Source organism: Pseudomonas sp. 67(2021), assembly GCF_017491835.1.
Classification (GTDB): domain Bacteria; phylum Pseudomonadota; class Gammaproteobacteria; order Pseudomonadales; family Pseudomonadaceae; genus Aquipseudomonas; species Aquipseudomonas atacamensis.
The window spans coordinates 228,041-284,809 of sequence record NZ_JAFGYL010000006.1; the positions used below are offsets into that span (position 1 = coordinate 228,041).

Sequence of the window (56,769 nt, forward strand, 5' to 3'; positions counted from 1 at the left end):
GCGGCACTGAACTGGTGGAGTGGAGCAAAGGGACCAACAGGGCAGGGCTCAAAGTGCGCACTGCGCTGCTGGGCGACATCATCAATTCGCCGCTGGTGCTCGCGTCGCCTTCGGACAAGACCGCATCCGATCTGACGGGTGACAGCAGTTACACCAACTACCTGACGACCAAGACTGCGAACATGAATACCAGTCTGGTGGTGAACGCCAACGACGGTTTCGTCAACGTGATCAATTCGGCGAACGGCACCCGCCGTTATGCCTACATGCCTTCCAGCGTGCTGCCTTCGTTGCGGCTGATTGCGGATACCAATTACGTCAACGGCGTCAGCCACAAGTTTCTCGTGGATGGTCAGGTCGGCGTGTTCGATGCGCAGGCTGGCATCACCTGGAAAACCCTGGCCATTGGCGGAACGGGGGCCGGTGGCAAAACCTTCTATGGGCTGCAACTGTTCGATGCCTCGGCAGGCAACGTGATCAAGGCACTGTGGGAAGTCAGTGCGCCGGCTACGGCAAATGCGTCGAATGCTTTCAATGATCTGGGTTACGCCTACGCGCGTCCGGAAGTGGCACGCTTGGCCAATGGTCGCTGGGCGACATTCGTCGCCAATGGTTACGGCAGCAATTCGGGGGTTGCAGCGTTGTATGTACTGGATGCAATGGACGGTTCGCTGATCAGGAAAATCGTCATCGACAGCACGGAAACCACTAACGGTCTGTCTTCGGTAAAACTCAGGGTCAATTCCTCGAACGTGGTGCAGGCTGCCTACGCTGGTGACCTGAAGGGGCGTATGTGGAAATTCGACTTGAGCGCACCCGGGGCAGAAAGCTGGGGCGTGGCGTTTGCCGGCAAGCCCTTGTTTACAGCCCCGGGTGGGGCAACGCAGCCGATCACCGCGCAACCGCTGCTGGCGGACAACCCCCAGGGCGGCAAGCAAGTGTTCTTTGGCACCGGCAAGTTCAACGAGACTGCCGACAAGACCAACAAGGATCTGCAAGCGTTCTATTCAATCTGGGATGCAGAGGGTGGGGCCGGACAAATCACCGTCAGCAGTTTGCAGGCACAGGCGATTACCGGCTCGTTCGCCGGCAGTTCCGGGCAGTTTCTGACCACCAGCCAGAATGAAACGACCTATCCGGCAGAGAAAGGCTGGTATCTGCCGCTGGTGTATAACAACGTGCTGACCGGCGAGCGCGTGATCAATCAGGCCAGTCTTGTGTTGGGGCGAGTTGTTTTCACCACCGCCAGCGTCGATACCACCGACCCGTGTTCGAGCTTTGGTACGGGCCGACTGGTCGAACTCGATGCGTTCAACGGTAAGATGCTCAACTACGCCGTGATCGACACCACCGGCGACCGTTTGGTCGACAGCAACGATACGATATCCAGCGGCGTGATTTTTACCGGCGGCATTCCGACCCTTAACGTCATTTCCGCCGGTGGTACGGGAAAGGTCGTGACCGACACCAGTGGCGTCATCACCACCATTGTAGAGAAGGGTGGCGGTGGCAGCCGTCGTATCATGTGGCGACAAATCCAGTAAGCGAGAATTTGAGGCATGCGCAGAACCAGCCGAGGTTTTACCCTGATCGAGATCATGATCGTTATCGCGATTATCGGGATCATCCTCACCATCAGCATTCCCAGCTACAACGAATACGTGAAGAAGGGCCGTCGCGCCGAAGTGGTTTCGCTGCTCTCGGAGCAGGCGCAGACCCTCGAGCGTTTCTACACCCGCAACAATGTCTACACCGGCGTCACCGGACTGAGCACGGGCAATGATTTCTACACCATCACCCCGACGCTGACCGACCAGACCTTTGTGCTGACTGCGGTGCGTAAAACCGGCTCGGCCATGGCGACCGACAAATGCGGGGATTTCACCCTGACCAACACCGGCGTGCGAAGCATGAACAACGCGACCACCGGAGTGACCGCCAAGGATTGCTGGGGCCGCTGACGTATTCTTTTTCGGGCGCTTTTTGCGCCCACTGTCTTTTTTACGGTTGGATCAAACATGACCAGGCAACAGCAAGTGGTGATTGTCGGCGGCGGGGTGATTGGCCTGCTCACTGCCTACAATCTCGCCTCCGAAGTGCGCAGCGTGGTGCTGCTGGATCGCTCGAATGTCGGCCAGGAATCGTCCTGGGCTGGCGGCGGCATCGTCTCGCCGTTATACCCGTGGCGCTACAGTCCGGCAGTCACCGCGCTGGCGCATTGGTCGCAGGACTTTTATCCACAGCTCGGCCAGCGCTTGTTTGCTGACACGGGGGTTGATCCTGAGGTGCACACCACTGGCCTGTATTGGCTGGATCTGGACGATGAAACCGCAGCCCTGGCCTGGGCCGAGCGGGAAAATCGGCCGCTGCGGGCTGTGGATATCTCGGCGGCACATGACGCGGTGCCGGTGCTCGGCAGCGGTTTCAGCCGGGCGATCTACATGGCCGATGTCGCCAACGTGCGCAATCCACGGCTGGTCAAATCGCTGAAAGCCGCGCTGCTGGCGCTGCCGAATGTGACGATTCATGAGCAATGCGAAGTCAGTGGCTTCGTCCGCGAGGGCGAACGCGTGGTCGGCGTGCAGACTCCGACGGGCGTGATCAACGGCGACCAGATTGTACTGACAGCGGGAGCGTGGAGCGGTGATCTGCTCCAGACGCTGAGCCTGACGCTGCCGGTCGAGCCGGTCAAAGGCCAGATGATTCTCTATAAGTGCGCGGCTGATTTCCTGCCGAGCATGGTGCTGGCCAAGGGGCGATATGCGATCCCGCGTCGCGACGGTCACATTCTGATCGGCAGCACGCTGGAGCACGAAGGCTACGACAAGACCCCGACCGATGTCGCGCTGGAAAGCCTCAAGGCCTCGGCCATCGAGTTGTTACCAGCGTTGGTGAATGCCGAGGTGGTCGGGCATTGGGCCGGGCTGCGGCCGGGGTCGCCGGAAGGGGTTCCGTTTATTGGCCGGGTGCCGGGGTTCGAGGGGTTGTGGCTGAACTGCGGGCATTACCGCAACGGGCTTGTGCTGGCGCCGGCATCGTGTCAGCTATTTGCTGACGTGATGCTGGGGCGGGCGCCGATTATTGATCCGGCGCCGTATGCGCCTGAGGGCCGGATTTAGTCAGAGGCTGGTAGACCGCCTTCGCGAGCAGGCTCGCTCCCACAGGAATACTCATTCCAAATGTGGGAGCGAGCCTGCTCGCGAAGGGGCCTTTAATCCAGGCCCAATTTCTTCAGCCGATAACGCATCGACCGAAACGACAGACTCAACCGCTGCGCCGCCGCCGTGCGGTTCCAGCGGGTTTCCTCCAGCGCCTGCAAAATCAGCTTCCTCTCGACGCTCTCCAGATAATCCTCAAGATTGTCGACCTGCGTCAGATCGGCCATCGCCCCGTCCGCCGTGCAATTGCCTTCGCTCAAACGCAGATCCTGCGCCTCGATCGTGCGGTTTTCACACAGGGTGTGCGCGCGTTCGAGGACGTTCTCCAGTTCGCGCACATTGCCGGGGAAGCGATAGTTCTTTAGCGCCTCCAGCGCTTGCGGGTGCAGGCGCGCTTCGGGTTGTCCGGTGTCTTTGGCTAGGCGCTTGAGCACGTGCATGGCAAGCGCCTCGATGTCGTCACGGCGTTCGCGCAGGGACGGCACACGCAGTTCGATGACGTTGAGCCGGTAATACAGATCCTGGCGGAAGCGTTCGGCCGAAACTTCGGCTTCAAGGTCTTTGTGCGTGGCACAAAGGATGCGTACGTCGACCACCGTTTCCTGCTGGCCGCCGACGCTGCGCACTGCTTTTTCCTGAATCGCCCGCAGCAGTTTCACTTGCATCGACAGTGGCAAATCGGCGACTTCATCGAGAAACAGAGTGCCGCCATGGGCCGCTTGAAACAGCCCCGGCTTGTCTTCGACGGCACCGGTGAAGCTGCCTTTGCGGTGACCGAAGAACTCGCTTTCCATCAGTTCTGACGGAATCGCCCCGCAGTTCACCGGCACAAAGGGTTGGCTGGCGCGCGGACCTTGTTCGTGGATCAGACGTGCGACCAGTTCTTTGCCGCTGCCGGATTCACCACTGATGTACACCGGTGCCTGACTGCGTGCGAGCTTGTCGATCTGCTTGCGCAGATTGGCCATCGGCGGCGAGTCGCCCAGCAAGCGTCGCTCGATTGCCGTGCTCAAGCCGCCCGCTGTCGGCAGGCGTAGCGCCGAGCTGACCAGTTCGCGCAAGCGCGGCAGTTCCACCGGTTTGGTGAGGAAGTCGAACGCCCCGGCCTTCAGCGCATTGATAGCCGTTTCCAGGCTTCCGTACGCAGTGATCATCGCCACCGGCAGGTGTGGATCGCGTTGCTGAATGTGTTGCACCAGCTCCAGCCCGGTGCCGTCGGGCAGGCGCATGTCGGTCAGGCACAGGTCAAAGTGCTCGCGCTGCAACAGCGCCTGAGCTTCGCCCAGATTGCGTGCGCTGAAGGTCTCGAGTTTCATCCGTCCCAGGGTGATTTCCAGGAGCTCGCGGATATCCGGTTCGTCGTCGACGATTAGAATTTTTTGCCGTGGGCTTGTATTCAACTTTGTTTCCGTCCGTGAGCAAAAGTGATGCAAAAGCAGCCGCCGCCTTGGCGTGATTTGAAGTCTAGGCGTGCCTGGTTGCTTTCGCACAGCTCACGGGACAGATAAAGGCCAAGACCGGTGCCCTGGCTGCTGGTAGTGAAGAACGGCTCAAACAGATGCGCCTGCTCCTCGGCCGACACGCCGGGGCCGTTGTCCTGCACTTCGAGCACCGCCAACTGGCTGTCCGGGTCGACGAACAGTGCCAGCCAGACGTCGGCCTGCTCGTGCAGTTGCGCACTGTGACGCCAGGCGTTGCGTATCAGATTGTCGAGAATCTGCCGCAATTGGTTGGGATCCATCAGCGTGGTGAAATCGCCGGAATTGATCCGCAGATGAATGTGCTGGCGCTCATTGGCCTGCTCGCGGATTTCGCCGACGAAGTCTTCCAGCCACGGCTTGAGGTCCAGCCGTTGCGGCGCGCTTTGCTGGCGGCGGGACAGTTGCAGGACGTTTTCGATGACTCGGTTCATGCGCTGGGAGTGGTCTTGAATAATCTGCGTCAGACGCCGATCTGCGCTATCGAGTTCCTCGGACTCGGCCAACAGCTGCGCGGCATGACTGATCGCGCCCAGTGGATTGCGAATTTCATGGGAGATGCCGGCGGTCAAACGCCCGAGCGCAGCGAGCTTGAGTTGCTGCGCCTGTTGGGTGATTTGCGCCAGGTCTTCGAGAAACACCAGCGTCTGCTGGTTCGGGCTCTGCTCAAGGGCGATGAAACTGGGCTGCAGCTCAAGGCCATTGCCGGGGATTTTCAGGCTCTGCGGGCGCAAGGTCGGATTGTTACGCCACAGTTGCAGACGCTCGACCAGTGCTGGCGAATATTCGTCGATCAAATGACCTTGCAGGTGACTATGGCCGAGCAGACTCTGCGCACTGTGATTGGCCAGTTGCACCCGGCGTTGCTCGTCGAGCACCAGAATCCCCGTGCGCATGCGTTGCAGGATCAATGCGTTCAGCGCCTCCAGGCTGACCACTTCGCTGGCGCGCTGTTCGGCCAGGGTCTCGCTGACTTCGAGGCGGCGGATCAACCCTTGCACCAGCAGCGAGGCGGCAAAGCACAGCGCACCGAGGGTGCCGGCTTGCAAGTAGGCGTTGGCGCTCAAGGGGCGGCTGAGCCCCAGCAGAAAGCTCAGGCCGACAATGCCGATCGCCGCAATGGCGGCAATCAGCAGGCCGATGCGTCGGCGCAGCAGGGTGTTGCTGATCGCCACCGAGACCACCAGCAAATTGCCCAGCGCACTGGCCACGCCGCCGGCCGCGTAGAACAGGCCGCACAACAGCAGCACATCGACAAGCGCCAGGGTGAACAACTGCGCCGGGCGCCGGGTGTTTTCAAGGAACACCACCAGCAGCATGTTGATGATCAGGTACAGCCAGCTGCCGCCGCGCAGCAGATCGTCGTTGGCCGACGTCAGCAGGCGGTTGTCCATGTTGCTGGAGATCAGCAGCACCAGAGTGATGCCGACACTTAAACGGTACAGGTGATAAAGGCGCAGCAGACGCTGCGCCTGTTTCTGGTCGGCGTTGGCGGCCTCAGCGACCACTGGCGCCCGGGCCTTGCTCGAGATGAGCCTGGCTGCAATACCACAGTTGCTGGTTGCCCAGCGCGCGGTCGCGCGGCAGGTGCACGCCGCAGTGGGCGCAGCGCACCATCGGCGGCGCATCCTGTTCGCGCGGCGATCGGGTGGACGAGGCGGGGGCCTTGAATTTGCGCCAGAGCCAGATGGCGGCGAAGATCAGGGCAATCCAGAACAATAAACGAAGCATGATGAGCGGCTTTTCGACTGATGATCCGGCAGTTTAGCCAAGGACCCGATCAGCGCACAGCCTATTAAAGCGCGGCAATAAAAAAGGGAGATCCGCAGATCTCCCTTTTTTCGTACAGCCGGTGTGGTCAGTCGAACACGCCGAAGGTCATGTAGCTGAACCACGAGCGATCGGTGTCGCTGGATTCCGGCTCTGGCTCTTCGATCACGTCGCCGTTTTCGTCCTTAGGCTTGAGCTCGTTCGGGATTGCATCCTTCGCGTCCTGGAACTGCTTCTGCACGTCTTGGTTGGCGCGGGTTTCGCCCGGCGGCAGCGGTGGACGCGATTCGATCAGGCCCAAAGTCGCCTTGCTCAGGAACGAACGGTTGTCGGCCTCGGCTACACGTGGCACGAACTGGCCATCTTGCAGGCTCGGGTGATCCGGGTAGTTGAGCTTCAGGGTTTCCAGGCTGGTGGCGGCCAGATCGTCGAGGTGCAGACGCTGGTAGGCTTCGGTCATCACCGCCAGGCCGTCGCCGACCGATGGGGTTTCCTGGAAGTTTTCCACGACATACTTGCCACGGTTGGCAGCGGCTACGTAAGCCTGACGGGTCAGGTAGTAGTCAGCAACGTGGATTTCGTAGGCCGCCAGCAGGTTGCGCAGATAGATCATGCGCTGCTTGGCGTCCGGCGCGTAGCGGCTGTTCGGGTAGCGGCTGGTCAACTGCGCGAACTCGTTGTACGAGTCACGGGCGGCGCCCGGGTCACGCTTGGTCATGTCCAGCGGCAGGAAGCGCGCCAGCAGGCCGACGTCCTGGTCGAACGAAGTCAGACCCTTGAGGTAGTACGCGTAATCCACGTTCGGATGCTGCGGATGCAAACGAATGAAACGCTCGGCGGCAGACTTTGCAGCTTCCGGCTCGGCGTTCTTGTAGTTGGCGTAGATCAACTCCAGCTGAGCCTGATCGGCGTAGCGACCGAACGGATATCGCGACTCCAGAGCCTTCAGTTTGGCTGTGGCGCTGGTGTAGCTGTTGTTGTCCAGGTCAGTCTGAGCCTGCTGATACAGCTCGGCTTCGCTGAGGTTTTCGTCTACGACTTCCTTCGATGAGCAAGCAGCGGTCAATGCGAGGATGGCGATCAGCAGCAGGTGTTTCACTTGCATGGCGGCTTGCGTCCCTATGACGGCCGCTGTCTTGGGCGGGGCCGTCCTGTTATGATGAGCGCCCCGTTGAAAAGCCTCGGGGCAAAAGACGCCGTATTTAACCACAAGCGCGCAGCCGAAACCAAAGGCTGTGCCGACGCCCAGTCCGAGCATGTCCGATAAAATTGAACTTCGCGCAGAGGTGCCGTCCGAATTGGGCGGCCAACGCCTCGATCAAGTCGCCGCCCAACTCTTCGCTGAGCACTCACGCTCGCGCCTTTCCGCCTGGATCAAAGAAGGTCGCCTGACTGTGGACGGGGCGGTGATCCGCCCGCGCGACATTGTGCATGGCGGTGCCGTCCTTGAGCTGACTGCCGAGCAGGAAGCCCAGGGCGAGTGGATCGCCCAGGACATCGAGCTCGACATCGTCTATGAAGACGACGACATCCTGGTGATCAACAAGCCTGCGGGCCTGGTGGTGCACCCGGCTGCCGGTCATGCCGATGGCACCCTGCTCAACGCTTTGTTGCACCATGTGCCGGACATCATCAATGTCCCGCGCGCCGGTATCGTGCATCGTCTGGACAAGGACACCACCGGTCTGATGGTGGTGGCCAAGACCATTCAGGCGCAGACCAAACTGGTCGCACAATTGCAGAGCCGCAGCGTCAGCCGTATCTACGAGTGCATTGTGATCGGCGTGGTCACCGCCGGTGGCAAGATCAATGCGCCGATCGGTCGTCACGGCCAGCAACGCCAGCGCATGGCAGTGATGGAAGGCGGCAAGCCTGCCGTCAGCCACTACCGCGTGCTCGAGCGTTTCCGTTCCCACACTCACGTGCGGGTGAAGCTGGAAACCGGTCGGACCCACCAGATCCGCGTGCACATGGCACACATCAACTTCCCGTTGGTCGGCGATCCGGCCTACGGCGGGCGTTTCCGCATTCCGCCTGCGGCCAACCCGACCATGGTGGAATCGCTCAAGCACTTCCCGCGTCAGGCGCTGCACGCGCGCTTCCTTGAACTTGATCACCCGACGAGCGGTGAGCGCATGAGCTGGGAATCGCCGCTGCCGGAAGATTTCGTCTGGCTGCTGACCCTGCTCAAGCAGGATCGCGAGGCCTTCGTCGGATGAACTGGCTGACGCCGGACTGGCCTGCGCCGGCCAGCGTCAGGGCCTGTGTCACCACCCGCGAGGGTGGTGTCAGCGAGGCGCCGTTCGACAGCCTGAATCTGGGCGATCACGTTGATGATCGTCCTGAAGCCGTCGCCGAGAACCGTCGGCGTCTGACCGAGCGCTTCTCTATACAGCCTGCCTGGTTGCAGCAAGTGCACGGGATAGCCGTGGTTCATGCTGATCCGGGCATTGTTGCGACGGCAGATGCCAGTTGGACGGCAACGCCGGGCATTGCCTGCACGGCGATGACGGCAGACTGCTTGCCGGCATTGTTCTGCGATCGTGCCGGCACGCGTGTCGCGGCCGCTCATGCCGGTTGGCGTGGTCTGGCGGCGGGCGTGCTTGAGGCAACTCTCGACAGCCTCGATGTTCCTGCTGGCGAGGTACTGGTCTGGCTCGGCCCGGCCATTGGCCCCAAAGCCTTTGAAGTCGGTCCGGAAGTACGGGAAGTCTTCATCAATCAACTGCCTGAAGCAGCAGAAGCGTTCGTACCGAGCAACAATGCCGGCAAGTTCATGGCTGATATCTATCTGCTGGCGCGCCTGCGTCTGGCTGAACGGGGTGTCACGGCTGTTTATGGTGGCGGTTTCTGCACCGTGACCGACCCGCGCTTCTTCTCTTACCGCCGTGCGTCGCGCACCGGTCGTTTCGCCTCCCTTGTTTGGCTCACCCGCTAAACTCTCTGATCTGCATCAACTCTCCGACGCTTGAATCTCCCAGAATCGACCGCATCTACAGTGGTATCTGGCAGGTTTCTTTATTCAGGATGGTTTCTTAGGTCCGGCCTGCTCAAAAGGAAGGTGACCCATGCGTATTGACCGTTTAACCAGTAAATTACAGTTGGCCCTGTCCGACGCCCAGTCGTTGGCGGTTGGCCACGATCATCCGGCCATCGAGCCGGCGCATTTGATGCAGGCCATGCTTGAACAGCAGGGCGGTTCGATCAAGCCGTTGCTGATGCAAGTAGGCTTCGACGTCAACAGCTTGCGTAAAGAGCTGACCAAAGAGCTCGATCAACTACCGAAAATCCAGAATCCGACCGGCGACGTCAACATGTCGCAGGATCTGGCGCGCCTGCTCAATCAGGCCGACCGTCTGGCTCAGCAGAAGGGCGACCAGTTCATCTCCAGCGAACTGGTGCTGCTCGCCGCGATGGACGAGAACAGCAAGCTCGGCAAGTTGCTGCTCGGCCAAGGCGTGAGCAAAAAAGCCCTGGAAAACGCGATCAACAACCTGCGTGGTGGCGAAGCGGTAAATGACGCCAACCACGAAGAATCGCGTCAGGCCTTGGACAAATACACCGTCGACCTGACCAAGCGCGCCGAAGACGGCAAGCTTGATCCGGTGATCGGCCGTGACGACGAGATCCGCCGCACCATTCAGGTTCTGCAACGCCGCACCAAGAACAACCCGGTGCTGATCGGTGAGCCTGGCGTGGGTAAAACCGCGATCGCCGAAGGGCTGGCGCAGCGCATCATCAACGGCGAAGTGCCGGATGGCCTTAAAGGCAAGCGCCTGCTGTCGCTGGACATGGGCGCGCTGATTGCCGGCGCCAAGTATCGCGGTGAGTTCGAAGAGCGCCTGAAATCGTTGCTCAACGAACTGTCGAAGCAGGAAGGGCAGATCATTCTGTTCATCGACGAACTGCACACCATGGTCGGCGCTGGTAAAGGCGAAGGCTCGATGGACGCTGGCAACATGCTCAAGCCTGCGCTGGCTCGCGGCGAGTTGCACTGCGTCGGCGCGACCACGCTCAACGAGTATCGCCAATATATAGAGAAGGACGCGGCGCTCGAGCGGCGTTTCCAGAAAGTCCTGGTGGACGAGCCGAGCGAAGAAGACACCATCGCCATTCTGCGTGGCCTCAAGGAGCGTTACGAGGTCCACCACAAGGTGGCGATCACCGACGGCGCGATCATTGCCGCAGCGAAACTCAGCCATCGCTACATCACGGATCGGCAGTTGCCGGACAAGGCCATCGACTTGATCGATGAGGCCGCCAGCCGTATCCGCATGGAAATCGACTCCAAACCGGAAGTACTCGATCGTCTGGAGCGGCGCCTGATTCAGTTGAAAGTGGAATCCCAGGCGCTGAAGAAAGAAAGCGACGACGCAGCGAAGAAACGCCTGGAAAAACTCCAGGAAGAAATCGAGCGTCACGAACGTGAGTACTCGGATCTGGAAGAAATCTGGAACTCGGAAAAAGCCGAGGTGCAGGGTTCTGCGCAGATCCAGCAGAAGATCGAACAGTCGCGCCAGGAACTGGAAGCCGCACGCCGCAAAGGCGACCTGAATCGCATGGCGGAGTTGCAGTACGGGGTGATCCCCGATCTGGAGCGCAGCCTGCAAATGGTCGACCAGCACGGCAAGAGCGAAAACCAGTTGCTGCGCAGCAAGGTGACTGAAGAAGAGATTGCCGAAGTCGTGTCGAAGTGGACCGGCATCCCGGTGTCGAAGATGCTCGAAGGCGAGCGCGACAAGCTGATGAAGATGGAGAGCCTGTTGCACAAACGGGTCATCGGTCAGGAAGAAGCGGTCGTGGCTGTGGCCAACGCCGTGCGGCGTTCCCGCGCCGGGCTGTCCGACCCGAATCGTCCGAGCGGCTCGTTCATGTTCCTCGGCCCTACCGGTGTCGGTAAAACCGAGCTGTGCAAGGCCTTGGCCGAATTCCTTTTTGATACCGAAGAGGCGATGGTGCGGATCGACATGTCCGAGTTCATGGAGAAACATTCCGTGGCTCGTCTGATCGGTGCGCCACCGGGCTACGTCGGCTATGAAGAGGGCGGTTATCTGACCGAAGCGGTGCGTCGCAAGCCGTACTCGGTGATCCTCATGGACGAAGTCGAGAAGGCGCACCCGGATGTGTTCAACATCCTTCTGCAAGTGCTTGAGGATGGCCGGCTGACCGACAGTCACGGGCGTACGGTGGACTTCCGCAACACGGTGATCGTGATGACGTCCAACCTCGGGTCGATGCAGATCCAGGAGCTGGTCGGTGATCGCGAGGCGCAGCGCGCTGCTGTGATGGACGCGCTGACGTCGCACTTCCGTCCGGAGTTCATCAACCGGGTCGACGAGGTGGTGATCTTCGAGCCGTTGGCGCGGGATCAGATCGCCGGGATTACCGAGATCCAGTTGGGTCGCCTGCGCAGCCGTCTGGCTGAGCGCGAGCTGAAGCTGGAGCTGAGCCCGGAAGCGATGGACAAGCTGATCGCCGTCGGTTACGACCCGGTGTATGGCGCACGTCCTTTGAAACGGGCGATCCAGCGCTGGATCGAAAACCCGCTGGCACAGTTGATCCTGTCGGGTCATTTCATGCCTGGCGACACCGCCACCGGCAAGGTCGAGAACGACGAAATCGTTTTCGGCTAAGCCTCAGCAGCAATGAAACCGGGAAGGCCTCGCATTGCGAGGCCTTTTTTTCGCCAGGCTGTTGAACTCAAAGGAAAAGGCTTGTAAAGTGCGCCCCGCAGTCAGTCACCGGCAGCGTTTCAACCCACCGGGTTGGAATCTGAAATAAGTTGCAAATCATTAACTTGAAAGCAATTTAGGGGGTTGACAGAGGTGTTCTAGGTTGTAGAATAGCGCGCCTCAGACACACGAACGCAGCGATGCGAACGGGTGGCGAGATGCAACAAAGCTTCACCGCTGTAAATTGAAATATGTAGTTCCGTGATAGCTCAGTCGGTAGAGCAAATGACTGTTAATCATTGGGTCCCAGGTTCGAGTCCTGGTCACGGAGCCAATTTCAAACCGGGGTATAGCGCAGTCCGGTAGCGCGCCTGCTTTGGGAGCAGGATGTCAGGAGTTCGAATCCCCTTACCCCGACCATATTTGGGTCGTTAGCTCAGTTGGTAGAGCAGTTGGCTTTTAACCAATTGGTCGTAGGTTCGAATCCCACACGACCCACCATTTTTGAAACCAGTTTGCGCTGGGATCGAATCTTAAGATCAGAGGCCAAAAGCGCTGATCGAAGAAGGCGATCTTTGAAAGGTCGCCTTTTTTTTACCGGGGTATAGCGCAGTCCGGTAGCGCGCCTGCTTTGGGAGCAGGATGTCAGGAGTTCGAATCCCCTTACCCCGACCATATTGAAAATCCTCGTATCGAAAGATACGGGGATTTTTTTTGCCTGCCGAAAGCTGAATCCCTTCAAGTCGTCATACAACCTGCCGATAGCCCGCTAACACGAGGGGACTGCCAACGCTTCGCCCCTTGATCTGGCCATTACAAGAATAAGGGCGTTCGTCATGTTGCTTCGTCAGTTGAATATTGCTCCCCGGGCTGCCCTGGGATTTGCCCTGATCGCGGTGTTGGTGGCCTTGCTCGGCGTGTTTGCGCTGGGACAGATGTCGAGCATTCGCGACAGTGAGGTGGCGGTGGAGAACCGTTGGTTGCCGAGCATCCGTGGCGGCGACGAGATCCGCGAACTGATGCTGCGCATCCGCACCATCTCCCTGCGCATGGCGCTCGATCAGGATCCGGCCAATATCGCCACCTATCGCGGCCAGATGGACACCCGCGACAAGGAACTGAGCGAGAAGATCGCCGCCTACGACAAACTGGTCGACACTGCCGAAGGTCAGCAGCTGTATGACCAGTTCAAGAAAACCTTCGCCGCCTATCGCACCGGCATTGCCCAGTCGTTCACCCTCGCTGAGCAAGGCAAGCGTGACGAGCTGACCAAATTGCTGCTGGTTGACATGAAGACCGTGGTCGACGGCTCCGGCAAACAGCTCAATGATCTCGCCGATCTGTTCGCCCGCCAGGTCGCTGCCGAAAGCGAGAAGTCCGCCGCGCATTATGAAACCTCGCGCACCATCGTTACTCTTTTCATTGCCTTGGCAGCGCTGGCCACGGTGGCGCTGGCGATGTTGCTCACGCGCAGTATCGTGCGCCCGCTGAGCAGCGCCGTGGATGCCGCTGAAAGTGTCGCTAAGGGCGATCTAACCCGACCGATCGAAACCCATGGCAACGACGAAGTCAGCCGCTTGCTCAAGGCCTTGGCGACGATGCAACAGAACCTGCGCGAGACCCTGCAAGGTATCAGCGGCTCAGCTACGCAACTGGCCACCGCTGCGGATGAACTGAGCGCCGTTACCATCGACAGCACCCAAGGCTTGCAAGAGCAGAACAACGAAATCGAACAGGCCGCCACTGCGGTTAACGAGATGACCGCTGCGGTGGAGGAGGTCGCGCGCAACGCGGTGTCGACGTCCGATGCCACGCGCCAGTCCAGTCAGTCGGCGCAATTGGGCCAGGAGCGCGTCAGCGAAACCGCCAGCGCGATCAATGCGCTGGCCAGTGATGTGCAGAACACCGGTGAACTGGTGCAGTCGCTGGCCAATCAGTCGCAGGACATCGGCAAGGTTCTGGACGTGATTCGCGCCATCGCCGAGCAGACCAATCTGCTGGCGCTCAACGCTGCCATCGAAGCGGCTCGTGCGGGCGAAAGCGGTCGAGGTTTTGCGGTGGTGGCCGACGAGGTGCGCGCGCTGGCGTATCGCACCCAGCAATCGACGCAGGAAATCGAACAGATGGTGCAAGGCATGCGCAGCGGTTCGAGCCAGGCGCTGGAGTCAATGCAGGCCAGCGCATCTCGTGCGGCGAGCACGCTGATTCTGGCAGAGCGGGCGGGTGAGGCGTTGGTGACGATCACGGCGTCGGTGCACGAGATTCACGAGCGCAACCTCGTGATCGCCAGCGCTGCCGAGGAGCAGGCGCAGGTGGCGCGGGAAGTGGATCGCAATCTGGTGAACATTCGCGACCTGTCGGTGCGTTCGGCTGCGGGGGCTGATCAGACCAGCGCGTCGAGCCATGAGCTGTCGCAGCTGGCCAATGCACTGCAGGGCATGGTGCGGCGCTTCCAGCTCTGATGAACAGCGATTCATTGCAGGCCTTCGCCTACTGATTTGCGCACAACACGAAACAATGTGGGAGCGAGCTTGCTCGCGAAGCGGCCGAATCATTCAACGACAGTGTTGACTGACCCACCGCTTTCGCGAGCAAGCTCGCTCCCACAGGTTGGCGCTTTAGTGCAGTTTCAGACGCGGTTCGGTGCCACGACCAATCTTGCTGCCCAGCATCAGCATCGCCGTGCGGAACGGGCCGTACAGTGCCATCTGGTGCATGCGGTACAGCGACACATAGAACATCCGCGCCAGCCAGCCTTCGAGCATCACGCTGCCGGTCAGGTTACCCATCAAGTTACCCACAGCAGAAAAACGCGACAGCGAGATCAGCGAGCCGTAGTCGGTGTATTTGTACTCCGGCAGGGTCTTGCCTTCGATGCGCAGTTTCAGCGACTTGGCCAGCAACGAGGCTTGTTGATGCGCCGCTTGTGCCCGTGGCGGCACGTTGCGATCAGTGCCCGGTTGCGGACAGGCCGCGCAGTCACCGAAGGCAAAGATGTTTTCGTCGCGAGTGGTTTGCAGAGTCGGCAGCACTTGCAGCTGATTGATGCGGTTGGTTTCCAGACCGTCGATGTCCTTGAGGAAACCCGGTGCGCGAATGCCGGCAGCCCAGACTTTCAGGCTGGCCTTGATCTCGTTGCCATCGGCGGTGATCAGGCTGTCGGCAGTCACTTCGCTGACTGCTGCGTTGGTCATCACATTGACCCCGAGCTTCTCCAGGGTTTTGTGCACCGGCCCGCTGATGCGCTCCGGCAGGGCAGGCAGCACCCGTGGGCCGGCTTCGATCAGCGTGATGTGCATGTTTTCCGGTTTGATCCGGTCCAGACCATAAGCGGCCAATTCATGGGCGGCGTTGTGCAGCTCTGCCGCCAGTTCGACGCCAGTGGCGCCAGCGCCGACGATGGCCACGCTGATCTGCTCTACCACATCGGTCTGCCCGGCGTGGGCGCGCAGATAGTGATTGAGCAATTGCTGGTGGAAGCGCTCAGCCTGTTTGCGCGTATCGAGGAACAGGCAATGCTGCGCCGCGCCCTGGGTGCCGAAATCGTTGGTGGTGCTGCCGACGCTGATCACCAGCGAGTCATAAGCCACTTCACGCGCCGGCACCAGCTCGACGCCGTTTTCGTCATAGGTCGCGGCCAACTGGATTTTCTTCTGCGCGCGATCGAGCCCGCTCATGCGCCCGAGCTGGAACTCGAAGTGGTTCCATTTCGCCTGGGCGACATAGTTGAGTTCGTCTTCGGAGGAGTTCAGGGAACCGGCGGCCACTTCGTGCAGCAGCGGCTTCCAGATGTGGGTCAGGTTCGCGTCGACCAGCATCACGCTGGCCGTGCCGCGCTTGCCCAGAGTCTTACCCAGGCGGGTAGCCAACTCCAGACCGCCGGCGCCGCCGCCGACAATGACAATACGATGGGACATAGGGATAACTCGCAAGGTTTTTAAAGGAAATCGGTGCGGTTACCCGAGGGAGCGCAAGGCAGCTCATAACGTCAGGTAACTGATAAATCGGCTCAACAGGCCCAGACCAATGGTCACTGCCAGCACCAGCACCAGGAGCATCCACGGCCGGAAAGGCCGGCGCTCGACACGGTGTTGGGACAGTTGCAGGTACTCTTCGACATGCTTTTGGTCTTCGGGGTTCAGGCGGCTGGTCATATTTGCCTCGTCAGGTAGACGTTACTGAATGAGCACAGGCTACAGCGGTTTTCAGCCCGGATTGAACGCAGCGTAGCCACTGTCCGGAACCGGTTCGACGCACACGCTATCGTCGAGACGAATGATGCCGCTTTGTAACACCCGGGCGGTGATCCCGCCATGCCCGCGCACGGCTTGAAAAGTGCCCGGGCCGAGGTTGTTCTGCAAGCGTGCGCAGGGCTGACACCAGCCAGTGGTTTCGAGTATCGCTTGCCCGATGCGAAAGCGCCGCCCCTTCAGGCTAAACAAATTGATTCCGCTTATAACGAGATTGCGCCGCAGATCTTCAGGCCGGACCGGCTGGTCAGCGGGACGGCCCATCAATGCATTGATCACCGCCAAGTGCTCCCACTGAATCAGCGTCACCTGTCGCGCATTGCGAACTCCCGGGCGGGCGTGGTCGCCGGTGAGCCCGGCCTCCAGCCGCGCCTCGACCGCGTCCAGCTCAAGCATCGGCCCACGGGATTCTGGACGCACACCGATCCAGCGCACGCGACCGGTTTGCGGAACCTCGGCGATCAACTGCTGCAGCGGCGTCACAGGCTTATGCCCACGTCGAACACAATGCTGCGGCCGAGGTTGCTGCGCAGAAAGTCTGGTGCGTCGGGGTGGGCGAACAACACGCGGGCGAATGTCGGGCCGACCAGCGACAGCGAGCGCCAGCCCTGACGCAGGTATTCGGTCGGTGGCGGGAAATGACTGTTGAGATCCAGCACTTCGCGTTTGAGGCTGGCGAAGGCGATGATGTCCAGCTCACCCAGATCCATGCCGCGTTCCTTGTAGTTGTGCGCCTTCTTGCGCAGGGTTGGCGCCAGACGCAGGAGAAATTCATTGGCCGGGATGCGCTTGGGTTTGGCTTCGCGGCGCACCAGTTGGCTCAGGGAAAACGCGCTGCGCCGACGCTGCAATTCGTCGCGCCACTCGTCATTCAGACGGCGGCCTTCATCGAGGACGAAAAAAACTTCGAAATTGGCATCGCGGAACAACACGTCCGGCGGCTCACCCGCCGGGGCGAACTCATCGGCGCGGTAGGGTATGTTCAGACCTTGCAGCAGGCGCTGGCAGACCCAACGCTCACGCTCCCATTTGCGGGCATTGGACAGGAACGCGTTGGCCTGCTCGGCCGCGATGGTCAGCAGGCGTAAATAATCTGAATCATCCATAAGCCCAAGCTTAGCGTCCAAATGCGACAAGCAGATAGCTTTGCATCGGCTGGTGCACATACATCAGCGGTGTAGACTGCGACAAAGCGGTAAGCCCATGGAGAAGGTGAGGGAATCATGATCGGTGCCGAACTGCTGTCCTCGGCAAGCCTGACGCTCGGCTGGCTGATTTATCTGCCGGTGCTGCTCTGGGCGATCATGCGTGCGCCATGGGTTGAGCTGTTCAGCGACAGTCGCCGGCAGCACTTGCTGTTCGGCACGGTGTTCGCGCTGTTTCTGCTGTGGCTGGTGCGCAGGGATTTCGACACTGGCGTGTCTTATCACTTCATCGGCATGACGGCCGTGACGCTGCTGCTCGATTGGCCGCTGGCGATCGTCGGCGGGCTGGTTGCGCAGATGGGGCTGGTGCTGCTGGGGCGTCAGGACCTGGCTGCGGTGGGCGTCAATGGCGCGTTGCTGATTCTGCTGCCAGTGCTGATCACCGAATGCGTGGCAATCCTCGTGGAGCGTGCGCAGCCACGCAATCCATTCGTTTACATCTTCTGTTCCGGTTTCTTCGCCGCTGCGTTGTCAGGCCTGTTATGCCTGATTCTGAGCCTGACGTTGCTTTGGTACGACGGCCTCTTTGCCATGCCGGAATGGCTGGAAGATTTCGTCGGCTACCTGTGGTTGCTGCTGTTTCCCGAGGCCTTTATCAACGGCATGGTTGTCAGCGCGTTGGTGGTGTTCTGCCCGGAATGGCTGGAGACCTTCAACCGCACCCGTTACCTTTCAGCGCCGTGGAAGGACGACGATCCGAAGTCTTGATCCACATCAAACCGGCCATGCCGCAGAGATTTCATGCTCGCGCAAATCCCTTCAGGAGCAGTGGCATGGGCGTGTACGAATGGGCGCGGCAGGAAACCCGGCAGAGTCTGGAGCTGGCGCAGGAGGTGGGCTTTGACCCGGGCCTGAGTTTGCGCGCCCTGCTCAGCGCCGTGGTGCAGCAGAGCAAGGCCGTGCGCAATGCCGAAGACCTGGCCGACGAGTTGCGCTTTCTCGCGGAGAACCTCGACGACAGTCAGGACTACGGCTTTATGCGGCCCTGATCAGCGATCAGTGACGCGGATCGAAATCGCCGGAAAACAGCTCGTCTTCGGCATCCGGGGCGACCGGAATCTTGTGCTCTTCCGAGGCCCAGGCGCCCAGGTCGATCAGTTTGCAGCGATCGGAGCAGAACGGACGGAATTTGTTCGCCGGGGTGAATTCGACGGGGGCGCCGCAGGTTGGGCATTCAACGGTTGGAATCTGGCTCATGCTTGGCCTCCGGATAAAGTCAGATAAAAGTGATGCAGACGCTCGACCTCGCTGTGCAGCCAGGCGAGGTCGCGGTCGTTGACGATCACATCGTCGGCACGGCTCACGCGGTCTTCACGGCTCGATTGCGCCTTGAGGATCGCCTGCACTTGTTGTTCGCTGGTCTGGTCACGCTGCAAGGTGCGTTCGATCTGCAGTTGTTGCGGCGCATCGATGACCAGAATGCGCTGGGTCATCGCGTATTGCCCGGACTCGATCAGCAGCGGTGAAACCAGAATCGCGTAAGGCGATTTTGCCTGCGCCAGATGATGAGCGATTTCTTCGCCGATCAACGGATGCAGCAGCGCTTCAAGCCAACGCCGCTGTTCAGGGTCTTCAAAAATCAGTTTGCGCAGGGCGGCACGGTCCAGTGTGCCGTCGGCCTGCAACACGCCGGAACCGAAATGCTCGGCGATTTTCGCCAGCGCCGGACGCCCCGGTTCGACTACCCAGCGCGCCGCATGATCGGCATCCACCACGTGCACGCCGAGGTCGATGAAGTGCTGCGCCGCCGCGCTTTTGCCGCTGCCGATGCCGCCGGTCAGGCCGAGGATCCAGGGTTTTTCCACAGGGGTATTCATTTCAAACCGACAGACTGCCAATAGAAGTCGGTTATTTGACCACCCCAGAGCAAGGCAATCCAGCCGGCAATTGCCAGAAAGGGTCCGAAGGGGATCGGCGTCGAGGTTGCCTGGGCGCGCAGACGCAGCATGACGACGCCCAAAATCGCTCCCACCAAGGATGACAACAGAATCGTCAGCGGCAGAATCTGCCAGCCACCCCAAGCGCCAAGCAAGGCCAGCAGCTTGAAATCGCCATGACCGATGCCGTCCTTGCCGGTGAGCAGTTTGAACAGCCAGAACACCGACCACAGCGCCAGATAACCCGCGACCGCACCCCACAACGCATCGGGCAACGCCACGAACACGCCGAAGCTGTTGACGATCAGCCCCAGCCACAGCAGCGGCAGCACCAGCACATCGGGCAGCAGCTGATGTTCGCAGTCGATCAGACTCATCGCCAGCAAGCCCCACGTCAGCAAGATCAGCAAGCCCGCCGGCCAGCCGAAGCCCAGATGCCAGGCGATGAATGCCGACAGCAGGCCGCAGGCCAGTTCGGTCAGCGGGTAGCGTTTACTGATCGGCGCCGAACAGGCCGAGCAGCGCCCGCGCAGCAGCAGATAACTGAGCAGCGGAATGTTTTCCCACGGGCGGATCCGGTGTCCGCAATGCGGGCACGCGGAGTGCGGCAGCATCAGGTTGTAGGTCGGCACGGGCGTTTCGCTGGGCAGGCCGAGCACATCATGGGCTTGCTGGCGCCAGTCGCGCTCGAGCATTTTCGGCAGGCGCCAGACCACAACATTGAGGAAGCTGCCGACCACCAGCCCGAGCAGCAGCGCGCTGACCGCAAAGGCCAGCGGATACACAGCAAACAGTTCATCGATAGGCATGTCAGATCGCTGAGCCGAGTTGGAAGATCGGCAGGTACATGGCCACCACCAGTCCACCGACGATGACCCCCAGTACCACCATGATGAACGGCTCCATCAGGCTGGTGAGGTTGTCGACCATGTTATCGACTTCCGCTTCATAAAAACCGGCGACCTTGTCGAGCATGTCATCCAGTGCGCCCGATTCCTCGCCGATGGCGGTCATCTGCACCGCCATGTTCGGAAATACACCGGTGCTGCGCATCGAAAAATTCAGCTGCATGCCGGTCGAGACGTCCTGCCGCACGCGCAGCACCGCGCGCTTGAACACCACGTTGCCGGTGGCGCCGGCGACCGAATCCAGCGCTTCCACCAATGGCACCCCGGCGGCGAAAGTGGTCGACAGGGTGCGGGCAAAGCGGGCAACGGCGGACTTGTACATCAAGGTGCCCACCAGTGGCAGCTTCAGCAGCCAGGCATCGCGCCGGTCGCGCAGGGCCTGCGAAGTCTTCAACGCGTGGCGAGTGCCGAAAAACGCTGCCACCAGCGCAAAAAGAATCGCCCACCACCACTGCTGCATGAATTCCGACAGGCTGATGATCATCAGGGTGAAGCCCGGCAGTTCGGCGCCGAACCCGGAGAATACCGACTGGAACTGCGGCACTACCTTGACCAGCAGAATGCCGGTCACCACCGCCGCCACCAGCACCACGGCGGTGGGGTAGGTCATGGCCTTCTTGATCTTGGCCTTGAGCGCTTCGCTTTTTTCCTTATAGGTCGCGACCCGTTCGAGCAAAGTGTCGAGGGCACCAGACTGTTCGCCGGCGTCGACCAGGTTGCAGTACAACTCGTCGAAGTATTGCGGCTTCTTGCGCAGGGCCGTGGCGAAGCTGTTACCGGCGGCGACCTCCTGTTTGACCTCGTCGACCAGCTTGCGCATGGCCGGGTTTTCGAAGCCCTCGCCGATGATGTCGAAGGACTGCAACAGCGGTACACCGGCCTTCATCATCGTTGCCATCTGCCGGGTGAACAGGGCGATGTCCTGCGGTTTGATGCGTTTGCCCAAGCTCAGCAGGGAAGCGGATTTCTTGCGCACCTTGCCCGGGTTGATCCCTTGTTTGCGCAGCTGTGCCTTGATCAGTGCGGGGTTCTGCCCGCTCAACTCGCCGCTGACTTTACTGCCTTTGCGGTCGGTGCCTTCCCAGGCGTAAACGCTGACTTTCGCTGCCTTGACCGCCATGTTCAATCCTTGGTGACCCGGTTGATTTCCTCAAGGCTGGTGATGCCTTGCATCGCCTTGTGCAGCCCGGAGGTGCGCAGATCGGCGAAACCGTCGCGGCGCATCTGAATGTCGATTTCCAGCGAATTGCCCTCGGCCATGATCAGCCGTTGCAGGTCCGGTGTGTTCTTTACCACTTCATAAATCCCCACGCGTCCTTTGTAACCGCCATTGCAGTGATCGCAACCGACCGGCTCGTAGATCGTGAAATGGCCGATGCGTTCCTCGGGGAAGCCTTCCTTGAGCAAGGTTTCGTGCGGGATTTCCAGCGGCCGCTTGCAGTGTGCGCACAACTTGCGCGCCAGGCGCTGGGCGATGATCAGGCTGACCGAGGTGGCAATGTTGAAACCGGGAATGCCCATGTTGTGCAGGCGCGTGAGGGTTTCCGCTGCGCTGTTGGTGTGCAGGGTCGACAGCACCAGGTGGCCGGTCTGCGCGGCCTTGATCGCGATCTCGGCGGTTTCCAGATCGCGGATCTCGCCGACCATGATCACGTCCGGGTCCTGACGCAGAAATGAGCGCAGCGCCTGGGCGAAGTCCAGCCCTTGGCGGGGATTGACGTTGACTTGGTTGATGCCTTCCATGTTGATTTCCACCGGGTCTTCGGCGGTGGAAATGTTGATGTCGACGGTGTTGAGAATGTTCAGCCCGGTGTACAGCGACACGGTTTTACCGGAACCGGTGGGGCCGGTGACCAGAATCATCCCTTGCGGCTGTTTCAGCGCGGCCAGGTACAAGGCTTTTTGTTCGGCTTCGTAGCCCAGCGCATCGATGCCCATTTGTGCACTGGACGGGTCGAGAATCCGGATCACCACTTTTTCGCCCCACAGGGTCGGCAGGGTGTTGACGCGAAAATCGATGGATTTGCTTTTCGACAGGCGCATCTTGATCCGCCCGTCCTGGGGTTTGCGTCGTTCGGAAATGTCCAGACTGGCCATGACCTTCAAACGTGCGGCAATACGCCCGGACAACTGGATCGGCGGCTTGGCGACCTCGCGCAGCATGCCGTCGGTGCGCATGCGCACCCGATAGTTTTTTTCGTACGGCTCGAAATGCAGGTCGGAGGAGCCACTCTTGATCGCATCGAGCAGCATCTTGTGCACGAAGCGTACGACCGGGGCATCGTCGGCATCGAGGCCGATCACGTCCTGTTTGTTGTCATCAATGGACTCGACGTCGAGGCCGTCGAGATCGACATCGGCCATTTCCTCCAGGCCCGAGGCGTGGCTGTCGAAGAACTTGTCGATGGCGTCGCTGAGTTTGTCGTCCTCGACCAGAATCGCTTCGGTACTCAGACCGGTGCTGAACTGGATGTCGCTGATCGCCTGCTGATTGCTCGGGTCGGAAAGGCCCACGAACAATTTGTTGCCGCGCCGCCACAAGGGCAGGGCGCAGTGCTGACGAACCAGTTTTTCACTGACCAGGCCCTTGGGCTGAGTCTCCTTGTCGAGGCAGCTGAGATCGAGCAGGGCCATGCCGAAATGTTCGGAAGCGATCTCGGCAATTTGCCGGCTATTGACCAGTTTGTTGTGTACCAGGTAATTGACCAGCGAGACGCGATTGCGCTGGGCCTGCGCCCAGGATTGCCGGGCAGTTGTTTCCGTAAGCAGTTCGGCCTGGACCAATTGCTTGGCCAGACCGCTCAGAGCGATGTCATTCATGGGGATTCCGCACGCTTGCCGTTCATGACTTATAGCCTAGTCAAGTGACAGCGCCAAACACGGCCGGTGCAGGTGACAAAAAGTGTCAGATAGTGCGGTTGCGGGTTGTAGGAAACGGCGCAGGAAATTGCGCGCGCCCAGCAGGCGGGGCCTGAAAGGCGTTGGCATGGGCTGTGCTGAGCCTTGTTCAGATCATGAGATTTCGACTCATGCATGGAGCGTGTCTATGAAAAAACAACAAGGTTTTACACTGATCGAGCTGCTGATCGTCGTGGCGATCATCGGCATTCTGGCGACTATCGCCCTGCCTCAGTATTCGAAGTATCAGGCGCGGTCGAAGGTGACGGCGGGGTTGGCGGAGATTACTGCGCTGAAGGTTCCCTTTGAAGATACGATCAATCAGGGAACGGCCCCGGATATCACTAATGTGGCCAACGGTACGACGACTACTTCCAACTGCACGTTGGCGGTTACAGGCACGGCGGCGACAGGCGCAGGTACGATCACCTGCACCTTGTTGAACGCTCCGGGGCCGGTGCTGGGCAAAACCATTACGCTTACCCGTTCCGGCGCCGCCACCGGTAACACATCGGGTGCCTGGACATGCGGAACGACGGTCAACGCTGACTATTCTCCGCGCGGCTGCACTGCGAGCGGTACGTAACTCGGTTCGCGCCTGAAGCCAAAATGCCCCGCACTGCGGGGCATTTTTCATATCGCGACCACTTAACAAAAGCTCCAATAATTTCAGCAGCTTATGAACTTTCCGAAAAACCGCAACTTGCATGCGAAATTGCGTTGAGTCATGCATTTTGCATGAAAACGAAAATCAGGGTTTTTCATAACTTGTTGTTTTAAAAGGGTTTTATACGACAGAAGAAGTTGGCACAGCGTTCGCAATATCTCCGGTAACCCTGCTGACAAGCGTTACAGCAGACTTCCAGTAAAAACAGGAGTTACTCGTATGAAGAAGTTCGCTATCACTGCCGCTGCTACCGCTCTGACCCTGACCATGGCTGGTGGCGCTTTCGCCCAGTCCGCTCAGGCTACCCAAGCGCCAATGGTTCTGGCTGCCGGTGAAGTTACCGAAATGAAACAAGATACCAGCGACACCTGGATCACCACCAAGGTCAAAGCTGACCTGGTTACCGAAAAAGGCATTCCAGGCACCGACATCAAAGTTGAAACCAACAAGGGTGTAGTTTCCCTGTCGTCGACCACTGCGGTAACCGAGTCGCAGAAAGAAGTCGCCGTAGGCATTGCCAAGAAAATCAAAGGCGTTAAAGCGGTCTCCGCTGATGGCCTGAAAGCCGAGTAAGGCAAGACTTCTCGCCTGAACCGGGAGAAGACGCGACAGACGGGCCGAGCAATACGTCTGCCGCAACTTTAGAGTTCATGCGAACGGTCACACGGATGTGACCATTACAGGCCCCGGCACTTGTGTCGGGGCCTGTTCTATTTTGGGCAATACCAATGTGGGAGCGAGCCTGCTCGCGAATGCGAAGTCTCAGCCGACAAGTTCGTCAGTAGACAGACCGTATTCGCGAGCAGGCTCGCTCCCACAGGGTGAATTTCGTTCGGCTTAGTTACCGCGTTTGCTGTTGATCTGCCGCAGGCGATTGCCTTCGAAGCGCAGGTATTGATACATGCCGTTGTTCGGGCCGTAGGTCCATTCCTCGACCTGAAACTCTTCGCGACGATTGGCGCTGCGCTTGTAGCCGAGCACATCGCGACTGACCGGCTCGCCGCATTTTTGCAGCACCTCGCTGGCGCGGTCGCCGAGGCTGATCAACTGGCTGCCGCAGCGCAATGTATCCGAAGCCGACGCGTGGCCGGCGGCGCAGGTCAGCGCGAGCACAGCCAGCCAGTTACGCACGGTCATTCGGCATCCAGGTGCATTTGCGTCACCACGCGGCCATCGCTTTCGGCCTCGCCGAGGTTGGCGTCGATGAAGTACACGCGGTCATCTTCGAGCTTGCCCTTGTCGACCAGGTAATCCTTGATGGTGCTGGCGCGATCCTGGCCCAACTGTCGCAACAGCACCTCGCTGCCGCTCCAGAACGCGATCACGCCCTGGCGCATTTTCGCCGTGCGTTCTTCCTTGCCGAGGTCTTTCCATTCTGCCGGTGGCTGGGTTTTCAAGCGGGTGCGGTAAATCCCTTCGAGCAACGCGCCTTTCTCGCTTTCGGGCACTTGCAGCAGCGAGGCCTGGGCCGGAACTTTGTCGCCACGGCGCTGAAGCATCTTGTAGTAGTTGTATTGGTATTCACGTTCCAGACGTTGCTCGGCGAGCAGCGGCCCATCGCTGCTCTTCGCAGCAGTGCCTTCGATTTCCAGGCGCAGCGCCGGACGTTCCTTGAGCGCTTGCGACAGTTTCACCAGCGCCGCTTCGGCGTCTTTGCTCAGATCGCTGGAGCCCGGCGCGAAGGACACCGTGCCGAGGTCTTCGGAGCCGCCGCCACTGACCAGTCCGCCGATCATCTTGAACGGCGCGGCGGCCGCTTTGACGATCAAATTGCGCAGGGTCTGCCAGACGATCGGCATGACGCTGAACTGTGGATTATTCAGGTCGCCGGTCACCGGCAATTCGATGGAGATCTTGCCGTCGACGTCCTTGAGCAGGGCGATCGCCAGTTTCAGCGGCAGACTCACTGCATCAGGGCTGTCGACCTTCTCGCCCAGTTGCAGTTGCTCGACGACGACTTTGTTCTCGGCTTTCAGTTGGCCTTTGGTGATCAGGTAGTGCAGATCAAGGTTGAGCCGGCCCTTGCGGATGCGGTAGCCGGCGAATTTGCCGGAGTAGGGCGTCAGGGTCGTCAGTTCGACGCGCTTGAAACTGGTGGCGATGTCGAGACTGGCCATCGGGTCGAACGGATTGACCGCACCCTTGATGGTCACCGGCGCATAGCGGTCGACCTTGCCTTTGATGTCGACGCTGGCCGGTTTTGCCTGACGGCTGTCGATGGTGCCGATCTGACCGTTGAGCTGCTGCACGGCGGTGGCGAAATTCGGCGTCAGGCTGAAGTCGGCGAAGTTGGCCGAGCCGTCGTTGATCGCAATCGCACCGATGTGAATGCCCAGTGGTTTGTCCTTGCTGGCCGGTTTGGCTCCGGCAGGTTTGGTGCCGCTGTCGGCCGGTTGCGGGATCAGCAGGTCGTCGACGTTGGTGGTGCGATCGTCGTTGATCATGAAGCGCACATACGGCTGCAACAGGTTGACCTTGTCGATCGACAGGCTGTCGCCGTGCTGATAGTTGATACCGTCGACCACGACTTGCTGCCATTTGAGGAAGTCGCGGGTCTTCAGCGTATCGAGGGTGTGCAGTTGATCGATCTGCGCGCGGCCGGTAACACTGAGGGCCAGTGGCTCGGTGCTCTTCAGGTTGACCTTGAGGTCACTGCCGAGCATGCCGCTGCGCAGTTCCAGGCGAATGAACGGGTTGATGTAGGACTGCGCGACACGCAGGTCGACGTCCTCGGTTTTCACGTTTAGCTGCGCGTTGACCGGGGCCAGATTGACCGTGCCGTCGGCGCTGATCTTGCCTTGCTTGCCCAGGCCGCTGTCGAGCTTGAGCTTGAAAGGCGAGCCGTTGAGGCTGTCGAAATCCTGCAGGTCGACGTTCAACGGAGTGATGTCCAGCGCCACCGCCGGTTGCGCTGAGCGGTCGGCGAGATGGACCGTGTAGTTGCGCAGTTGCACATCCTTGACCAGCACCTGCCATGGCTTGCTCGGGGCGCTTGGCTCAGATTTCGGCGAGTCGGCGGCGGCCGGTGTATCCGTAGGTTCGGCAGCGGCTTTGGCCGCCGGTTTCGACGGTTGGCTGGCGAACAGCTTCTGCCAATCCAACTGGCCGTCGGCTTCCAGCGCCGCCCAGGTTTCCAGTTTGTTGCTGCGGATCTTGCCGACCACCACCTGCTGCTTGGCCAGGTCCAGCGAGGTTTCGCTGACGTCGAGGCGTTCGAGCCTGGCCAGCGGACGTCCGTCCGGAGCCTTGATGGCGAATGGCGCAATGCTCACCGCGACGTTGTTCAGCAGCAGTTCGGTTTGTTTCGACAGGTTGAGTTTGTACTCGGTGCTGAGGCTGACCACGCCGTTTTCCAGCACCAGCGGCACGGCGTCGCGCACGTAGGGCCAGAAGGATTTCATCTGGCCATCGGTGACTTTCAGGGTGCCTTCGGAGGTGAACGGGATCAGGCTGAAATTGCCGGTCCAGTCGATCCGCCCGCCAGCGGGGCCGATGGCGACGAGGGTCATGTCGGCGCTGTCCTCGGGCAGGGTGCTGAGGTTTTTCAGCTCGAAACTGAGGTCGTCGTAAAGAAATTCGATCGGCTCGCTGGGCCGCATATCCTCGAAATGCACCACGCCGCCGGCCAGTTTGATGTTGTCGATACGCAGCGGGAACGGCTTGGCGTCGGGATCGGCGGGTGTCGGCTCGCTCGGCGGCAGGTTGAACAGGCCGAGCAGGTTGAGCTTGCCGTCCTTGGCGAAGAGGATTTCGCTTTTGGGTTTGTCCAGTTCGATGTCGGACAGATGCAGCGCTTTCGTCCACAGGCTGTCGATTTGCAGGTTGGCATAGAGGCGATCGAAGCCGACCTGCTCCTTGCCCGGTTCGCCGATGACTAGGCCCCACAGGGTGACCTCAAGGCTGAAGGGGTTCAGTTCGATGCGCTGCAGATGCGCCGGCACCGTGGCGTAGTTGGCCAGTTGCTGGTTGGCCACGCGCAAGGCAATGCCCGGCAGGATCAGAAACCCCAGCAGGCTGTAGAGGGCCAAGGCTGTCAGCAGTGCGCCAATCGCGCGAATCAATCCTCTGGGCATGTGCGGCTTCATCTGTCTGAATCGGAGTGCCTTGGAGTATGGCACGCGATTCTGGTTCCGAAGTGCTTGATGTGGGACAGGATTGTTCAGAAATTTCTGTAGGAACAGATCTCCCTTGTGGGAGCGAGCCTGCTCGCGAATGCGGTGGTTCAGTGAAAAACAAGTCGACTGACACTGCGCCTTCGCGAGCAGGCTCGCTCCCACAGGGGAATGTAATCGCTCATGCCGGAGGGATCACAGCTGCAAGATCAGCGTCTTCAACGGGGGCTGCTGGTCCCGCGAGGGGAAGTCGGCACCCGGGGGCATCACGCTCCATTCGCGCACCGGGCGGCCGGCCTTTTCGGCGCAGCGCAACACTTGTTCGCGCCAGTCGTCCATGCTGACTTTCGCCAGGTTGTTGCAGCAGATCAGCACGCCGTTGTCAGCGGTGGTCAGCAGCGCCGGTTTGAGCAGGCTCTGATAATCGCGCAGCAAATCGACGGTGCCGAATGCGCTTTTGGCCCACGCCGGCGGATCGAGCAGGACCAGATCGTATTGGCGCTGTTCGAGGCGCTGATAGCTCGGCAGCTTCTGCCCGCGCCGCTGGCTGATCGGCAGGCCGGCGAGCTGGCGGATTGCCGGGAAGTAATCGGACTGAATGAATTGCATCTCCGGCAGTTGCGGGTTGAGCAAACCATTCTCGCGACCGACCGCCAGATTGCCCTCGGCAAAATCGAGGTTGCACACCTCGCGCGCACCGCCTGCCGCAGCACTGAGACCAACGCCACAGGTGTAGGCGAACAGGTTGAGCACACTTTTGCCTTGCGCGTGATCCTTGACCCAGCCACGGGTGTTGCGCAGGTCGAGGAACAGCAGCGGATCCTGCCCGGCATGACGCCCGCGCACGCGGTAGTTCAGGCCCCATTCATGCCCGACCAGATCCGCCAGTGCGGCGTCATCGGCTTTATAGACTCTGTCCTCGCGATCGATCCGCGAGTTGCCACGGGAGCGGTCGTTGTAGACCAGCAGGCTGTCGAAGCGCAGGGTCTGGTTGACCATGGCGTGCAGTTGCAGCAGATCGTCACGTTCGAGCGTCTGGTGAAAACTCTGCACCAGCAGTTGCGGGCCGTAGCGGTCGATGGTCAGGCCGCCGGCACCTTCCTGGCTGCCATGGAACAGCCGATAGCAATCGGTGCCCTGGCCGTGCAGCGCAGCGAGCAGGTCCTGGCGTTGATCGAGGGCGGCGCGCAGCGCCTGATTCAAGGAAGACATGCGGGCGCCTTGCTGAAAAAACGCGAAGCTTAGCAGTCGGGGCGCTACAAGCGGCAAGTTTCTAGCTGCAAGCTAAAAGCGAAAAGCTGCGCGGACCGCTTTAGCTTGCAGCTTGTAGCTAGAAACTTGCAGCTCTCAAGTATTGAGCCGCTTGTCGACGAGGTCCTGCACCACACTCGGATCAGCCAGGGTCGAAGTATCGCCGAGGCTGTCGAGCTCATTGCAGGCAATCTTGCGCAAAATCCGCCGCATGATCTTGCCCGAACGGGTCTTGGGCAATGCTGGCGCCCACTGGATCAGGTCCGGTTTGGCGAAGCTGCCGATCTCCTTGCTGACATGCGCCAGCAGGTCTTTCTTCAGCTCTTCGTTGGCCTCGGTGCCGTTCATTGGCGTCACGAATGCGTAGATGCCCTGGCCTTTGACGTCGTGGGGATAACCGACCACGGCGGCTTCGGCGATGCTGTCGTGAAGCACCAGGGCGCTCTCCACTTCGGCGGTGCCGATGCGGTGGCCGGAGACGTTGATCACATCGTCGATGCGTCCGGTAATCCAGTAATCGCCGTCCTCGTCACGGCGGGCGCCGTCGCCGGTGAAGTAATAGCCGGGGTAGGGCTTGAAGTAGGTGTCGATCATCCGCTGCGGATCACCGTAGACGCTGCGAATCTGCGCCGGCCAGCTCGACTTGATCGCCAGCACGCCACTGCCGGCGCCTTTGATTTCCTTGCCGACTTCGTCAAGCAACACCGGTTGCACGCCAAACATCGGTTGCGTCGCGCAGCCCGGTTTGATCCGTTGCGCGCTGACCAGCGGGCTGAGCATGATGCCGCCGGTTTCGGTCTGCCACCAGGTGTCGACGATCGGGCAGCGCTGTTCACCGACAGCATTGAAATACCATTCCCACGCTTCCGGGTTGATCGGCTCACCGACGCTGCCGAGCAATCTGAGGCTGGCGCGCGACGTTTCCTTCAATGGTCCGGTGCCTTCGCGCATCAGCGCGCGCAGGGCGGTGGGTGCTGTGTAGAAAATGTTCACCTTGTGCTTGTCGATGACCTGCCAGAAGCGCGAACTGCTCGGGTAGCTCGGCACGCCTTCGAACATCAGTGTGGTCGCACCGTTGGCCAGCGGCCCGTAGACGATGTAACTGTGGCCGGTGACCCAGCCGACGTCGGCGGTGCACCAGAACACTTCGCCGTCGCGGTAGTCGAGCACATATTTGAAGGTCATCGCCGCTTGCAGCAGATAGCCGCCGGTAGTGTGCAGCACGCCTTTGGGTTTGCCGGTGCTGCCGGAGGTGTAGAGGATGAACAGCGGATCTTCGGCGTCCATCGGTTCCGGCGGGCAGTCGTCGCTGACCTCGCGCACCGCGTGGTGATACCACAGGTCGCGGCCTTCGACCCAATCGACCTCGCCCTGAGTGCGCTCGACCACCACCACGGTGCTGACGTTCGGGCAACTTTGCAGGGCTTTGTCGACGTTGTTTTTCAGCGGCACGAAGCGGCCGCCGCGCACGCCCTCATCGGCGGTGATCACGGTGCGGCAATCGGCGTCGAGGATTCGATCACGCAAGGAATCCGGGGAAAATCCGCCAAACACTACCGAATGGATCGCACCGATTCGCGCGCAGGCGAGCATGGCGTAGGCGGCTTCGGGGATCATCGGCATGTAGATGCACACCCGATCGCCTTTCTTCACGCCACGGCTTTTCAGCACGTTGGCCAGACGGCAGACGTGGTGATGGAGTTTGTTGTAAGTGATCTGCGCCGATTCGGCGGGATCGTCGCCTTCCCAGAGCAGGGCGGTCTGTTCGCCGCGTTGCTTGAGGTGACGGTCGATGCAGTTGTAACTGACGTTGAGCTTGCCGCCGGCAAACCAGGCCGCTTCACCGGTTTTCAGGTCATAGCGCTGAACGGTCTGCCACGGCGTGCTCCAATCGAGGAAACGCGTGGCCTGCTCGGCCCAGAAGGCGCTGGGGTGTTCAATCGATTCGCGGTACAGGCGCCGATACTCGTCCTGGCTCAACTGAGCGGCCTGGCGCACGGCATCGGCTTTGGGGAACGTGCTGATATCGAACATGACGGTTCCTTATTCTTGTGGTGCGACACGAATAAAGATGCGCCGAGCGCTGCACAGGTTCAAGTCATGCGCCAAAACAACTGTGGGAGCGAGCCTGTTTGCGAAGGCGCAGTGTCAGTCAACGAAGGTGTTGAATGAAGAACCGCTTTCGCGAGCAGGCTCGCTCCCACAGGGGAACAGCGTTGTGCCCGAAGGCTTTTATCAGCCGCGATGACGCCCGCGGAAGTAGTTGATCAGGCCCTGAGTCGAGGCATCGTCAGCCACGGTCTCGTCGCTGCCGACCAGACGGTTGTAGACGCCTTTGCCCAATTCCTTGCCCAGTTCCACACCCCACTGGTCGAAGGCGTTGATGCCCCAGACCACGCTTTGCACGAACACTTTGTGCTCATACATCGCAACCAGCGCGCCGAGGCGACGCGGGCTGATGCGTTCGACCACCAGGGTGTTGCTCGGACGATTGCCCGGGATCACCTTGTGCGGCGCAAGTTTGCGCACGTCGTCTTCGCCCATGCCTTTGTCGCGCAGTTCGGCTTCAGCTTCCGGCAGGGTCTTGCCGAGCATCAGCGCCTGGCTCTGCGACAGGCAGTTGGCGTACAGCCACTGGTGGTGGTCGGAAACCGGGTTGAAGCTGACGATCGGCACGATGAAGTCGGCCGGGATCAGTTGGGTGCCCTGGTGCAGCAACTGGTGATAAGCGTGCTGACCGTTGCAGCCGACGCCGCCCCAGATCACCGGGCCGGTATCGGTCGACACCGAGGTGCCGTCCTGACGCACGCTCTTGCCATTGGACTCCATGTCCAGCTGTTGCAAGTGCTTGGTGATGTTGCGCAGGTAGTGGTCGTACGGCAGGATCGCGTGGCTCTGCGCACCCCAGAAGTTGCCATACCAGACGCCGAGCAGGGCCAGCAGCACCGGCATGTTCTGTTCGAACGGCGCGGTCTGGAAATGCTGGTCCATGGTGTAGGCACCGGACAGCAGTTCCTTGAAGTTGGACATGCCGATGGCCAGCGCAATCGGCAAACCGATCGCCGACCACAGCGAGTAGCGCCCGCCGACCCAGTCCCACATCGGGAAGATGTTTTCTTCGCGAATCCCGAAAGCCACAGCGGCGGCGTTGTTGCTCGACACAGCGATGAAGTGGCGATACAGCTCGGCTTCCGAGCCGCCCTGCGCCAGGTACCAGGCGCGTGCGGCCTGCGCGTTTTTCAACGTTTCGAGAGTGTTGAACGACTTCGACGAAACGATGAACAGCGTGGTCTCGGCGCGCAGTTTCTGCGTCAGCTCGTGGAATTCGCTGCCGTCGATGTTTGCCAGATAGTGGCAACGTACGCCTTTCTGCGCGTAGGACAGCAGTGCTTCGGAGACCAGCTCAGGACCGAGGAACGAACCACCGATGCCGATGTTGACCACGTCAGTGATCGGCTTCTCGGTGTAACCGCGCCACAAGCCATCGTGGATGCGGCCGACCAGATCGGTGATCTGGTTCAGCACCTTGTGCACTTCCGGCATCACGTTGACGCCGTTGACCGACAACTTGTCGCCGACCGGGCGGCGCAGGGCGGTGTGCAGTGCCGGGCGGCCTTCGGAGGCGTTGACGATTTCGCCGTCGAACAGCGCTTTGATCGCGCCCTTCAGGTCGACTTCATTGGCCAGGCCCACGAGCAGGTTGCGGGTCTCGGCGTTGATCAAATTCTTCGAATAGTCGAGAAACAGACCGCAGCTACTGAGGGTGAACTGATTGAAACGCTGCGGATCGGCGTTGAAGGCTTCGCGCATGCTGAAATCCTGCATGGCTTGGCGGTGATCTTTCAACGCTTGCCAGGCGGGCAGAGCGGTAACGTCGTGAGGAGTGCGGTAGTACGCCATCGCTGCGGTTTTCCTTTTTACTTGAACGGCCTTTTGAACACGGTACAGATCAACCACGGGTTTTTAGCGCATGGAATCAACTGCGTCGACACGAGATCTGGACACAGGGCGAATACAGTAAACCTCGCGCTGCGTTCTGTCTTGACTTTGTCTGACCAGATCCCTGTACTTTTTTAACATCCGTTGAAAAATCTGGCCGACAAACGGAGGTGCCCGGAACACTTTCGCCCAACTGTCCTGCGCCGAAAACACCTGTGGGAGCGAGCCTGCTCGCGAAGGCGTGGTGTCAGGCAACTTATAAGTCGCTCATACACCGCCTTGGCGAGCAGGCTCGCTCCCACAGGGAAATTCGTTGCTGCTTAAATCGGGCTATCGAGATTCAGGTGCAGGTTGTCGATCAGCCGCGTGGTGCCGAGGAACGCCGCTGCCAGAATCACCAGATCGCGATCCTCCGCCGTCGCCGGACGCAACGTCAGGCCATGACGGATTTCCAGATAATCCGGACGCAGCCCCGCCGCTTCCAGCACCTGGAACTGCGCAGTGATCAGCGCCGGGTAATCGCGCTCACCTTGCTTGATCGCTTCGGCAATGCTGCTCAGGACGCGATACACCACCGGTGCCACGGCGCGCTGGTCTTCGTTGAGGAAGCCGTTGCGCGACGACAGCGCCAGACCGTCGGCAGCACGCACGGTCGGCTCGCCGATGATCTGGATCGGCATGTTCAGGTCGTGCACCAGCGCGCGAATCACCGCCAGTTGCTGGTAATCCTTCTGGCCGAAAATCGCCAGGTCCGGCTGGACCATGTTGAACAGCTTGCTGACTACGGTCGCCACACCTTCGAAGTGCCCCGGACGGCTGGCACCACACAGGCCTTCGGACAATTGCGGCACGCTGACCCGGGTTTGCCCGGCCATACCGTCCGGGTACATCTCTTCAACCGTTGGCGCGAACAGCAGGTCGCAACCGGCTTCGAGGAGCTTTTCCTGATCGGCGGCGAGGGTGCGCGGGTATTTGTCGAGGTCTTCACCGGCGCCGAATTGCAGCGGGTTGACGAAAATACTCGCGACGACGAAATCCACTCGCTGGGTAGCTTTGGTGATCAGTGCGACGTGGCCGCTGTGCAGGTTGCCCATGGTCGGCACGAAGCCGATGCGCTTGCCTTCACTGCGCGCGCGGGCGACGGCGGCGCGCAGTTCGCGTACGGTTTTGACGGTGTTCATGCAGAGAATCCGTGTTCGATGCCGGGGAACGTGGTGGCTTTGACTTCGCTGACGTAAGCCTTCAGCGCGGACTGGATGCTGTCCTGACCTTGCATGAAGTTCTTGACGAATTTGGGTACGCGGCCGGTGATCGACAGGCCGAGCATGTCGTGCAATACCAGCACCTGGCCGTCGGTGGCGTTGCCGGCACCGATACCGATCACCGGAATGCTCACGGCCTGGCTGATTTCTGCCGCCAGTTCGCTCGGCACGCACTCGAGCAACAGCATGGCCGCACCGGCCTGCTCCAGCGCGATCGCATCGGCACGCATCTGCCGCGCCTGATTCTCGTTGCGGCCCTGCACTTTATAGCCACCGAGAATGTTCACTGCTTGCGGGGTCAGGCCCATGTGCGCACACACCGGCACACCGCGCTCGGCGAGCAGGCGGATCGACTCCGCCAGCCACAGCTGACCTTCGACCTTGACCATGTGCGCGCCGGCCTGCATCAGCATGGCGCTGTTGGTCATGGTCTGTTCGAGGGTGGCGTTGGCCATGAACGGCAGGTCGGCGAGGATCAGGGCATCGCCATTGCCACGCTTGACGCTGGCGACGTGATAGGCCATTTCCGCCGTGGTCACCGGCAGGGTGCTGTCATGACCCTGCAGAACCATGCCGAGGGAGTCGCCGACCAGCAGCACTTCGACGCCGGCCTCGTTGCAGGCGTGGGCGAAGGTCGCGTCATAGCAGGTCAGCATGGTGATTTTTTCACCTTTCTGCTTGAGGCTCTGGAGCGTGGTCAGGGTGATGGCTGGCATGTAAAAAATCCTCGTTCAGGCGCTCTGGAAACTGCTGCGAGTCACGCGCGTGATTCTTCATCTACTCAGGCGCACGGTCTTGTGTCGTGCTTTGAAAGGCCTGGATTGCGCCCGTTCATACCGGGTTGGCGGCAGCGGGACGCCTATAGTCGTGATGAGCCAACAGGAAGTCAATTGCGTGTGTTACCGCATTGTTACGCGGGCGGTGTTACCGGCGTTACTGATGCGATTCAGCGGCGCGGCGGGCCTGATTCGGGGGATTTTTGTCTGACAAAAACTGGAGATTGGCAGGTGACCTGTGGCGAGGGGATTTATCCCCGTTGGACTGCGAAGCAGGCCCAAATCTGACCAAGCTGTACACAACATGGGGCCGCTCCGCGACCCAACGGGGATAAATCCCCTCGCCACATAACCACATTTCACAGCAGATTTTTGTCAGGGCTGGGAGAGGCGTTCAAGGCCGACGAACGGGCAGGCGGCCAGCAGCTCTGTCAGCGTGCGGCCATCGGCGAGACGCAGATCCTGCGGTGCCAGTTCAGCGAGGGGATAAAGAACGAACGCCCGCTCTTGGATCTGGTAATGCGGGACCTTCAGCCGTGGCTCATCGATCAGGCGATCGCCGAACAGCAGAATATCCAGATCCAGCGTGCGAGGCCCCCAGCGCTCAAGACGTTCGCGGCCCTGAGCGTTTTCGATCGCTTGCAAGGCGTCGAGCAGCTCGATCGGTGCGAGCGAGCTGTCGAGGGCGGCGACGGCGTTGGTGTAACGCGGCTGGCCCGGCAGCAGCGAATCGCTTTGATAAAAGGCTGACACGCCGGCAAGACGTGTCTGCGGCAATTGGCCCAGCGCCGCGATGGCGCTGCGCAACTGGTCGGCCGGGTCAGCGAGGTTGCTGCCCAGGCCGATGTAGATGCGTTCCATGCTTACTCGCCCGTCGCGCTCGAAGCACCGGCGCGCTTGCGCTTGGAACCGCCGCTGCGGCGACGTTTGCGCGGTGCGCCGCTGGCATCGTCGCCCTTGCCGCTGAGGTCGCGGATCATGTCGCGACGCTCGCTGTCATTGGCGTCCTGATAATCGGTCCACCATTCGCCGAGGCCATCGGTCTCCTCACCGGCGCTTTCACGCAGCAGCAGGAAGTCGTAACCGGCACGGAAGCGCGGGTTGTCCAGCAACAGATCGGCGCGTTTGCCACTGCGCCGTGGCAGGCGTTCCTGCATGTCCCAGATTTCGCGGATCGGCATGGTGAAACGCTTCGGAATCGCGATGCGCTGGCATTGTTCGGCGATCAGCTCATGAGCCGCTTCCTGCATCGCCGGAATCGGCGGCATGCCACGTTCCTGCAGACGCAACACGCGCGCCGGCAGCGCCGGCCAGAGCAGGGCGGCAAAGAGGAACGCCGGAGTTACCGGTTTGTTCTGCTTGATGCGCAGGTCGGTGTTGGTCAGTGCTTCGCTGATCAGCGTGTGGGTGTATTCCGGGTTGTATTCCAGCGCCTCGGCACTGGCCGGGAACAGCGGCGCGAACAGTTGCAGATCAACCAGCATTTCAAAGGTGATCGCGCCGTGCCCGGAGAGGAACAGCTTGAGCACTTCTTCGAACAGTCGCGCCGACGGAATCTCGCGCAGCATCGGCGCCAGCTCACGGATCGGCTGCACGGTGTGCTTCTCGATGCCGAAGTTGAGCTTGGCGGCGAAACGCACGGCCCGCAGCATGCGTACCGGGTCTTCCTGGTAACGCTGCTTGGGGTCGCCGATCAGGCGGATCAGGTGATTGCGGATGTCGTGCACGCCGTTGGCGTAATCGAGAATGCGCTCGCTGACCGGGTCGTAATACAGGGCGTTGATGGTGAAGTCGCGACGTTGCGCGTCTTCTTCCAGGGTGCCGTAGACGTTGTCGCGCAGAATGCGCCCGCTCTCGTTGCGCGAAGACTGGTTGCTGTCTTCGTCGTCTTCGTTGACCGGGTGATTGGCGCGGAAGGTCGCGACTTCAATGATTTCGCGACCGAAATGGATGTGCACCAGCTTGAACCGGCGGCCGATGATCCGCGCATTGCGGAATTCGGCACGCACCTGCTCGGGGGTGGCACTGGTGGCGACGTCGAAGTCCTTGGGCGTGATGCCCAGTAGCATGTCACGCACGCAACCACCGACCAGATAAGCCTGGTAACCGGCACCTTGCAGGCGTTCGACGATATTCACCGCATAGCGGCTGAACTGCGTTTTCTGCAGCGAATGTTGGCCGCTGTTGAGCACTTCAGGGGTGCTGCGGATGTGTTGCGTACGACGCACGGGAGTTCGGAATGACTGGAACAGCTTCTTCAGCATGGGATGCACTGTTTGAAGGAATGTTCGGCCATACCAAAAGAATGACCGCATGATGGGCGCAGATTCTAGCATTTAGTCGGGGGATGGTGTAGGACGCAGCAGATATGAGCTGCAAGCCGCAAGCTGCAAGGGTCGAACGCGGGAAAGCAGGGGAGTTTCACGGAGGGGAGAAACTACAAGGGGAGCCGAAGCTCCCCAAGAAGTAGTTGCGTGCTCTTTTTATTATTGATTCGGGCTTCTTGTTTTTGTTGAGTGCCCTCGCCACGAAGTGTTTCCTTCGTGACCCTCCCAATCGGGAGCCAAGAGCAAACGGATTGCTTTGGTCGCTGAATTGCAGTGATCTGTCGATCCAACCAGTACAGGCTCTGTCTTAGGACAGTTTTTGTTGTTCTCGGCCTGGTCGTGGGGCAAGCCCCAAATACAACGCCTCTCCAAAAGAATCAGTTAGCTGCGCCTCTCGCCGTCTTGTTTTTATTGTGCGTGAGTCGATTCGTCTTATTTTTATTGTCTTGTGCATTGCTTGTTATTGTTCTTGTACCAAACATATAGCAGGGTGCGTGCCAACTTTTGCCAAGCCCAGTAAAACAAGGGGTTAGGTGGATATAGCCGTTTTGCAGGGGCGAAAAAAAGCCGGGGTTTCGTTACCGATAACCCCGGCTTCTGTTACGTGAATCGACTGCGGTAACAGTTTTTTCACATTGTCATGCGTTACCCGCGCACGCGGTGGGTAACGCTCAGCTTTCGCTGGCGACCCCGGTCTTGCGCCGTGGAATGCCCAGACGCTGGCGGCGTTCCCACAGGCATTTGCGGCTGACGCCCAGTTTGCGTGCCAGTTCGGTCTCGGTCATGTGGTCCTGATGCTCGAGGACGAAGTGCTGGAAGTAATCCTCCAGCGACAGATCCTCGGTCGGCTCATGGCTGCTGTTGCTGGCGTTACCGCCGGTTTGCGGCGGCAGACCGATGAACTCGTCGTCTTCCAGATCGCTCAGCTCGATGTCGATGCCCAGCAGGTCGGCCGAGATCTCCGGGCTTTCGCTGAGAATCACCGCGCGCTCGACAGCGTTTTCCAGCTCACGCACGTTACCCGGCCAGGAATAGTGCCGGATCGCCTGTTCGGCATCGGCGGCGAATTTCAGGTCGGTGCGATTGATCCGCGCGCTCTGGCGAGCGAGGAAGGCATTGGCGATTTCGTTGACGTCGGCGCCACGCTCGCGCAGCGGCGGCAGCTTCAGGGCAATCACGTGCAGACGGTAATAAAGGTCTTCACGGAACTGACCGATTTTCGCCAGGCTTTTCAGATCGCGGTGAGTTGCAGCGATCAGGCGCACATCGACTTTCTGCGACTGCACCGAACCTACGCGGCGAATTTCGCCCTCCTGCAGAACCCGCAGCAAGCGAGCCTGGGCTTCGAGGGGCAGTTCGCCGATCTCATCGAGAAACAAGGTGCCGCCGTCCGCCGCTTCGACCAGACCGGCGCGACCGGCACTGGCGCCGGTGAACGCGCCTTTCTCGTGGCCGAACAGTTCGGATTCGATCAGGCTTTCCGGAATCGCCGCGCAGTTCACCGAGATCATCGGCGCCTTGGCGCGTTTCGACAGATTGTGCAGGGCGCGGGCCACCAGCTCTTTACCGGTGCCGGACTCACCCTGAATCAACACGTTGGAATCGGTTGGCGCGACTTTGCGGATCTTGCTGTACAGGTCCTGCATCGGTGGGCAGGAGCCGATGATGCCAATTTCACCATTGCTGTTATCCACAGCAGCTTTGCCATTGCCAGCGGCAGGCTTGCTCGCCGTAGCTTCGCCGGCAGCCGGCGCCGACTGGCGATCGCGCAGGATCCGCGCAACCGCCTGGAGCATTTCATCGTGGTCGAACGGCTTGGCGATGTAATCGACCGCGCCCATTTTCATCGAGTCGACCGCCGAGCGCAGGCTGGCGTAACTGGTCATGATCAGCACCGGTGTGCCCTGGCCGAGCTTGATCAGCTCGGTGCCCGGGGCGCCCGGCAGGCGCAGGTCGCTGACGATCAGATCGAACGTAGGAATGGTGAAGCGTTCTTGTGCTTCCTGCACTGAACCTGCTTCGCTGACCTGGTACTGGTTGCGTTCCAGCAGGCGGCGCAAGGCGGAGCGGATAATTGTTTCGTCTTCGACGATCAAAATGTGCGGCATTGATTCGATACTCTCGACGGTCTCAGTTCACAGCGGACGTCGCTTCGACATGACGCGGTAAGGTCACCCGGATACGGGTGCCGCGTTGGCTTTGTACATCAGCCGGGCTGTCGATGGTGATTTGTCCATAATGCTCTTCAACGATGGAATAGACCAGTGCAAGGCCCAGACCGGTGCCTTCACCCGGATCCTTGGTGGTGAAGAAAGGTTCGAACAATCGGTCCATGATGCTCGACGGAATACCACTGCCTTCGTCTTCGACGATCAGATCGACCGTGTGTTCGCCGGCTTCGCTCTTGACCCGTACCGCACTGTGCGGCGGCGAGGCGTCGCGGGCGTTGGAGAGCAGATTGATCAGCACCTGGGCAAGCCGTTGCGGGTCGCCTTCGACCCAATGATCGGGATCGCACAGGTTGTAGAACTGCACTTCGAAATTGCGCCGGTTCAGCGCCAGCAGGCCAATGGCGTCCTGCGCGACTTCGGCCAGACACACTGGTTCGTCGTTGTGCTGATGGCTGCCGGCATGGGCGAAGCTCATCAGCGACTGGACGATGCGCGAGACGCGTTTGGTCTGCTCGAGAATCTGCCCGCTGATTTCCGTCAGCTCGCCGTCATCTTCACGCTCTTCGCGCAGGTTCTGCGCCAGGCAGGCGATGCCGGTGATCGGATTACCGATTTCGTGGGCCACACCCGCTGCGAGTCGACCGATGCTGGCCAGCCGTTCGGAATGCACCAGTTTATCTTCGAGCATCTGCGTTTCGGTCAGATCTTCGACGAGTAACACCAGACCACTGTTACCCGGTGCCAACGGCTCGTCGATCGCCGCTTTGTGCAGGTTCAGCCAGCGGGTCTGACCATCGAGGGCCAGATGCTGTTTGTGCAAATGCTCGTCGGGCAGGTTGATAAAGCCTTGCAGCAATTCTTTCCACGGGTTGGCGATCGTGCTCAGGCGCGAACCGACCACTCGCTGCGCGGCGATGCCGGTAAGCTCTTCCATCGCCTTGTTCCACATCAGGATCTCCTGATCCTTGGCCAGCGAGCAGACGCCCATCGGCAGTTCCTGCAAGGTCTGGCGGTGGTAGCGGCGCAGGGCATCGAGCTCGGCGGCCAGGCCGGTGAGGCGCGAGTGGTAATCCTCGAGACGGCTTTCAATGAAGTGAATGTCTTCGGTGACGTAGTTTTCGCCGCCAGCCTTATAGGGCAGGAAGGTTTCCACCATATCCTGCGCAACGCTCGGGCCCATCAGGCCGGACAGGTTGGCCTCAATGCGGTCGCGCAACCGGCGCAAGGCATACGGCCGGCGTTCATCGAAGGGCAGATACAAGTCGCGCAGCGCTTGCTCGACTTCTTTCTGCGCAGCCTTGGCGCCGAGCGGTTTGGCCAGTTGCGTGGCGAATTCCTGCGGCGAGGCGGCGTGCAGTTCGCGGCGTTGCGGGCGCCGCACGTTATCCACCGCACAGGCTTCGGCGGCGCTGGCTTCTTCCGGGCTGGCGTTGGTGAACAGTGAGATCAGGGTGAACATCAGCACGTTGGCCGCCAGCGAGGCGATGGCCGCCATGTGCCAACTGGTGTCGTCGAGCACGTAGATCATGTTCAGCAGCGGGATATAGAAGCCCTGCAGATTGCCGACCAGCGGCAGCAGCATGGTCACCACCCAGACCGTGATCCCCGCCAGCAGACCGGCAATGAAGCCGCGGCGGTTGGCGGTGGGCCAGTACAACACCGACAACACCCCGGGCAGAAATTGCAGGGTCGCCACGAACGCGACGATGCCGAGGTTGGCCAGATCCTGCTCGACGCCGAGCATCAGGTAGAAGCCGAAGCCGGCCATGATGATCGCCACGATCAGCGCCCGACGGGTCCATTTCAGCCAGCGGTAGATATTGCCTTCGGCCGGCGGTTGATAAAGCGGCAGCACCAGATGGTTCAGCGCCATGCCCGACAGGGCCAGGGTGGTGACGATGATCAGGCCACTGGCGGCGGACAGGCCACCGACATAGGCGAGCAAGGCCAGCGGTTTGCTGTTGGCGGCAATGCCGATACCAAGGGTGAAATATTCCGGATCGGTGGTGGCGCCGAGTTTCAGGCCTGCCCAGAGAATCAGCGGTACGGCAAGACTCATCAACAGCAGAAACAACGGCAGGCCCCAACTGGCGCTGACCAGCGAGCGCGGATTGAGGTTTTCCGTAAAGGTCATGTGATACATGTGCGGCATCACGATCGCCGAGGCAAAGAACACCAGCAGCAGCGTGCGCCACGGACCTTCCTGCAACGGCGTGTGCAGGGCGGCGAGGGCGGTCTGGTTTTGCAGCAGCCACAGTTCGAGCTGTTGCGGGCCGTCGAACACACCATACAGCGCGTACAGGCCAACGCCGCCGAGAGCGATCAGTTTGATGATCGATTCGAAGGCAATCGCGAACACCAGCCCTTCATGTTTCTCGCGCGTGGCGATGTGCCGGGAACCGAAGAAAATCGTGAACAGAATGATCAGCGCACAGAACGCCAGCGCCACGCGGCTTTGCACGCGTTCGCCGGTGAGAATGCCGATCGAGTCGGCCACGGCCTGAATCTGCAGGGCCAGCAACGGCAGCACGCCAATCAGCATGAAAATCGTGGTCAGCGCACCGGCCCAAGTGCTGCGAAAGCGGAAGGCAAACAGATCGGCCAGCGACGACAGTTGATACGTGCGGGTGATCTTCAGGATCGGATAAAGCAGCACCGGCGCCAGCAGGAATGCACCGGACACGCCGAGATAACTGGACAGAAAGCCGTAACCGTACTGATAGGCCAGGCCCACCGTGCCGTAGAACGCCCAGGCACTGGCGTAAACCCCCAGCGACAGGGTGTAGGTCAACGGGTGGCGAATGATCGCGCGCGGGATCATGCCCCGTTCGCTGACCCAGGCAACGCCGAACAGCGCCGCCAGGTACGCGGCGCTGATCAGGATCATCTGGGTCAGGCTAAAGCTCATCGGCATCTTTTTGGCTCTGCAGGATGAAGGTCACGACAATCAGGATCAGCCAGAGCAGATAAGGGCGATACCAGGCGCCCGTCGCGTCGATCCACCAATCCATGATGGCGGGGGAGAACAGGTAGATCCCGACGACCAGAAGCAGGACCAAGCGATAGATGTACATCCCGGCCTCTCTTTTTTATGCGCGTGCCCGAAAACGTGCGGCGATGGTAACGGATGGGCGCGCGACTGCAAGTGTCGTCATTGCAGTTGCGCTTCGGGCAGGGTCAGTGTGCGCGGGATCCCGTCGGCATCCCAATGCGCGCTGCCCCAGGCCAGCAGTTCGCCCGGCGAAGCGTGAGCCAGTTCGGTGCCGGGATTCTGCCCCAGCGCGCGCAAGGCCCGCAGCAGCAACGGCGTGGCCTGATCGGCTTCGAGCGGCGGCGAACGGTAGGACTTGCCGAGTTTGTTGCCGTCCGGCTGGGTGATCAGCGGCAGGTGCAGATAGCGCGGCTGTTTCAGGCCGAGCAGTTCTTGCAGGTACAGCTGACGCGGCGTCGAATCGAGCAGGTCAGCGCCGCGCACGATGTCGGTAATGCCTTGCCAGGCGTCATCGAGCACCACCGCGAGTTGATAGGCGTAGAGACCATCGCGCCGACGGATGACAAAGTCGCCGACATCGCGGCCCAGGTGCTGGCGATATTCGCCCTGCACGCGATCAATGAAGTGGTATTCCAGCTCCGGCACGCGCAGGCGGATCGCGGCGTCGTGCTGTTCATGCCCGGCATTGCGGCAAAACCCCGGATAAATCCCGTGATAGGGCTCCAGTTGTTTGCGCGAGCAGGTGCAGGCGTAGGCCAGGCCATGATTGAACAAGCTATCGAGCACTTCGGCATAAGCCGCGTGTCGATCGCTTTGGCGGACCATTTCGCCGTCCCATTCGAAACCGTAGCTTTCCAGCGCCTTGAGAATCGCCGCTTGCGCACCGGGCTCTTCGCGCGGCGGATCGAGATCTTCCATGCGCACCAGCCAGCTCCCACCGACGGAGCGGGCGTCGAGATAGGATGCCAACGCAGCCACCAGCGAACCGAAGTGCAGGTGGCCACTGGGGGTGGGGGCGAAGCGGCCGATGTAGGCGGGGGATTTGGCAGTCATGGAGGCGATAAAGGCTATTCAGAATTTAAGCAGGTTACCCCCTGTGGGAGCGAGCCTGCTCGCGAAAGCGCTGTGTCAGTCAATAATGAGCTGTCTGAAGGAACGCTTTCGCGAGCAGGCTCGCTCCCACAGAGGCAGAAGCAGGTTCCGCGGGCAAAACACAGAAACAAAAACGGAGCGTTCGCACGCTCCGTTTTTCGTTCAGGTCGAGATTACTTGCCGACCTGCTTTTCCTTGATTTCCGCCAGGGTCTTGCAGTCGATGCACAGATCCGCTGTCGGGCGGGCTTCGAGGCGCTTGACGCCGATCTCGATGCCGCAGGACTCGCACCAGCCGTACTCTTCGTCTTCGATCAGTTGCAGGGTCTTGTCGATTTTCTTGATCAGCTTGCGCTCGCGGTCGCGGGCGCGCAGTTCGAGGGAGAACTCTTCTTCCTGGCTGGCACGGTCGGCCGGGTCAGGGAAGTTGGCCGCTTCGTCTTTCATGTGGCCAACCGTGCGGTCGACTTCCTGCATCAAGTCCAGTTTCCACTTGTTCAGGATCTTGGTGAAGTGCGCGCGCATTGGAGCGCCCATGTACTCTTCACCCGCCTTCTGAACGTAAGGTTCGAAGCCGCTGATCGTGTCTTTCTGCTGTTGCTTTGCTTGGGTGGACATGAAATAGACCGCCTCTACTCTTGTAATCCATTGCGCAGGATTGCTCCATCACCGACACCTGCCGGCCCTGCGGCTGCAAGCGGGCGAACTTACCAGATCAAATCAGCCTGCGCTACTCCCGGATGTCGAGCCCCCGGCGGGTGGCGCTTGCAGATGTCTGACAAGCCGTGTCTGTGGGAAGGGAGACCTGTTCAATCACTGATTTTAGTCAATCCTGGAGCGTACGTTCAGATCGTTACAGTCCAGCGTTCTTGAGGCTGTGACCTCCACGGGTTCTCGCTCGTTCCGGCAGACAGGTAGAATTGTCTCTTTTTTCCGTCGAAGGCATTCCAATGGGCCCCTACAGTGCGCGCAGTCGTGCGATCGAACCGTTCCATGTGATGGCGCTGCTGGCGCGGGCCAATGAATTGCAGGCCGAAGGCCACGACGTGATCCATCTGGAAATCGGCGAGCCGGACTTCACCACCGCCGAGCCGATCATCCGCGCCGGACAAGCTGCGTTGAGCGCCGGCAAGACCCGTTACACCGCCGCCCGTGGCATTCCCGAACTGCGCGAGGCGATCGCCGGTTTCTACCAATCGCGGTACGGCCTGAATATCGACCCACGGCGGATTCTGATCACGCCGGGCGGCTCCGGCGCGCTGTTGCTGGCCAGTGCCCTGTTGGTCGATCCGGGTAAACACTGGCTGCTCGCCGACCCGGGCTACCCGTGCAATCGGCATTTCTTGCGGCTGGTCGAAGGCGCGGCGCAGCTGGTGCCGGTCGGGCCGGAGGTGCGTTACCAACTGACCCCGGATCTGGTCGAGCGGCATTGGGACCACGACAGCGTCGGCGCCCTTGTCGCTTCGCCGGCCAACCCGACGGGCACTTTGCTGACCCGCGATGAATTGGGCGGATTATCCAGAGCGATCAAGACCAGGCACGGGCACTTGGTGGTGGATGAGATCTACCACGGCCTGACCTACGGCACTGATGCCGCCAGTGTGCTGGAAGTCGATGACGACGCTTTTGTCCTCAACAGTTTCTCCAAGTATTTCGGCATGACCGGTTGGCGCCTGGGCTGGCTTGTCGCGCCGGACGCGGCGGTCAGCGAGCTGGAAAAACTCGCGCAGAACCTCTACATCAGTGCGCCGAGCATGGCGCAGTACGCGGCGCTGGCCTGTTTCGAGCCAGCCACCATCGCGATTCTCGAAGAGCGCCGCGCCGAGTTTGCGCGCCGTCGCGACTTCCTCCTGCCGGCGCTGCGTGAACTCGGTTTCAACATTGCCGTTGAGCCTGAAGGCGCGTTTTATCTGTACGCCGATATCAGCCGTTTCGGCGGTGATGCATTCGCCTTCTGCCGACATTTCCTCGAAACCGAGCACGTTGCCTTTACGCCCGGACTGGATTTCGGTCGTTATCAGGCCGGCCATCACGTGCGTTTCGCTTACACACAGAACCTCGCACGTTTGCAGGAAGCGGTTGAGCGCATTGCGCGCGGCTTGAAGAGCTGGCAAGGCTGATGCGCTTTTATCCTGCTCTGGAAGAAGCGCGGCTGATTCGTCGTTACAAGCGTTTTCTCGCCGATATCGAGACCGTTAGCGGCGAATTGCTGACCATTCACTGCCCCAACACCGGTTCGATGCTCAATTGCCAGGTCGAGGGCGGGCAGGTCTGGTTCAGTCGCTCCAATGACCCGAAACGCAAATTGCCCGGCACTTGGGAAATTGGCGAAACCCCGCAGGGCCGGCTGTTTTGCGTCAACACCGGGCGCGCCAACGGCTTGGTTGAGGAAGCCTTGCAGGCGGGTGTGATCACCGAGTTGAACGGCTTTACCGCGTTGAAGCGTGAGGTTGCCTACGGACAGGAAAAAAGCCGCATCGACTTCCGCCTCGAATACCCCAGCGGCCCGGCGTATGTCGAAGTGAAAAGCGTCACCTTGGGCTTCGACGGTACGGCGGTGGCGGCGTTTCCCGATGCGGTGACCCAGCGCGGCGCCAAACATCTGCGCGAGCTGGCGCATCTGGCGCGCGACGGCATTCGGGCGGTGCAGTTGTACTGCGTGAACCTCACCGGCATTGATGCCGTGCGCCCGGCCGAGGAAATCGATTGGGCTTACGCCGAGGCGCTGCGTGAAGCGGTCGCCTGCGGTGTTGAGGTGTTGGCCTACGGTGTGCGCCTGGACCACGAAGAAATGGTCATCGACCGCCGACTCGACGTGCGGCTAAACGGTTAAACGTCGACCCACACGCCTTGTGTATCTTCCCAGCATTCAATTGCCGTGAGCGATTGCCCGGCGCAGGGGCCGGCAACGCATTCGCCGTCCTCGATCAGAAACAGTGCACCGTGGGTGGCGCACTGGATCAGGCTGTTGCTTGGGTCGAGAAACTGGTCGGGCTGCCATTCCAGCCCGACGCCGCGATGCGGGCAGCGATTGAAATAAACGAAGACTTGGCCACCCCGACGTACGGCAAACAGCTTTTTGCCTTCGATTTCGAAACCGCGACTGCCACCTTCGGCCAGCTCACTGCCGGCGCAGAGAAACTTCATGGCTAACCTCTAATGTCCGCTCGTGTCTGGATATGTCCGAGCTTGACGTTCAAATGCAAACAATTATCAAATGGCGACCTTCTCCCACAGGGAGTCTGGCCGTTGCCGAGGATACTTGGCTCGCTGCGCCGATGCCCGGGAAACCTTGTTCAAGGAAGCTGCGTATGCGCCTGAAAACCCGCGTTGCCGTACTGTGCGTCGGCCTTTTTCTCAGCCATCAGGCGAGCGCAGCGGATTTACCGCAACGCTGGGTCAGCGCTGGCGGCGCGCTGTCGGAATGGGTCAGCGCGCTGGGTGGCGAGTCAAAGCTGGTTGGGGTCGACACCACCAGTCAGCATCCCCAATCGTTGCAGGCGCTGCCGAGTATTGGTTATCAGCGCAGCCTGTCGGCCGAAGGCATCTTGAGCCTGCGCCCGGACATTCTGGTCGGTACCGAAGAAATGGGGCCGCCGCCGGTTCTGGCGCAAGTCAAAGCCGCCAAGGTCCAGGTCGAGTTGTTTTCAGCCCAGCCTGATCTGCCGACATTGGAAAACAATGTCACCCATCTGGGCCAGTTGCTCGGCGCACAAAGCCAGGCAGCGCAGCTGCTGCAGAGTTATCAACAGCAACTCCAGGCGCAGAAAGCGCGCGTTGCCCAAGTGCAGACCACGCAGAAAACTCCGGGCGTGTTGCTGTTGCTTGGGCACGCCGGCGGCAAGCCGTTGATCGCCGGCAAGGACACCGCCGCCGATTGGTTGCTGCAACAAGCCGGCGGGCACAACCTTGCGACGCATACCGGCTACAAACCGTTTTCTGTCGAATCCCTCGCCAGCCTCGATCCCGAAGTGCTGGTGTTCGCTGACCGTGCGCTGACCGGCGAGGCCGCAAAAGCGGCATTGTTCAAGGAAAACCCGATCCTCAATTCCAGCCGTGCTGCCAAGAGCGGGCGGGTGATGGAGCTGGATCCGACGCTGCTGGTGGGCGGTCTCGGGCCACGGTTGCCGGCTGCTTTGCAAACCCTGACTGACGGCTTCTACCCGGCCAAGGGCGGCCAATGACCACACTGGTCAAACCCCGTGGCTTGTTTATCGGCCTGACATTGCTGTGTCTGCTGGCGATCTGGCTGTCGCTGGCATTGGGGCCGGTGAGCCTGCCGTTGTTCGATACCCTGCGCGCGGCGCTGCGTCTGATCGGCGTGCCGTTGGCGCCGCAAGGATTGGAGCAGGCCGAGCTGATTCTCGGCCAGATCCGCCTGCCGCGAACCTTGCTCGGCTTGGCGGTCGGCGGCGTGCTGGCGCTGTCCGGGGTGGCGATGCAGGGTCTGTTTCGTAATCCGCTGGCCGATCCGGGGCTGGTCGGGGTGTCCAGTGGCGCGGCACTTGGCGCAGCGATTGCGATTGTCGGCGGCTCGTTCTTTGGCGGCCTGCCGGAGTGGTTCGGGCCGTATCTGTTGTCGGTGTGTGCGTTTCTTGGCGGGCTCGGGGTGACGGCGCTGGTATACCGGCTGGGCCGGCGCAACGGTCAGACGCATGTGGCGACCATGTTGCTGGCCGGTATCGCGCTGACGGCGCTGGCCAGTTCGGCGGTCGGTCTGTTCACTTATCTGGCCGATGACGCCACGCTGCGCACCCTGACCTTCTGGAATCTGGGCAGCCTCAACGGCGCCAGTTACGCGCGGCTGTGGCCACTGCTGATCATCACCATCGGCGTGGCGCTGTGGCTGCCGCGTCGGGCCAAGGCATTGAATGCCTTGTTGCTCGGTGAATCCGAGGCCGGACATCTGGGCATCGATGTCGAACGGCTCAAGCGCGAACTGGTGTTCTGTACCGCGCTGGGTGTCGGCGCGGCGGTGGCGGCGGCGGGCATGATCGGTTTTGTCGGGCTGGTGGTGCCGCATCTGGTGCGCCTGCTGGCCGGCCCCGATCACAAAGTTCTGTTGCCAGCCTCGGTTTTGGCGGGTGCGAGCCTGTTATTGCTCGCCGATCTGGTGGCGCGCCTGGCGCTGGCGCCGGCGGAGTTGCCGATCGGCATTGTCACGGCGTTTATCGGCGCGCCGTTCTTCCTTTATCTGCTGCTGCGAGGGCGTGCCTGATGTTGTCTGCGCACAATCTGCATGTCCGCCGTGGCCGCAAAGCAGTGCTCAGTGGGGTTACGCTCGGGCTCGAACCCGGCGAGGTGCTTGGGGTGCTGGGGCCGAACGGCGCCGGGAAAAGTACGTTGCTTGGCGCATTGTGTGGTGAGTTGCCCGCCAGCGACGGCAATGTCTCGCTCGATGGTCAGACGTTGAGCCACTGGAGCGGAACGCAGCGGGCACAACGACTGGCGGTGTTGCCGCAGGTGTCGACGCTGGATTTTGCCTTCGCCGTGGAAGAGGTCGTCGGCATGGGCCGCTTGCCGTACCAGACCGGGCGCGTACGTGATGACGAAATCGTCGCGGCAGCGCTGGCCGCCGCCGATGCCGGGCACCTGAGTGGGCGCAGTTATCTGGCGTTGTCCGGTGGCGAGCGTCAGCGCGTGCATCTGGCGCGGGTGCTGGCGCAACTCTGGCCGGGCCAGGCCGGGCAAACCTTATTGCTCGACGAACCGACATCGATGCTCGATCCGCTGCATCAGCACACCACCTTGCAAGCGGTGCGCGAGTTCGCCGATTGCGGCGCGGCGGTGCTGGTGATCCTGCATGATCTGAATCTCGCGGCACGCTATTGTGATCGTGTGCTGTTGCTGGAGGAGGGGCGCCCGGTTGCGCTGGATACTCCGCAGCAGGTGCTGCGTCCGGATACGCTTAAAGCAGTGTTCGGCCTGGAGGTTTTGGTGCAACCGCACCCGGAGCGTGGGCATCCGCTGATCATCGCCCGCTGAATCATCATCGAGGTGTCGCATGCGTGGATTGTGGTTGTTGGCGCTGGTGTTGCTCGCGGGCTGTCAGCACGTGGCGGCTCCGCCTGTGGGCGCTGATATCCGCGATCTGCGCAGCGGCGAGGTACTTACGGCGCAGCAATTGCTGACGCGTCTGGCTGAGCCTGAGCGTTTGATCATCGGTGAGCAGCACGACAACGCCGATCACCATGCCGCACAGTTGTGGCTGTTGCAGTCGCTCGGCGAGCAGCGAGCGCAAGGCAGTCTGCTGCTGGAAATGCTCTCGCCGGTTCAACAAGCGAAAGTCGATGCGGCACGCCAGTCGAAATCCGTTCCGGCAGATCTGCCCGCGGCATTGGCCTGGCAAGAGGGCTGGGACTGGAACCTTTACGGGCCGATCGTGCGCTTTGCCCTGTCGCAGCCGTATCCGCTGCTGGCGGCCAATCTCGATGACAGCGAAATCCGCGCGTTCTACCGCAATCCACCTGCTCTGAACGGTCCGCGCAGTAATGCGCTTTCGGTTAAAAAAACCTTGCTTGGGCAAATCAGTGAATCCCACTGCGGCCTGCTGCCCGAATCACAGATGCCAGCAATGCTGGCGATTCAGCAACAGCGTGATCGACGCATGGCCGAACGCATGCTGGCGGCGCCGATGCCTTCGATTCTGCTGGCCGGTACCTGGCATGCGCGCAAGGATGTTGGCGTGCCGCTGCATCTGTCGGATCTCGACGCTGGCAAGGCGCCGATCGTATTGATGCTGGCCGAGCAGGGCGCTGCGGTATCGGCGGCGATGGCCGATTACGTCTGGTACACGCCGGCCACGCCGAAGTCGGATTACTGCGAGCAGATGCGCCAGCAATTGGCTAAATGACTTTTCCACGGGCAAAAAAAGACCCGGTAAAAAACCGGGTCAAATAACCGTGATTAGCCTGATGAGGAGATAATCTGAGAGTCCGAACCAAGGGCTTTTCAGAATATCGACTGATCTCGCGACCAGTTGTGATAATCATAGCGATTATCATTACCGCGTCAACCGCTGATTTTGCAAATCTGTAATTTAGTTTTGCGAGCGGTGATGAGGCCCTGTGAATAAAGGGCTTTGCGCTAGGTGCGCTGCGTCGTCAACTGCGTGATCTGGCGATTCAACTGGCCGATGCGCCGAGCCATCCCCTCAATCAGGCTGTGCGCGATCTTCGGATTGCTGCGAGTCATGCTCAAAAACTGATCACCAGGAATCAACATCAACATGCTCGGCTCTGACGTGACTACCGTGGCGTTGCGCGGCTCGCCGGTAAACAACGCCATGGCGCCGAAAATCTCGTCCTTGGCCACGTCACCGACCTTGTGCCCGTCGACGAACGCCTCGGCATGCCCATCGATAATCACGAAGACATGATCCGCTGCGTCGCCCTGTTGGATCAGCACGGCGCCCGCCTCAACCCGTTTGAAGCCGTTGGTGCTGCGGAACTCCCGGGGTTTCAGCTCGGCCACGGCATGGGCGAGCAGCGCCATTTGCCCTAGCAGATAGCTCAGCAACTGCTCCGCTCGATCAGGGTCGGCATACAAATACTGCAAAACCTCAACGCGCCCATAGGGCACCAGGCGCACAGCGCTGTTGCTGCAAATGCGGCAATCGCTCCATTGCTCGCCACGTTGCAGGCCGAGCAGATCACCTTCCTGCCAGTAGAACAGCGCACGGCCCGCGATGCAGCCATGTACCACGCCCTCGCTCAGCAGAAACAACTGATCTTCCGGCAACTGTGCAAACAGATCGTCCGTTGCCTCCAGCTCGATGACCGGCGCGCACGGCGACAAATCCTGCAGCCACTGCCCGGGAAGACTCTGCAAGCGATTGATCAATGCGTCGGCGTGGGCCGATTGTTCCCCCAGTAAATACATGGCGTCAGCGCCTGTTCAGTTCTTGTGGCGCGCGGAAATGGCTTCGAGCTGTTTGTTCAAGGCGTCCTTGCGCTCGGCGGGGATATCGTTCCAGTGCACGTCCATCAACGCGCCCTCGATCGCATACAACAACACCTTCGATGCGCGAAACCCCCGAGTACGCACGGCCCGGTAGGCATCCACTGCACCGAGGCGACGCAAGTCCGAGGCGCTGTGGATGCCCACGGCATGCAGCCATTGCGCCGATGTCTTGCCAAGATTTTTCAGGTGTTGCAGTTCATCATTCATCAAGCCTCCTTGCGACGGCCGAATGGTGCGTGGGCGAGCTTCTCAGCAGTGTAGCCATCAGTAGGAAAAGCGTGGTTGTTTGGTCGGATTCGACGCAAAAGCTTCTAAGAAAGGGGGGTAAAGGAGCTGCGAACGCAGAGGGAAGCGAGTTAGGCGTTAACAATGTGGGAGCGAGCCTGCTCGCGAAGAGGGCGTATCAGACACAATCGATATCAGCTGACACTACGCCTTCGCGAGCAGGCTCGCTCCCACAGGGGAAAGGCGTGGCGTCAGGAAGATTTCCAGATTTCAGCGGGTGCGATAGCGCAACCGCGTGCCGAAATTCATCGACATCAGAATCTCGTCAGCACTCAGCTCCGGCGGAAAGTACGCCCCGGAAATCTGCGCATGGGCCAGGCTGGCGCCTTCGAGCGAAGCCTTGCGGAAGTCGATGCCGCGCAAATCGGCGGAGCGGAAGTACGCATCGCGGAAATCCACGCCGTCGGCGTTCAGCTCGCGCAGGTCGAGACCACGGAAATCGCCGCCGATCATGTCGATCGGGCCATCCTGTGGACGTTCTTTATTGAAGCCTGCAACGTCATCTTTGTGCAGCAGGGCGTAAAGCGGAGTGTCGAGCAGTTTAGGCTGGCTCATGTCAGATCACCTGTTGGTTTTATGACGCCAGTATAGTGCCACTATTTGCCGGCCGTGAAGCGAGCGAGGGCTTCACGGCCGAAATAGTTTTTTACAGACCCGGCAGGCGCTGACGGATCTGCGCGACCACGGTGTCCAGCGTGCCGGATTCATTGGTCTGCACGCGTTTGCTGCGCAGGATTTCTTCCGGCGTGAGCGCTTCGCGATTGGCCTGTTGCGCTTCGATCACGGCGAGGGTGGCGTCGGACGGATCCTTCTGGTCGGCCTGACGCATCGCCAGCCAGCTCTCGATCACGGCTTGCGGGGCGTTGCAGTCGAGGATCAGGAACGGCGTGCCGGTGGCTTCGGCAATCTTCGCCGCGTTGTCGCGCTGTTCACGCTTGAGGTAAGTAGCGTCGATCACTACCGGGAAGCCGGCGTGCAGGATCACCTCGGCGATTTCATGCAGACGTGCGTAGGTCGCGGTGCTGGCGTCGGCACTGTAAATGCCGGCCTGTACGTCGTTGGCAACAGTCTGCTCGCCGAACAGGCGCTTGCGTTCGACGTCGGAACGCAGGCGAATCGCGCCCAGCGCTTCGACCAGGCGCATGGCCACATGGCTCTTGCCGACTGCGGAAACACCGTGGGTAATGGCCATGAAGCGCGAAGGAATGGTGCTGTAGCTTTCCGCCAAGTTGGCGTAGTTGCGGTACTGGCGCAGGGTGGTGGCGCGCTGCACCGCAGTCGCGTCGGCCGGCATGCTAAACAATGCCACCTTGGCCCGCACCAGCGCGCGGTAGGCTTTATAGAAGTTCAGCACTTCCAGGCCCTCATAGTCGCCGGTCAGTTCCAGGTACTGGCTGATGAGGCGACGCGCCAACGATTTCAGGCCACGGTCTTCCAGGTCCATGGCGAGGAAACCGGTGTCGGCCCAGACGTCAGTGAAACGGAATGGCTCGTTGAACTCGATGCAGTCGAAGATCACCACATTGCCGTCGATGACCGTGGCGTTGCCCAAATGGATGTCGCCGTGGCATTCACGGGTGAAACCTTGTGACTTGCGCTGGGCGAACAGGGGCTTGAGGCGCTCGAAGCTGCTTTCGGCCCAGGCTTTCAGGGCATCGAGTTGCAGCAAATCGTTTTTGTCGCTGAGGAACGGCAGGATCTGCTCGAAGTTTTGCGCGACCGGTGCCATCACGCTGTCCGGCGTGCCGGCGTCGTGTTCGGCCGGGACTTTCGGGGCGTTGAGATGGAAATGGGCGATCTGCTCGGCCAACGCATCAATGTGCTGAGTGGTCAATTCGCCATTGGCTTGCAGGGTGCTGAGCAACCCGCTCTGGGGGAACTGGCGCATTTTCAGCACGTATTCGATAGCCGGGCCGTCGCCGCCCAATTGCGGTGCCTCGACGCTGCCGGTGATTGGCAACACGTCCAGATACAAATCAGCGGTCAGACGCTGGTTCAGACGCAGCTCTTCAGCGCAGAAATGCGCACGTGCGTCGAGGCTGGTGAAGTCGAGGAAGCCGAAATTCACCGGCTTCTTCACTTTATAGGCAAAGGGGCCGGTGAGAATCACCCACGAAATGTGGGTTTCGATGACCTGAAACCCTTCGACGGGATGCGGGTAGAGGGCCGGGTTTTGCAGGGCAGCGATCAGGGACTGGCTCACGGGCGATCCTTCAGAGGCGGGGGAATTCGAGGCGGCCATTATGGCTGCTTGCCCGCCTGACGCAAACCTCCGCGCGTGCCTGTTGAGGATCGATAAAGTGCGTATAATCCGCCGCCATGACTCGATCCCGATCCCCCCGTACCAAGAAAAAACCACCAGCCAAGGGCCTCAGTCCATGGTTGAGCTGGGCCATTAAACTCAGCCTGGTCGGCCTTGTAGTGCTGGCCGGCTTTGCCGTTTACCTCGATGCCGTGGTGCAGGAGAAGTTCTCCGGCAAGCGCTGGACCATCCCGGCCAAGGTGTACGCGCGCCCGCTTGAGCTGTTCGTCGGACAGAAGCTCAGCAAGGACGATTTCCTCACCGAACTCGATGCCCTCGGCTATCGCCGCGAAGCCGTGAGCAACGGCCCCGGCGCCGCAGCCGTCAGCGGCAATACGGTTGACCTGAACACCCGTGGCTTCCAGTTCTATGAAGGTCTGGAAAAGCCGCAGCCAGTGCGTGTGCGTTTCTCCGGTGATTACGTTGCTGAGCTGTCCTCGACCAACGGTTCGAAACTGTCGGTGGTGCGCCTCGAGCCGCTGATGATCGGCGGCATTTACCCGAAAAATCTTGAAGACCGCATCCTGATCAAACTTGATCAGGTGCCGCCGTACTTGCTCGAAACCCTGATCGCCGTCGAAGACCGCGACTTCTACAGCCACTGGGGCGTGTCGCCGAAATCGATCGCCCGCGCCGTGTGGATCAACACCTCCGGCGGCAAGATGACCCAGGGCGGCAGTACGCTGACCCAGCAGTTGGTGAAGAACTTCTACCTGACCAGCGAACGCAGCCTGACCCGCAAGCTCACCGAAGCGATGATGGCGTTGCTGCTGGAACTGCATTACGACAAGAAGGAAATTCTTGAGGCCTACCTCAACGAAGTCTTCGTCGGTCAGGACGGCCAGCGTGCGGTGCACGGTTTTGGTCTGGCCAGTCAGTTCTTCTTCGGCCAGCCATTGTCCGAGCTGAAACTGCATCAAGTGGCGTTGCTGGTCGGCATGGTCAAGGGGCCGTCCTACTACAACCCGCGTCGCAACCCGGAGCGCGCGCTGGAGCGGCGTAATCTGGTCCTCGACGTGCTGGCGCAGCAAGGTGTGGCAACCGCCGAGCAGGTCGAAGCGGCGAAGAAAATGCCGCTCGGTGTGACGACTCGCGGCAAGCTCGCCGACAGCTCGTTCCCGGGCTTTATCGACTTGGTCAAACGTCAGTTGCGCGAAGACTACCGCGACGAAGACTTGACCGAAGAAGGTCTGCGCATCTTCACCAGTTTCGATCCGATTCTGCAGATGAAAGCCGAAGCCTCGGTCAACGACACCTTCAAGCGTCTGGCCGGGCGCAAGGGCTCGGATGACGTCGAAGCGGCGATGGTCGTGACCAACCCGGAAACCGGTGAAGTCCAGGCGATGATCGGCAGCCGTCAGGCCAGCTACGCCGGCTTCAACCGTGCACTGGATGCGGTGCGCCCGATTGGTTCTTTGATCAAACCGGCGGTGTATCTGACCGCGCTCGAGAAGCCGAGCCAGTACACGCTGACCAGTTGGCTGTCGGACGATCCGCTGTCGGTCAAGGGCGCCAACGGTCAGGTGTGGAAGCCGCAGAACTACGATCGCCGCTCCCACGGTACGGTGTTCCTCTATCAGGGCCTGGCGCATTCCTACAACCTGTCGACCTCGCGTCTGGGCCTGGAAGTCGGTGTGCCGAATGTGCTCAAGACCGTGGGTCGCCTGGGCGTCACTCGTGAGTTCCCGGCGTTCCCGTCGATGCTGCTCGGTGCCGGCGGCATGACGCCGATCGAAGTGGCGACCATGTATCAGACGCTGGCCAACGGTGGTTTCAATACGCCGATGCGCGGCATTCGCAGCGTGTTGACCGCCGAGGGCGAGCCGCTCAAGCGTTATCCGTTCCAGATCGAACAGCGCTTCGATCCTGCCTCGATTTACCTGATCCAGAACGCCATGCAGCGGGTGATGCGTGAAGGTACCGGCAGTTCGGTTTATAACGTGCTGCCCAAGACCCTGACCCTCGCGGGCAAGACCGGTACCAGTAACGATTCGCGCGACAGCTGGTTCGCCGGTTTCAGTCAGGATCTGCTGGCAGTGGTCTGGCTCGGCCGCGACGACAACGGCAAGACGCCGTTCACCGGGGCCACCGGTGCGTTGCAGGTCTGGACCAGTTTCATGCGCAAGGCCGATCCGCTGCCGCTGGACATGCCGCAGCCGGACAACGTCGTGCAGGCCTGGGTCGATTCGCGCACCGGCCAAGGGTCGGATGCCAACTGCCCCGGCGCGGTACAGATGCCGTATATTCGCGGCAGCGAACCGCCACCCGGCGCCGCGTGTGCAAGCGAAACACCTGCCTCGCCGGAATCGGTGATGGACTGGGTCAAAGGCTGGATGAATTAAGCAAAGAGGGTTTCAAGTGAACAAGTGGTTGATTCCAGCGGTGACCGCCGTGGCTTTGCTCAGCGGCTGCTCCA

General features: G+C 60.6%; 51 protein-coding genes, 4 tRNA genes and 1 pseudogene (2 of these 56 only partly in view). 23 read left to right on the forward strand and 33 right to left on the reverse strand.

Features of this window, described 5'->3' with window-relative positions; all coding sequences use genetic code 11:
- The 3 genes in view from J5M66_RS10980 to thiO are tightly spaced (at most 57 nt apart) and all read left to right on the forward strand, a layout consistent with a single transcriptional unit that may run on beyond the window.
- Positions 1-1,544, forward strand: the end of a protein-coding gene (locus J5M66_RS10980; RefSeq protein ID WP_207808196.1) for a PilC/PilY family type IV pilus protein. 1,546 nt of this gene lie to the left of the window's left edge; 1,544 of the gene's 3,090 nt are visible here — the last part of the coding sequence; its start codon lies beyond the left edge, outside the window; the stop codon is at positions 1,542-1,544.
- Between the two features lie 15 nt (positions 1,545-1,559).
- The gene (locus J5M66_RS10985; RefSeq protein WP_130902285.1) at positions 1,560-1,961 is read left to right on the forward strand and encodes a type IV pilin protein; all 402 of its coding nucleotides are present in this window, start codon (positions 1,560-1,562) and stop codon (positions 1,959-1,961) included.
- 57 nt (positions 1,962-2,018) lie between these two features.
- The gene (gene thiO, locus J5M66_RS10990) at positions 2,019-3,119 is read left to right on the forward strand and encodes a glycine oxidase ThiO (protein ID WP_207808195.1); all 1,101 of its coding nucleotides are present in this window, start codon (positions 2,019-2,021) and stop codon (positions 3,117-3,119) included.
- 92 nt (positions 3,120-3,211) lie between these two features.
- Here thiO and J5M66_RS10995 read toward each other — a convergent pair whose 3' ends face one another.
- The 4 genes from J5M66_RS10995 to J5M66_RS11010 all read right to left on the reverse strand — a co-directional run bounded on the left by J5M66_RS10995 (position 3,212) and on the right by J5M66_RS11010 (position 7,511).
- A complete protein-coding gene (locus tag J5M66_RS10995; protein WP_024014351.1) occupies positions 3,212-4,558 on the reverse strand; it encodes a sigma-54 dependent transcriptional regulator in 1,347 nt (448 codons plus the stop codon).
- Positions 4,555-6,144, reverse strand: coding sequence for an ATP-binding protein (locus J5M66_RS11000; protein ID WP_123443316.1), 1,590 nt, complete (start codon positions 6,142-6,144; stop codon positions 4,555-4,557). The genes J5M66_RS10995 and J5M66_RS11000 overlap by 4 nt, the downstream gene beginning before the upstream one ends.
- Complete coding sequence (locus J5M66_RS11005; protein ID WP_016773138.1) at positions 6,134-6,367, reverse strand: PP0621 family protein; 234 nt, start codon at positions 6,365-6,367, stop codon at positions 6,134-6,136. The genes J5M66_RS11000 and J5M66_RS11005 overlap by 11 nt, the downstream gene beginning before the upstream one ends.
- Before the next feature lie 127 nt (positions 6,368-6,494).
- Positions 6,495-7,511 carry an outer membrane protein assembly factor BamD gene (locus tag J5M66_RS11010; RefSeq protein WP_016773139.1) on the reverse strand — a complete coding sequence of 339 codons (1,017 nt, stop codon included), beginning with the start codon at positions 7,509-7,511 and terminating at the stop codon, positions 6,495-6,497.
- Positions 7,512-7,662: 151 nt separating this feature from the next.
- Between J5M66_RS11010 and rluD the strand changes: the two genes are divergently transcribed.
- The 8 genes from rluD to J5M66_RS11050 all read left to right on the forward strand — a co-directional run bounded on the left by rluD (position 7,663) and on the right by J5M66_RS11050 (position 14,540).
- Positions 7,663-8,625: a 23S rRNA pseudouridine(1911/1915/1917) synthase RluD gene (rluD, locus tag J5M66_RS11015; RefSeq protein WP_016773140.1), complete on the forward strand. Its 963-nt coding sequence runs from the start codon at positions 7,663-7,665 to the stop codon at positions 8,623-8,625.
- Complete coding sequence (pgeF, locus tag J5M66_RS11020; protein ID WP_206421550.1) at positions 8,622-9,344, forward strand: peptidoglycan editing factor PgeF; 723 nt, start codon at positions 8,622-8,624, stop codon at positions 9,342-9,344. Before rluD ends, pgeF begins: the two co-directional genes overlap by 4 nt.
- 130 nt (positions 9,345-9,474) lie before the next feature.
- A complete protein-coding gene (gene clpB, locus J5M66_RS11025) occupies positions 9,475-12,039 on the forward strand; it encodes an ATP-dependent chaperone ClpB (RefSeq protein ID WP_073475480.1) in 2,565 nt (854 codons plus the stop codon).
- A 297-nt stretch (positions 12,040-12,336) separates the two neighbouring features.
- Positions 12,337-12,412: transfer RNA gene (locus tag J5M66_RS11030), tRNA-Asn, on the forward strand.
- 9 nt (positions 12,413-12,421) lie between these two features.
- A tRNA-Pro gene (locus J5M66_RS11035) sits at positions 12,422-12,498 on the forward strand.
- 5 nt (positions 12,499-12,503) lie between these two features.
- Positions 12,504-12,579: transfer RNA gene (locus J5M66_RS11040), tRNA-Lys, on the forward strand.
- 97 nt (positions 12,580-12,676) lie between these two features.
- Positions 12,677-12,753 (forward strand) — tRNA-Pro (locus J5M66_RS11045).
- Positions 12,754-12,914: 161 nt separating this feature from the next.
- Positions 12,915-14,540 (forward strand): methyl-accepting chemotaxis protein, encoded by a 1,626-nt coding sequence (locus J5M66_RS11050; protein WP_207808194.1) that lies wholly within the window; start codon positions 12,915-12,917, stop codon positions 14,538-14,540.
- Between the two features lie 58 nt (positions 14,541-14,598).
- Here the strand turns inward: J5M66_RS11050 and J5M66_RS26960 are convergent.
- The 5 genes and pseudogenes from J5M66_RS26960 to J5M66_RS11070 form a co-directional block, all read right to left on the reverse strand.
- A pseudogene (locus tag J5M66_RS26960) lies at positions 14,599-14,685 on the reverse strand (metal ABC transporter ATP-binding protein); the annotation flags it as partial.
- Positions 14,686-14,696: 11 nt separating this feature from the next.
- A complete protein-coding gene (locus J5M66_RS11055; protein ID WP_016773144.1) occupies positions 14,697-15,995 on the reverse strand; it encodes an NAD(P)/FAD-dependent oxidoreductase in 1,299 nt (432 codons plus the stop codon).
- 63 nt (positions 15,996-16,058) lie between these two features.
- Entirely contained in the window at positions 16,059-16,232 is a 174-nt protein-coding gene (locus tag J5M66_RS11060) for a DUF3094 domain-containing protein (RefSeq protein WP_007909875.1), read from the reverse strand.
- A gap of 51 nt (positions 16,233-16,283) precedes the next feature.
- Positions 16,284-16,811: an MOSC domain-containing protein gene (locus J5M66_RS11065; RefSeq protein ID WP_016773146.1), complete on the reverse strand. Its 528-nt coding sequence runs from the start codon at positions 16,809-16,811 to the stop codon at positions 16,284-16,286.
- Positions 16,808-17,434, reverse strand: a complete 627-nt coding sequence (locus J5M66_RS11070) for a DUF1780 domain-containing protein (RefSeq protein WP_007909887.1) — start codon at positions 17,432-17,434, stop codon at positions 16,808-16,810. The genes J5M66_RS11065 and J5M66_RS11070 overlap by 4 nt, the downstream gene beginning before the upstream one ends.
- A gap of 117 nt (positions 17,435-17,551) precedes the next feature.
- Between J5M66_RS11070 and J5M66_RS11075 the strand changes: the two genes are divergently transcribed.
- Positions 17,552-18,241 carry an energy-coupling factor ABC transporter permease gene (locus J5M66_RS11075; RefSeq protein WP_016773147.1) on the forward strand — a complete coding sequence of 230 codons (690 nt, stop codon included), beginning with the start codon at positions 17,552-17,554 and terminating at the stop codon, positions 18,239-18,241.
- Between the two features lie 65 nt (positions 18,242-18,306).
- A complete protein-coding gene (locus tag J5M66_RS11080) occupies positions 18,307-18,522 on the forward strand; it encodes a hypothetical protein (RefSeq protein WP_016773148.1) in 216 nt (71 codons plus the stop codon).
- 7 nt (positions 18,523-18,529) lie between these two features.
- Here the strand turns inward: J5M66_RS11080 and yacG are convergent, their stop codons facing one another.
- From yacG to pilB, 5 genes are read right to left on the reverse strand one after another with little or no spacing between them, the layout of a single operon-like run.
- Positions 18,530-18,730: a DNA gyrase inhibitor YacG gene (gene yacG / locus J5M66_RS11085; protein ID WP_016773149.1), complete on the reverse strand. Its 201-nt coding sequence runs from the start codon at positions 18,728-18,730 to the stop codon at positions 18,530-18,532.
- Complete coding sequence (gene coaE / locus J5M66_RS11090; protein WP_130887103.1) at positions 18,727-19,350, reverse strand: dephospho-CoA kinase; 624 nt, start codon at positions 19,348-19,350, stop codon at positions 18,727-18,729. The genes yacG and coaE overlap by 4 nt, the downstream gene beginning before the upstream one ends.
- A complete protein-coding gene (locus tag J5M66_RS11095) occupies positions 19,347-20,219 on the reverse strand; it encodes an A24 family peptidase (RefSeq protein WP_206421552.1) in 873 nt (290 codons plus the stop codon). Before J5M66_RS11095 ends, coaE begins: the two co-directional genes overlap by 4 nt.
- A gap of 1 nt (position 20,220) precedes the next feature.
- Positions 20,221-21,438, reverse strand: a complete 1,218-nt coding sequence (locus tag J5M66_RS11100) for a type II secretion system F family protein (RefSeq protein ID WP_024014342.1) — start codon at positions 21,436-21,438, stop codon at positions 20,221-20,223.
- Positions 21,439-21,440: 2 nt separating this feature from the next.
- The gene (pilB, locus tag J5M66_RS11105) at positions 21,441-23,138 is read right to left on the reverse strand and encodes a type IV-A pilus assembly ATPase PilB (protein WP_207808193.1); all 1,698 of its coding nucleotides are present in this window, start codon (positions 23,136-23,138) and stop codon (positions 21,441-21,443) included.
- Positions 23,139-23,364: 226 nt separating this feature from the next.
- Between pilB and J5M66_RS11110 the strand changes: the two genes are divergently transcribed.
- Positions 23,365-23,802 (forward strand): pilin, encoded by a 438-nt coding sequence (locus J5M66_RS11110; protein WP_122698547.1) that lies wholly within the window; start codon positions 23,365-23,367, stop codon positions 23,800-23,802.
- A 300-nt stretch (positions 23,803-24,102) separates the two neighbouring features.
- Complete coding sequence (locus J5M66_RS11115; RefSeq protein ID WP_016773155.1) at positions 24,103-24,456, forward strand: BON domain-containing protein; 354 nt, start codon at positions 24,103-24,105, stop codon at positions 24,454-24,456.
- Positions 24,457-24,720: 264 nt separating this feature from the next.
- Here J5M66_RS11115 and J5M66_RS11120 read toward each other — a convergent pair whose 3' ends face one another.
- From J5M66_RS11120 to dksA, 14 genes are all read right to left on the reverse strand, one after another.
- Positions 24,721-25,020 (reverse strand): DUF2845 domain-containing protein, encoded by a 300-nt coding sequence (locus J5M66_RS11120; RefSeq protein ID WP_039761633.1) that lies wholly within the window; start codon positions 25,018-25,020, stop codon positions 24,721-24,723.
- Positions 25,017-27,968, reverse strand: a complete 2,952-nt coding sequence (locus tag J5M66_RS11125) for a DUF748 domain-containing protein (protein WP_207808192.1) — start codon at positions 27,966-27,968, stop codon at positions 25,017-25,019. Before J5M66_RS11125 ends, J5M66_RS11120 begins: the two co-directional genes overlap by 4 nt.
- Positions 27,969-28,190: 222 nt before the next feature.
- Complete coding sequence (locus tag J5M66_RS11130; protein WP_207808191.1) at positions 28,191-29,207, reverse strand: class I SAM-dependent methyltransferase; 1,017 nt, start codon at positions 29,205-29,207, stop codon at positions 28,191-28,193.
- Between the two features lie 135 nt (positions 29,208-29,342).
- Complete coding sequence (acs, locus tag J5M66_RS11135; RefSeq protein WP_207808190.1) at positions 29,343-31,280, reverse strand: acetate--CoA ligase; 1,938 nt, start codon at positions 31,278-31,280, stop codon at positions 29,343-29,345.
- A gap of 201 nt (positions 31,281-31,481) precedes the next feature.
- Positions 31,482-33,146, reverse strand: coding sequence for a glucose-6-phosphate isomerase (gene pgi / locus J5M66_RS11140; protein ID WP_016773160.1), 1,665 nt, complete (start codon positions 33,144-33,146; stop codon positions 31,482-31,484).
- Between the two features lie 359 nt (positions 33,147-33,505).
- Positions 33,506-34,366 carry a pantoate--beta-alanine ligase gene (panC, locus tag J5M66_RS11145; protein ID WP_207808189.1) on the reverse strand — a complete coding sequence of 287 codons (861 nt, stop codon included), beginning with the start codon at positions 34,364-34,366 and terminating at the stop codon, positions 33,506-33,508.
- The gene (gene panB / locus J5M66_RS11150; RefSeq protein ID WP_071173624.1) at positions 34,363-35,163 is read right to left on the reverse strand and encodes a 3-methyl-2-oxobutanoate hydroxymethyltransferase; all 801 of its coding nucleotides are present in this window, start codon (positions 35,161-35,163) and stop codon (positions 34,363-34,365) included. The genes panC and panB overlap by 4 nt, the downstream gene beginning before the upstream one ends.
- Before the next feature lie 435 nt (positions 35,164-35,598).
- Positions 35,599-36,084, reverse strand: coding sequence for a 2-amino-4-hydroxy-6-hydroxymethyldihydropteridine diphosphokinase (gene folK, locus J5M66_RS11155; protein WP_123443325.1), 486 nt, complete (start codon positions 36,082-36,084; stop codon positions 35,599-35,601).
- Between the two features lie 2 nt (positions 36,085-36,086).
- Entirely contained in the window at positions 36,087-37,487 is a 1,401-nt protein-coding gene (locus J5M66_RS11160) for a polynucleotide adenylyltransferase PcnB (protein ID WP_016773164.1), read from the reverse strand.
- Between the two features lie 734 nt (positions 37,488-38,221).
- The gene (locus J5M66_RS11165) at positions 38,222-39,658 is read right to left on the reverse strand and encodes a sigma-54 dependent transcriptional regulator (protein WP_039761623.1); all 1,437 of its coding nucleotides are present in this window, start codon (positions 39,656-39,658) and stop codon (positions 38,222-38,224) included.
- Between the two features lie 22 nt (positions 39,659-39,680).
- The gene (locus tag J5M66_RS11170; RefSeq protein ID WP_024014332.1) at positions 39,681-42,635 is read right to left on the reverse strand and encodes a sensor histidine kinase; all 2,955 of its coding nucleotides are present in this window, start codon (positions 42,633-42,635) and stop codon (positions 39,681-39,683) included.
- Positions 42,619-42,795: a hypothetical protein gene (locus J5M66_RS11175; RefSeq protein ID WP_003176118.1), complete on the reverse strand. Its 177-nt coding sequence runs from the start codon at positions 42,793-42,795 to the stop codon at positions 42,619-42,621. The genes J5M66_RS11170 and J5M66_RS11175 overlap by 17 nt, the downstream gene beginning before the upstream one ends.
- A 77-nt stretch (positions 42,796-42,872) precedes the next feature.
- The gene (gluQRS, locus tag J5M66_RS11180; protein WP_207808188.1) at positions 42,873-43,766 is read right to left on the reverse strand and encodes a tRNA glutamyl-Q(34) synthetase GluQRS; all 894 of its coding nucleotides are present in this window, start codon (positions 43,764-43,766) and stop codon (positions 42,873-42,875) included.
- A gap of 212 nt (positions 43,767-43,978) precedes the next feature.
- Entirely contained in the window at positions 43,979-44,422 is a 444-nt protein-coding gene (dksA, locus tag J5M66_RS11185) for an RNA polymerase-binding protein DksA (RefSeq protein WP_073475455.1), read from the reverse strand.
- 332 nt (positions 44,423-44,754) lie between these two features.
- Between dksA and J5M66_RS11190 the strand changes: the two genes are divergently transcribed.
- Entirely contained in the window at positions 44,755-45,924 is a 1,170-nt protein-coding gene (locus J5M66_RS11190) for a pyridoxal phosphate-dependent aminotransferase (protein WP_207808187.1), read from the forward strand.
- Positions 45,924-46,637, forward strand: coding sequence for a DNA/RNA nuclease SfsA (gene sfsA, locus J5M66_RS11195; RefSeq protein ID WP_024014329.1), 714 nt, complete (start codon positions 45,924-45,926; stop codon positions 46,635-46,637). Before J5M66_RS11190 ends, sfsA begins: the two co-directional genes overlap by 1 nt.
- Here the strand turns inward: sfsA and J5M66_RS11200 are convergent.
- Positions 46,634-46,951 (reverse strand): Rieske (2Fe-2S) protein, encoded by a 318-nt coding sequence (locus J5M66_RS11200; protein WP_207808186.1) that lies wholly within the window; start codon positions 46,949-46,951, stop codon positions 46,634-46,636. The genes sfsA and J5M66_RS11200 overlap by 4 nt on opposite strands.
- Positions 46,952-47,115: 164 nt before the next feature.
- Between J5M66_RS11200 and J5M66_RS11205 the strand changes: the two genes are divergently transcribed.
- The 4 genes from J5M66_RS11205 to J5M66_RS11220 are packed head-to-tail and all read left to right on the forward strand — an operon-like array spanning position 47,116 to position 50,657.
- On the forward strand, positions 47,116-47,988 hold the full coding sequence (locus J5M66_RS11205) for an ABC transporter substrate-binding protein (RefSeq protein WP_207808185.1): 873 nt from the start codon (positions 47,116-47,118) through the stop codon (positions 47,986-47,988).
- Positions 47,989-48,038: 50 nt separating this feature from the next.
- Complete coding sequence (locus tag J5M66_RS11210; protein ID WP_164558310.1) at positions 48,039-49,022, forward strand: iron ABC transporter permease; 984 nt, start codon at positions 48,039-48,041, stop codon at positions 49,020-49,022.
- Positions 49,022-49,789, forward strand: a complete 768-nt coding sequence (locus J5M66_RS11215; protein WP_130902756.1) for a heme ABC transporter ATP-binding protein — start codon at positions 49,022-49,024, stop codon at positions 49,787-49,789. Before J5M66_RS11210 ends, J5M66_RS11215 begins: the two co-directional genes overlap by 1 nt.
- A 19-nt stretch (positions 49,790-49,808) precedes the next feature.
- On the forward strand, positions 49,809-50,657 hold the full coding sequence (locus J5M66_RS11220) for a ChaN family lipoprotein (protein WP_207808184.1): 849 nt from the start codon (positions 49,809-49,811) through the stop codon (positions 50,655-50,657).
- Between the two features lie 233 nt (positions 50,658-50,890).
- On the opposite strand, the gene J5M66_RS11225 is transcribed toward J5M66_RS11220, so the two are convergent.
- The 4 genes from J5M66_RS11225 to J5M66_RS11240 all read right to left on the reverse strand — a co-directional run bounded on the left by J5M66_RS11225 (position 50,891) and on the right by J5M66_RS11240 (position 54,254).
- Positions 50,891-51,685: a Crp/Fnr family transcriptional regulator gene (locus J5M66_RS11225; RefSeq protein WP_207808183.1), complete on the reverse strand. Its 795-nt coding sequence runs from the start codon at positions 51,683-51,685 to the stop codon at positions 50,891-50,893.
- Positions 51,686-51,700: 15 nt separating this feature from the next.
- Positions 51,701-51,973, reverse strand: a complete 273-nt coding sequence (locus J5M66_RS11230) for a TfoX/Sxy family protein (RefSeq protein WP_016773175.1) — start codon at positions 51,971-51,973, stop codon at positions 51,701-51,703.
- A 288-nt stretch (positions 51,974-52,261) separates the two neighbouring features.
- Positions 52,262-52,606, reverse strand: coding sequence for a pentapeptide repeat-containing protein (locus J5M66_RS11235; protein ID WP_122747345.1), 345 nt, complete (start codon positions 52,604-52,606; stop codon positions 52,262-52,264).
- A 91-nt stretch (positions 52,607-52,697) separates the two neighbouring features.
- The gene (locus J5M66_RS11240; RefSeq protein WP_024014320.1) at positions 52,698-54,254 is read right to left on the reverse strand and encodes a bifunctional aminoglycoside phosphotransferase/ATP-binding protein; all 1,557 of its coding nucleotides are present in this window, start codon (positions 54,252-54,254) and stop codon (positions 52,698-52,700) included.
- Positions 54,255-54,370: 116 nt separating this feature from the next.
- Here J5M66_RS11240 and mrcB point away from each other — a divergent pair, with 116 nt between their 5' ends.
- Together mrcB and J5M66_RS11250 are read left to right on the forward strand one after the other, a co-directional pair.
- A complete protein-coding gene (gene mrcB / locus J5M66_RS11245; protein ID WP_073475436.1) occupies positions 54,371-56,695 on the forward strand; it encodes a penicillin-binding protein 1B in 2,325 nt (774 codons plus the stop codon).
- Between the two features lie 16 nt (positions 56,696-56,711).
- Positions 56,712-56,769 carry the 5' end (the start) of a hypothetical protein gene (locus J5M66_RS11250; protein ID WP_016773179.1) on the forward strand. It continues 692 nt past the right edge of the window, so the window shows 58 of its 750 coding nt (coding positions 1-58); the start codon lies at positions 56,712-56,714; the stop codon falls past the right edge of the window.

Coding starts and splice junctions, on each gene's coding strand:
- J5M66_RS10985 (WP_130902285.1), top strand. CDS start 1,560: ATGCGCAGAACCAGCCGAGGTTTTACCCTGATCGAGATCATGATCGTT.
- thiO (WP_207808195.1), top strand. CDS start 2,019: ATGACCAGGCAACAGCAAGTGGTGATTGTCGGCGGCGGGGTGATTGGC.
- J5M66_RS11005 (WP_016773138.1), bottom strand. CDS start 6,367: ATGCTTCGTTTATTGTTCTGGATTGCCCTGATCTTCGCCGCCATCTGG.
- J5M66_RS11010 (WP_016773139.1), bottom strand. CDS start 7,511: ATGCAAGTGAAACACCTGCTGCTGATCGCCATCCTCGCATTGACCGCT.
- rluD (WP_016773140.1), top strand. CDS start 7,663: ATGTCCGATAAAATTGAACTTCGCGCAGAGGTGCCGTCCGAATTGGGC.
- pgeF (WP_206421550.1), top strand. CDS start 8,622: ATGAACTGGCTGACGCCGGACTGGCCTGCGCCGGCCAGCGTCAGGGCC.
- clpB (WP_073475480.1), top strand. CDS start 9,475: ATGCGTATTGACCGTTTAACCAGTAAATTACAGTTGGCCCTGTCCGAC.
- J5M66_RS11050 (WP_207808194.1), top strand. CDS start 12,915: ATGTTGCTTCGTCAGTTGAATATTGCTCCCCGGGCTGCCCTGGGATTT.
- J5M66_RS11055 (WP_016773144.1), bottom strand. CDS start 15,995: ATGTCCCATCGTATTGTCATTGTCGGCGGCGGCGCCGGCGGTCTGGAG.
- J5M66_RS11060 (WP_007909875.1), bottom strand. CDS start 16,232: ATGACCAGCCGCCTGAACCCCGAAGACCAAAAGCATGTCGAAGAGTAC.
- J5M66_RS11070 (WP_007909887.1), bottom strand. CDS start 17,434: ATGGATGATTCAGATTATTTACGCCTGCTGACCATCGCGGCCGAGCAG.
- J5M66_RS11075 (WP_016773147.1), top strand. CDS start 17,552: ATGATCGGTGCCGAACTGCTGTCCTCGGCAAGCCTGACGCTCGGCTGG.
- J5M66_RS11080 (WP_016773148.1), top strand. CDS start 18,307: ATGGGCGTGTACGAATGGGCGCGGCAGGAAACCCGGCAGAGTCTGGAG.
- yacG (WP_016773149.1), bottom strand. CDS start 18,730: ATGAGCCAGATTCCAACCGTTGAATGCCCAACCTGCGGCGCCCCCGTC.
- coaE (WP_130887103.1), bottom strand. CDS start 19,350: ATGAATACCCCTGTGGAAAAACCCTGGATCCTCGGCCTGACCGGCGGC.
- J5M66_RS11095 (WP_206421552.1), bottom strand. CDS start 20,219: ATGCCTATCGATGAACTGTTTGCTGTGTATCCGCTGGCCTTTGCGGTC.
- J5M66_RS11100 (WP_024014342.1), bottom strand. CDS start 21,438: ATGGCGGTCAAGGCAGCGAAAGTCAGCGTTTACGCCTGGGAAGGCACC.
- pilB (WP_207808193.1), bottom strand. CDS start 23,138: ATGAATGACATCGCTCTGAGCGGTCTGGCCAAGCAATTGGTCCAGGCC.
- J5M66_RS11110 (WP_122698547.1), top strand. CDS start 23,365: ATGAAAAAACAACAAGGTTTTACACTGATCGAGCTGCTGATCGTCGTG.
- J5M66_RS11115 (WP_016773155.1), top strand. CDS start 24,103: ATGAAGAAGTTCGCTATCACTGCCGCTGCTACCGCTCTGACCCTGACC.
- J5M66_RS11120 (WP_039761633.1), bottom strand. CDS start 25,020: ATGACCGTGCGTAACTGGCTGGCTGTGCTCGCGCTGACCTGCGCCGCC.
- J5M66_RS11125 (WP_207808192.1), bottom strand. CDS start 27,968: ATGAAGCCGCACATGCCCAGAGGATTGATTCGCGCGATTGGCGCACTG.
- J5M66_RS11130 (WP_207808191.1), bottom strand. CDS start 29,207: ATGTCTTCCTTGAATCAGGCGCTGCGCGCCGCCCTCGATCAACGCCAG.
- acs (WP_207808190.1), bottom strand. CDS start 31,280: ATGTTCGATATCAGCACGTTCCCCAAAGCCGATGCCGTGCGCCAGGCC.
- pgi (WP_016773160.1), bottom strand. CDS start 33,146: ATGGCGTACTACCGCACTCCTCACGACGTTACCGCTCTGCCCGCCTGG.
- panC (WP_207808189.1), bottom strand. CDS start 34,366: ATGAACACCGTCAAAACCGTACGCGAACTGCGCGCCGCCGTCGCCCGC.
- panB (WP_071173624.1), bottom strand. CDS start 35,163: ATGCCAGCCATCACCCTGACCACGCTCCAGAGCCTCAAGCAGAAAGGT.
- folK (WP_123443325.1), bottom strand. CDS start 36,084: ATGGAACGCATCTACATCGGCCTGGGCAGCAACCTCGCTGACCCGGCC.
- J5M66_RS11160 (WP_016773164.1), bottom strand. CDS start 37,487: ATGCTGAAGAAGCTGTTCCAGTCATTCCGAACTCCCGTGCGTCGTACG.
- J5M66_RS11165 (WP_039761623.1), bottom strand. CDS start 39,658: ATGCCGCACATTTTGATCGTCGAAGACGAAACAATTATCCGCTCCGCC.
- J5M66_RS11170 (WP_024014332.1), bottom strand. CDS start 42,635: ATGCCGATGAGCTTTAGCCTGACCCAGATGATCCTGATCAGCGCCGCG.
- J5M66_RS11175 (WP_003176118.1), bottom strand. CDS start 42,795: ATGTACATCTATCGCTTGGTCCTGCTTCTGGTCGTCGGGATCTACCTG.
- gluQRS (WP_207808188.1), bottom strand. CDS start 43,766: ATGACTGCCAAATCCCCCGCCTACATCGGCCGCTTCGCCCCCACCCCC.
- dksA (WP_073475455.1), bottom strand. CDS start 44,422: ATGTCCACCCAAGCAAAGCAACAGCAGAAAGACACGATCAGCGGCTTC.
- J5M66_RS11190 (WP_207808187.1), top strand. CDS start 44,755: ATGGGCCCCTACAGTGCGCGCAGTCGTGCGATCGAACCGTTCCATGTG.
- sfsA (WP_024014329.1), top strand. CDS start 45,924: ATGCGCTTTTATCCTGCTCTGGAAGAAGCGCGGCTGATTCGTCGTTAC.
- J5M66_RS11200 (WP_207808186.1), bottom strand. CDS start 46,951: ATGAAGTTTCTCTGCGCCGGCAGTGAGCTGGCCGAAGGTGGCAGTCGC.
- J5M66_RS11205 (WP_207808185.1), top strand. CDS start 47,116: ATGCGCCTGAAAACCCGCGTTGCCGTACTGTGCGTCGGCCTTTTTCTC.
- J5M66_RS11215 (WP_130902756.1), top strand. CDS start 49,022: ATGTTGTCTGCGCACAATCTGCATGTCCGCCGTGGCCGCAAAGCAGTG.
- J5M66_RS11220 (WP_207808184.1), top strand. CDS start 49,809: ATGCGTGGATTGTGGTTGTTGGCGCTGGTGTTGCTCGCGGGCTGTCAG.
- J5M66_RS11225 (WP_207808183.1), bottom strand. CDS start 51,685: ATGTATTTACTGGGGGAACAATCGGCCCACGCCGACGCATTGATCAAT.
- J5M66_RS11230 (WP_016773175.1), bottom strand. CDS start 51,973: ATGAATGATGAACTGCAACACCTGAAAAATCTTGGCAAGACATCGGCG.
- J5M66_RS11235 (WP_122747345.1), bottom strand. CDS start 52,606: ATGAGCCAGCCTAAACTGCTCGACACTCCGCTTTACGCCCTGCTGCAC.
- mrcB (WP_073475436.1), top strand. CDS start 54,371: ATGACTCGATCCCGATCCCCCCGTACCAAGAAAAAACCACCAGCCAAG.